This is a genomic window from Streptomyces sp. F001, from assembly GCF_004187715.1.
Taxonomy (GTDB): Bacteria; Actinomycetota; Actinomycetes; order Streptomycetales; family Streptomycetaceae; genus Streptomyces; species Streptomyces flavusporus.
Genome location: NZ_QZWF01000019.1, coordinates 1 through 57671 on the forward strand (window position 1 = coordinate 1; position 57671 = coordinate 57671).

Annotated in this window: 50 protein-coding genes (1 of these 50 running past the window's edge); 25 read left to right on the forward strand and 25 right to left on the reverse strand. The window is 71.4% G+C overall.

Annotated features, from left to right (window positions below; all coding sequences use genetic code 11):
• Positions 1–448 (reverse strand): MFS transporter (locus StrepF001_RS36020; RefSeq protein ID WP_165396477.1); only part of this gene is annotated, 448 nt, incomplete at its 3' end.
• A gap of 189 nt (positions 449–637) precedes the next feature.
• Here StrepF001_RS36020 and StrepF001_RS36025 point away from each other — a divergent pair.
• Complete coding sequence (locus tag StrepF001_RS36025; RefSeq protein ID WP_129802381.1) at positions 638–3316, forward strand: tetratricopeptide repeat protein; 2679 nt, start codon at positions 638–640, stop codon at positions 3314–3316.
• Positions 3317–3339: 23 nt separating this feature from the next.
• Here StrepF001_RS36025 and pcaD read toward each other — a convergent pair whose 3' ends face one another.
• The 4 genes from pcaD to pcaH are packed head-to-tail and all read right to left on the reverse strand — an operon-like array spanning position 3340 to position 7204.
• On the reverse strand, positions 3340–4467 hold the full coding sequence (pcaD, locus tag StrepF001_RS36030; RefSeq protein ID WP_206307041.1) for a 3-oxoadipate enol-lactonase: 1128 nt from the start codon (positions 4465–4467) through the stop codon (positions 3340–3342).
• Positions 4464–5822, reverse strand: coding sequence for a 3-carboxy-cis,cis-muconate cycloisomerase (gene pcaB, locus StrepF001_RS36035; protein ID WP_129802382.1), 1359 nt, complete (start codon positions 5820–5822; stop codon positions 4464–4466). The genes pcaD and pcaB overlap by 4 nt, the downstream gene beginning before the upstream one ends.
• Positions 5819–6424, reverse strand: a complete 606-nt coding sequence (pcaG, locus tag StrepF001_RS36040) for a protocatechuate 3,4-dioxygenase subunit alpha (protein WP_129802383.1) — start codon at positions 6422–6424, stop codon at positions 5819–5821. Before pcaG ends, pcaB begins: the two co-directional genes overlap by 4 nt.
• A gap of 6 nt (positions 6425–6430) precedes the next feature.
• Positions 6431–7204 (reverse strand): protocatechuate 3,4-dioxygenase subunit beta, encoded by a 774-nt coding sequence (gene pcaH, locus StrepF001_RS36045; RefSeq protein WP_129802384.1) that lies wholly within the window; start codon positions 7202–7204, stop codon positions 6431–6433.
• A gap of 240 nt (positions 7205–7444) precedes the next feature.
• Between pcaH and StrepF001_RS36050 the strand changes: the two genes are divergently transcribed.
• Complete coding sequence (locus tag StrepF001_RS36050) at positions 7445–7909, forward strand: MarR family transcriptional regulator (RefSeq protein ID WP_129802385.1); 465 nt, start codon at positions 7445–7447, stop codon at positions 7907–7909.
• Here StrepF001_RS36050 and StrepF001_RS36055 read toward each other — a convergent pair whose 3' ends face one another.
• On the reverse strand, positions 7910–8902 hold the full coding sequence (locus StrepF001_RS36055) for a DUF3048 domain-containing protein (protein WP_129802457.1): 993 nt from the start codon (positions 8900–8902) through the stop codon (positions 7910–7912).
• Positions 8903–9134: 232 nt separating this feature from the next.
• Between StrepF001_RS36055 and StrepF001_RS36060 the strand changes: the two genes are divergently transcribed.
• Positions 9135–10325, forward strand: a complete 1191-nt coding sequence (locus StrepF001_RS36060; RefSeq protein ID WP_129802386.1) for a zinc-dependent alcohol dehydrogenase — start codon at positions 9135–9137, stop codon at positions 10323–10325.
• A 33-nt stretch (positions 10326–10358) separates the two neighbouring features.
• On the opposite strand, the gene StrepF001_RS36065 is transcribed toward StrepF001_RS36060, so the two are convergent.
• Positions 10359–11426 carry an ATP-dependent DNA ligase gene (locus StrepF001_RS36065; RefSeq protein WP_129802458.1) on the reverse strand — a complete coding sequence of 356 codons (1068 nt, stop codon included), beginning with the start codon at positions 11424–11426 and terminating at the stop codon, positions 10359–10361.
• Positions 11427–11500: 74 nt separating this feature from the next.
• Here StrepF001_RS36065 and ligD point away from each other — a divergent pair, with 74 nt between their 5' ends.
• Entirely contained in the window at positions 11501–12526 is a 1026-nt protein-coding gene (gene ligD / locus StrepF001_RS36070) for a non-homologous end-joining DNA ligase (protein ID WP_129802387.1), read from the forward strand.
• On the opposite strand, the gene StrepF001_RS36075 is transcribed toward ligD, so the two are convergent.
• Positions 12513–14675: a family 16 glycoside hydrolase gene (locus StrepF001_RS36075; protein ID WP_206307052.1), complete on the reverse strand. Its 2163-nt coding sequence runs from the start codon at positions 14673–14675 to the stop codon at positions 12513–12515. The genes ligD and StrepF001_RS36075 overlap by 14 nt on opposite strands.
• A 44-nt stretch (positions 14676–14719) precedes the next feature.
• A complete protein-coding gene (locus tag StrepF001_RS36080; RefSeq protein WP_206307042.1) occupies positions 14720–17209 on the reverse strand; it encodes a ThuA domain-containing protein in 2490 nt (829 codons plus the stop codon).
• Between the two features lie 198 nt (positions 17210–17407).
• Between StrepF001_RS36080 and StrepF001_RS36085 the strand changes: the two genes are divergently transcribed.
• Together StrepF001_RS36085 and StrepF001_RS36090 are read left to right on the forward strand one after the other, a co-directional pair.
• Positions 17408–18367, forward strand: coding sequence for a multicopper oxidase domain-containing protein (locus StrepF001_RS36085; RefSeq protein ID WP_129802388.1), 960 nt, complete (start codon positions 17408–17410; stop codon positions 18365–18367).
• Between the two features lie 77 nt (positions 18368–18444).
• Positions 18445–19482 (forward strand): LacI family DNA-binding transcriptional regulator, encoded by a 1038-nt coding sequence (locus StrepF001_RS36090; RefSeq protein ID WP_129802389.1) that lies wholly within the window; start codon positions 18445–18447, stop codon positions 19480–19482.
• A 16-nt stretch (positions 19483–19498) separates the two neighbouring features.
• Here the strand turns inward: StrepF001_RS36090 and StrepF001_RS36095 are convergent, their stop codons facing one another.
• Positions 19499–20293, reverse strand: coding sequence for a VOC family protein (locus tag StrepF001_RS36095; protein WP_129802390.1), 795 nt, complete (start codon positions 20291–20293; stop codon positions 19499–19501).
• A 255-nt stretch (positions 20294–20548) separates the two neighbouring features.
• On the opposite strand from StrepF001_RS36095, the gene StrepF001_RS36100 reads away from it, so the two are divergent.
• A complete protein-coding gene (locus tag StrepF001_RS36100; protein WP_206307043.1) occupies positions 20549–20794 on the forward strand; it encodes a WhiB family transcriptional regulator in 246 nt (81 codons plus the stop codon).
• Positions 20795–20835: 41 nt separating this feature from the next.
• Here the strand turns inward: StrepF001_RS36100 and StrepF001_RS36105 are convergent, their stop codons facing one another.
• The 3 genes from StrepF001_RS36105 to StrepF001_RS36115 form a co-directional block, all read right to left on the reverse strand.
• Positions 20836–21810 carry an acyl-ACP desaturase gene (locus tag StrepF001_RS36105; protein ID WP_129802392.1) on the reverse strand — a complete coding sequence of 325 codons (975 nt, stop codon included), beginning with the start codon at positions 21808–21810 and terminating at the stop codon, positions 20836–20838.
• A 215-nt stretch (positions 21811–22025) separates the two neighbouring features.
• Positions 22026–22802 carry a dimethylargininase gene (gene ddaH / locus StrepF001_RS36110; protein WP_129802393.1) on the reverse strand — a complete coding sequence of 259 codons (777 nt, stop codon included), beginning with the start codon at positions 22800–22802 and terminating at the stop codon, positions 22026–22028.
• A 364-nt stretch (positions 22803–23166) separates the two neighbouring features.
• Positions 23167–24789 carry an ABC-F family ATP-binding cassette domain-containing protein gene (locus StrepF001_RS36115; protein WP_129802394.1) on the reverse strand — a complete coding sequence of 541 codons (1623 nt, stop codon included), beginning with the start codon at positions 24787–24789 and terminating at the stop codon, positions 23167–23169.
• A 357-nt stretch (positions 24790–25146) separates the two neighbouring features.
• Between StrepF001_RS36115 and StrepF001_RS36120 the strand changes: the two genes are divergently transcribed.
• Positions 25147–25983 (forward strand): isocitrate lyase/phosphoenolpyruvate mutase family protein, encoded by an 837-nt coding sequence (locus StrepF001_RS36120; RefSeq protein WP_129802395.1) that lies wholly within the window; start codon positions 25147–25149, stop codon positions 25981–25983.
• A 9-nt stretch (positions 25984–25992) separates the two neighbouring features.
• Here the strand turns inward: StrepF001_RS36120 and StrepF001_RS36125 are convergent, their stop codons facing one another.
• Positions 25993–26409: an SsgA family sporulation/cell division regulator gene (locus StrepF001_RS36125; RefSeq protein ID WP_129802396.1), complete on the reverse strand. Its 417-nt coding sequence runs from the start codon at positions 26407–26409 to the stop codon at positions 25993–25995.
• Positions 26410–26700: 291 nt separating this feature from the next.
• Here StrepF001_RS36125 and StrepF001_RS36130 point away from each other — a divergent pair, with 291 nt between their 5' ends.
• The 4 genes from StrepF001_RS36130 to StrepF001_RS45905 all read left to right on the forward strand — a co-directional run bounded on the left by StrepF001_RS36130 (position 26701) and on the right by StrepF001_RS45905 (position 29089).
• The gene (locus StrepF001_RS36130; RefSeq protein ID WP_240797826.1) at positions 26701–27726 is read left to right on the forward strand and encodes an oxidoreductase; all 1026 of its coding nucleotides are present in this window, start codon (positions 26701–26703) and stop codon (positions 27724–27726) included.
• A gap of 72 nt (positions 27727–27798) precedes the next feature.
• Positions 27799–28122 carry a plasmid stabilization protein gene (locus tag StrepF001_RS36135; protein ID WP_129802397.1) on the forward strand — a complete coding sequence of 108 codons (324 nt, stop codon included), beginning with the start codon at positions 27799–27801 and terminating at the stop codon, positions 28120–28122.
• A 51-nt stretch (positions 28123–28173) separates the two neighbouring features.
• The gene (locus StrepF001_RS36140; protein WP_129802398.1) at positions 28174–28866 is read left to right on the forward strand and encodes an endonuclease V; all 693 of its coding nucleotides are present in this window, start codon (positions 28174–28176) and stop codon (positions 28864–28866) included.
• A 76-nt stretch (positions 28867–28942) separates the two neighbouring features.
• Entirely contained in the window at positions 28943–29089 is a 147-nt protein-coding gene (locus StrepF001_RS45905) for a hypothetical protein (RefSeq protein WP_165396476.1), read from the forward strand.
• A 20-nt stretch (positions 29090–29109) separates the two neighbouring features.
• Here the strand turns inward: StrepF001_RS45905 and StrepF001_RS36145 are convergent, their stop codons facing one another.
• Positions 29110–30300: a saccharopine dehydrogenase NADP-binding domain-containing protein gene (locus tag StrepF001_RS36145; RefSeq protein ID WP_129802399.1), complete on the reverse strand. Its 1191-nt coding sequence runs from the start codon at positions 30298–30300 to the stop codon at positions 29110–29112.
• A 90-nt stretch (positions 30301–30390) separates the two neighbouring features.
• Between StrepF001_RS36145 and StrepF001_RS36150 the strand changes: the two genes are divergently transcribed.
• The 4 genes from StrepF001_RS36150 (at position 30391) to StrepF001_RS36165 (ending at position 35528) form a co-directional block, all read left to right on the forward strand.
• Positions 30391–30771, forward strand: a complete 381-nt coding sequence (locus StrepF001_RS36150) for an MmcQ/YjbR family DNA-binding protein (RefSeq protein ID WP_240797827.1) — start codon at positions 30391–30393, stop codon at positions 30769–30771.
• 128 nt (positions 30772–30899) lie between these two features.
• On the forward strand, positions 30900–32036 hold the full coding sequence (locus tag StrepF001_RS36155; RefSeq protein ID WP_129802401.1) for a CaiB/BaiF CoA-transferase family protein: 1137 nt from the start codon (positions 30900–30902) through the stop codon (positions 32034–32036).
• A gap of 62 nt (positions 32037–32098) precedes the next feature.
• Complete coding sequence (locus tag StrepF001_RS36160; RefSeq protein ID WP_129802402.1) at positions 32099–33313, forward strand: acetyl-CoA C-acetyltransferase; 1215 nt, start codon at positions 32099–32101, stop codon at positions 33311–33313.
• A gap of 37 nt (positions 33314–33350) precedes the next feature.
• Complete coding sequence (locus tag StrepF001_RS36165) at positions 33351–35528, forward strand: 3-hydroxyacyl-CoA dehydrogenase NAD-binding domain-containing protein (protein WP_129802403.1); 2178 nt, start codon at positions 33351–33353, stop codon at positions 35526–35528.
• Between the two features lie 55 nt (positions 35529–35583).
• On the opposite strand, the gene StrepF001_RS36170 is transcribed toward StrepF001_RS36165, so the two are convergent.
• A complete protein-coding gene (locus tag StrepF001_RS36170; RefSeq protein WP_206307044.1) occupies positions 35584–36300 on the reverse strand; it encodes a MerR family transcriptional regulator in 717 nt (238 codons plus the stop codon).
• Between the two features lie 267 nt (positions 36301–36567).
• On the opposite strand from StrepF001_RS36170, the gene StrepF001_RS36175 reads away from it, so the two are divergent.
• The 3 genes from StrepF001_RS36175 (at position 36568) to StrepF001_RS36185 (ending at position 39504) form a co-directional block, all read left to right on the forward strand.
• Positions 36568–38034, forward strand: coding sequence for an amino acid permease (locus StrepF001_RS36175; RefSeq protein ID WP_129802405.1), 1467 nt, complete (start codon positions 36568–36570; stop codon positions 38032–38034).
• A 61-nt stretch (positions 38035–38095) separates the two neighbouring features.
• Positions 38096–38584 (forward strand): macro domain-containing protein, encoded by a 489-nt coding sequence (locus tag StrepF001_RS36180; protein WP_129802406.1) that lies wholly within the window; start codon positions 38096–38098, stop codon positions 38582–38584.
• Positions 38581–39504, forward strand: a complete 924-nt coding sequence (locus StrepF001_RS36185) for a PfkB family carbohydrate kinase (RefSeq protein WP_129802407.1) — start codon at positions 38581–38583, stop codon at positions 39502–39504. The genes StrepF001_RS36180 and StrepF001_RS36185 overlap by 4 nt, the downstream gene beginning before the upstream one ends.
• A 1-nt stretch (position 39505) precedes the next feature.
• Here the strand turns inward: StrepF001_RS36185 and StrepF001_RS36190 are convergent, their stop codons facing one another.
• Positions 39506–41035 (reverse strand): M1 family metallopeptidase, encoded by a 1530-nt coding sequence (locus StrepF001_RS36190; RefSeq protein WP_206307045.1) that lies wholly within the window; start codon positions 41033–41035, stop codon positions 39506–39508.
• A gap of 209 nt (positions 41036–41244) precedes the next feature.
• Between StrepF001_RS36190 and StrepF001_RS36195 the strand changes: the two genes are divergently transcribed.
• Positions 41245–43206, forward strand: a complete 1962-nt coding sequence (locus tag StrepF001_RS36195; RefSeq protein WP_129802409.1) for a Xaa-Pro dipeptidyl-peptidase — start codon at positions 41245–41247, stop codon at positions 43204–43206.
• A 1-nt stretch (position 43207) separates the two neighbouring features.
• Here StrepF001_RS36195 and StrepF001_RS36200 read toward each other — a convergent pair whose 3' ends face one another.
• Complete coding sequence (locus StrepF001_RS36200) at positions 43208–44170, reverse strand: FAD-dependent oxidoreductase (RefSeq protein ID WP_129802410.1); 963 nt, start codon at positions 44168–44170, stop codon at positions 43208–43210.
• A 66-nt stretch (positions 44171–44236) separates the two neighbouring features.
• Here StrepF001_RS36200 and StrepF001_RS36205 point away from each other — a divergent pair, with 66 nt between their 5' ends.
• Both StrepF001_RS36205 and StrepF001_RS36210 read left to right on the forward strand, forming a co-directional pair.
• A complete protein-coding gene (locus StrepF001_RS36205) occupies positions 44237–45259 on the forward strand; it encodes an oxidoreductase (RefSeq protein WP_129802411.1) in 1023 nt (340 codons plus the stop codon).
• A 48-nt stretch (positions 45260–45307) separates the two neighbouring features.
• Positions 45308–46948, forward strand: coding sequence for an ABC-F family ATP-binding cassette domain-containing protein (locus StrepF001_RS36210; RefSeq protein WP_129802412.1), 1641 nt, complete (start codon positions 45308–45310; stop codon positions 46946–46948).
• On the opposite strand, the gene StrepF001_RS36215 is transcribed toward StrepF001_RS36210, so the two are convergent.
• The 4 genes from StrepF001_RS36215 to StrepF001_RS36225 form a co-directional block, all read right to left on the reverse strand.
• Complete coding sequence (locus StrepF001_RS36215; RefSeq protein ID WP_129802413.1) at positions 46945–47514, reverse strand: putative glycolipid-binding domain-containing protein; 570 nt, start codon at positions 47512–47514, stop codon at positions 46945–46947. The two genes, StrepF001_RS36210 and StrepF001_RS36215, sit on opposite strands and share 4 nt — an antisense overlap.
• 253 nt (positions 47515–47767) lie before the next feature.
• A complete protein-coding gene (locus StrepF001_RS36220; protein ID WP_129802414.1) occupies positions 47768–50137 on the reverse strand; it encodes a Tex family protein in 2370 nt (789 codons plus the stop codon).
• 99 nt (positions 50138–50236) lie between these two features.
• Positions 50237–50374 (reverse strand): LPFR motif small protein, encoded by a 138-nt coding sequence (locus StrepF001_RS45910; protein WP_165396478.1) that lies wholly within the window; start codon positions 50372–50374, stop codon positions 50237–50239.
• Positions 50375–50502: 128 nt separating this feature from the next.
• Positions 50503–51258 carry an enoyl-CoA hydratase/isomerase family protein gene (locus StrepF001_RS36225; RefSeq protein WP_129802415.1) on the reverse strand — a complete coding sequence of 252 codons (756 nt, stop codon included), beginning with the start codon at positions 51256–51258 and terminating at the stop codon, positions 50503–50505.
• Positions 51259–51503: 245 nt separating this feature from the next.
• Between StrepF001_RS36225 and StrepF001_RS36230 the strand changes: the two genes are divergently transcribed.
• A complete protein-coding gene (locus StrepF001_RS36230; RefSeq protein WP_129802462.1) occupies positions 51504–52013 on the forward strand; it encodes an ATP-binding protein in 510 nt (169 codons plus the stop codon).
• A 3-nt stretch (positions 52014–52016) separates the two neighbouring features.
• Here the strand turns inward: StrepF001_RS36230 and idi are convergent, their stop codons facing one another.
• The 3 genes from idi to galE form a co-directional block, all read right to left on the reverse strand.
• Entirely contained in the window at positions 52017–52610 is a 594-nt protein-coding gene (gene idi, locus StrepF001_RS36235; RefSeq protein ID WP_129802416.1) for an isopentenyl-diphosphate Delta-isomerase, read from the reverse strand.
• A gap of 219 nt (positions 52611–52829) precedes the next feature.
• Positions 52830–53768, reverse strand: a complete 939-nt coding sequence (locus StrepF001_RS36240) for a cation diffusion facilitator family transporter (RefSeq protein ID WP_129802417.1) — start codon at positions 53766–53768, stop codon at positions 52830–52832.
• 137 nt (positions 53769–53905) lie between these two features.
• Positions 53906–54877 carry a UDP-glucose 4-epimerase GalE gene (gene galE / locus StrepF001_RS36245; protein WP_129802418.1) on the reverse strand — a complete coding sequence of 324 codons (972 nt, stop codon included), beginning with the start codon at positions 54875–54877 and terminating at the stop codon, positions 53906–53908.
• A 307-nt stretch (positions 54878–55184) separates the two neighbouring features.
• On the opposite strand from galE, the gene StrepF001_RS36250 reads away from it, so the two are divergent.
• Positions 55185–56957, forward strand: a complete 1773-nt coding sequence (locus tag StrepF001_RS36250; RefSeq protein ID WP_129802419.1) for a DUF5941 domain-containing protein — start codon at positions 55185–55187, stop codon at positions 56955–56957.
• Positions 56954–57671 carry the 5' portion of a phosphocholine cytidylyltransferase family protein gene (locus StrepF001_RS36255; protein ID WP_129802420.1) on the forward strand. The gene runs 44 nt beyond the window's last position, so only the first 718 of its 762 coding nucleotides appear in the window; it begins with the start codon at positions 56954–56956; the stop codon falls past the right edge of the window. The genes StrepF001_RS36250 and StrepF001_RS36255 overlap by 4 nt, the downstream gene beginning before the upstream one ends.

Consider the following 57671-nt stretch of genomic DNA (forward strand, 5'->3'; position numbering starts at 1 on the left):
GCGGAGCGAACTCCGTCATCACCGCCACCGCCCCACCGAACTCCCCGCCCGCGGAGAGCCCCTGAAGCGCCCTCAGGAAGGTGAGCAGCCAGGGCGCCAGAGCGCCGGCCGTCTCATACGTCGGCAGCACGCCGATCAGTGTCGTCGCGCCCGTCATCAGCCCGATCACCAGGATCAGCACCGGGCGGCGGCCGATCCGGTCGCCCAGCCGCCCGAACAGCGCCGCGCCGACGGGCCGGAAGAAGAACGCCAGCGCGAACGACGCGTACGTCTTCACCAGCGCCTCGACCTCGCTGCCGCCCTCGGGGGTGAAGAAGCGCGCCGCGATGATCGTGGCGAAGTAACCGTAGACGCCGAACTCGTACCACTCGATGAAGTTGCCCACCGATCCCGCGACCAGGGCCCGCCGGGACCGAACCGTGCCCTGATCCTGGAAAGTCGCCTTCATTCCCAAGAGTATTGACGGTCGGTGACTCACAGGGGAGCCGGACACGGAACCTTCGCGTCGACCGTCCGTGCCGGCGGCACTCGGTGTCACCCGACACGGCAACAGGTCGCCCGACAGGCCACCGCTCGGGCAACGGGACGGCTACGCTCGGGCCTGTACGTCGTTCGGGCGACTTGGGGAGGTAGCGGGATGACGGAGGTAGGGCCGACGGCGGCCGCCTCGGGATCCCTGTGGGAGCGCGACCACGAAGTCGCCGCCGTCACCCGGGCGGTCGACACACTCTGCGCCGACCGCTCGTCCTCGGGTGGCCTGCTGATGTTCCGGGGGGAGGCCGGACTCGGCAAGACCGCGCTGCTCGCCGAGACCCGCCGCATCGCCGAGGAACGCGGCTGCACGGTGTGGTCGGCCCGCGGCGGCGAGACCCTCAGGTCCGTCCCCTTCAACGTCGTACGACAACTGCTCCAGCCCGCCCTCGTGTCGCTGCTGCCCGAGGAGGCCCGCGAGTACCTCGGCGACTGGTACGACATCGCCGGCCCCGCCCTCGGCATAGCGGACCCCGGCGGGCGGCAGGCCGACCCGCAGGGCGTGTGCGACGGACTCGTCGCCGCCGTGCGCCGGCTGGCCAGGCGGGAATGGCCGCTGGTGCTGCTGATCGACGACGCCCACTGGGCCGACCAGGAGACCCTGCAGTGGCTGGCCGCGTTCGCCGAGCGGCTGCACGATCTGTCCGTGCTGGTCGTGGTGGCCCGCCGGCCGGGCGAGGCCGGCGGTGAGAGCGCCCGCCACCTGGACGCGGTGGCCGCCGCCGGGAGCCGTCCCGAGACCACGCTGAGCGCCCTGACCCCGGACGCCACCGCCGGACTCACCCGCACCACCGTCGGCCAGCACGCCGACGCCCCGTTCTGCCGCGAGGTCTGGGCCGTCACCGGCGGCAACCCCTACGAGACCGTCGAACTCCTCGCCAAGGTGCAGGACAGCGAGCTGGAGCCGACCGAGCCCTCGGCCGGCGAACTGCGCGCCCTGAACCGCTCGGCCCGCGGCGGCGGCCTGGTCGCCCGCCTGGAAGGGCTCGGCATCGACGCCACCCGGTTCGCCTGGGCGGCCGCCATCCTCGGTACCGGCATCTCCGTCGACCTGGTCGCCCAACTCGCCACCATGGGCCACGACGACGCGGTGCGCTGCGCCGAACTGCTGCGCAGCGCCCGTATCCTCACCGCCCCCGACCCGGCGAACACCCGGCCCGGCGGCGGCGACCTGGAGTTCGTCCATCCGCTGATCGCCACCGCCGTCTACAACTCCATCCCGGACGCCCTGCGCACCGCCATGCACGGCATCGCCGCCCAGATCGTCACCGACTCCGGACTCGGCGCCGCGGCCGCCTCCCGCCACCTGCTCCAGGTCCACCCGGACGACGACGCCGAACTCGTCGACCAACTGCGCGAGGCCGCCCGCGAGCACCTCGCCGTCGGCGCCCCGGAAGCCGCCCGCCGCTGCCTCGAACGCGCCCTCGAGGAGCCGCCCCGGCCCGAGGTCCACGCGCGCGTGCTCTACGAGCTGGGCTGCGCCGGCCTGCTGACCGCGCCCGCCACCACCATCGGCCACCTGGGGGCCGCACTCGCCATGCCCGGCCTCGACGGTCCCGCCCGCGTCGACGCCGTCTTCCGCCTCTCCCAGGCCCTGCTCCACAACGACCAGCTGGAACAGGCCGTCCGCACCGTCGAGGCCGAGGCCGCCCGGCACGAGGAGGGCCCCGCCCGGATGCGGCTGCGGGCCGTGCAGTACATGTGGGAGGGCATCTACGCGGGCGAGGCCGCCACCCCCGGCCGCTCCCAGCGCCTCGCCGAGCTGGCCCGCACCTGTACCGGCCGGGACAACTCCGAACGTGCCCTGCTCATCCTGCGCGCCTTCGACGCCATGACCCACGGCGAGAGTGCCGAGGAGGTCGTCGAGCTGTGCGACCGGGCCCTCGTCAACGGCCGGCTCGCGCCCGGCCTCGGCTGGACCGACACCCAGTGGGGCGTCGAACTGCTGATGATGCTGGGCAGTTCCTACGCCTACGCCGACCGGCTCGACCGCGCGGAGAACCTCTTCGCCGAGGCGCTGCGCACCTACACCACGGCCGGCTGGAGCGGCGGCCACCTCGCCCTGGCCAACGCCTTCCTGGGCCTCGCCTTCCGCCGCCAGGGCCGGCTGAAGGACGCCGAGACCGTGCTGCGCGAGTCGCTGCGGCTGGCCGAACGGGTCGGGCGCGGGCTGCCCCTGTACTGGTCGGCGACCTGCGGACTCGTCGACACCCTGCTGGCCCGCGGCCATGTCGAGGAGGCCTGGACGACGGCCGAGACGTACGGCTTCGCCCCGCCCTACCCGTCGACCATCGTGCTGCCCGACACCCGTTCCGTGCGCGGCCGGCTGCTGCTCGCCGTGGGCCGCACCGAGGATGGCGTCAACGAACTGGAGGCGGCCGAGAAGGCGGCGGCCGCTCGTGGCGGCCACAACCCGGTGCTGGCCCCCTGGACCGTCGACCTCGCTCTCGCCCTCGCCACCGAGGACCCGGCCCGCGCAGGGCGGCTCGCCGCCGACGCCCGCCGCCAGGCCGAGCGGTTCGGCACCGACACCGCCATCGGCGAGGCCCTGCGCTGCGCCGCCGCCCTGGAGACCGGCCAGCGCAAGGTACGGCTCGCCGCGCAGGCCGTCACCTACCTGGAGGCCTCACCCTGCCAGTACGAACACGCCGCCGCCCGCATCGAGTACGGCCTCGCCGCCCGCTCCACGTCCGAGCTCAACCGGGGTCTGACGCTGGCCCGCTCGTGCGGGGCGGACGGCCTGGCGATGCAGGCGCGGCAGGGGCTGGCGGAGCTGGAGGGGTAGCTACGGCGTTACGACCAGCAGGGTCACTGTGCTGTGCCGTCCTCCTCCGCCAGCACCCGCTGGGCCGTCGCGAACGCCGAGTTCGCCGCCGGCACCCCGCAGTACACCGCCGTCTGCAGCAGCACGGCCCCGATCTCCTCGGGCGTGAGCCCGCCCCGGCGGGCCGCCCGCACATGCATGGCCAGCTCCTCGTAGTGGCCGTGCGCGACCAGCGCGGTCAGCGTGATCATGCTGCGCTCGCGGCGGGAGAGCGTCGGGTCGGTCCAGATCTCGCCCCAGGCGTAGCGCGAGATGAAGTCCTGGAAGCGGGCCGTGAAAGGGGTCTGCCGTGCCTGCGCCCGGTCGACGTGGGCGTCGCCGAGCACCTCCCGGCGGACCTCCATGCCGCGTCGGGCGGCTCCGTCGAAGTGCGCCCGCAGGGCGGTCAGAACCGCCTCGGGGCATTGCGCGGGCGCCAGATGCGAAGCCCCCGGGATCTCCACGAGCGCGGCTCCCGGCACGGCGTCCGCGATCTCCCGCAGATGCGCGGGCGGCGTCGCCGGATCGTCCCGCCCGGCGATCAGCAGCGTGGGCGCGGAGATCTGCGCGAGCCGGTCCCGCAGGTCGAAGGCGGCGAGCGCGTCACAGCAGGCCGCGTACGCCGCCGGGTCGGCGTCCCGGTGGTCCTGGACCAGCCGGGGCACGGTGAACCCCGGTGTGAACCAGCGGGCGGCCGCGCCCTCGGCGAGCGAGGCCAGTCCCTCGCGGCGCACCAGCGCGGCCCGCTCCTCCCACGGCTGCGCACCGTTGAAGTGGGCCGACGAGCAGATCACGGCCAGGGACGACACCCGCTCCGGGTGATGCACCGCCAGCTGCAGGCCCACCGCACCGCCCAGCGACACACCGGCGTACGCGAACCGCTCGACACCGAGCGAGTCGGCGAGCGCGAGCACCAGGTCGGCGAGGTCACCGACGGTGGCGCCGGGCCCGATCAGTTCCGCCGCCGAACCTCCGTGTCCCGGCAGGTCCCAGCGGACCACCCGGTGGGTGACGGACAGCTCGGGCGCGACCCTGTCCCACAGGGCGTGGGAGGTGCCCAGCGACGGCCCGAGCAGCAGTGGGGGAGCCGAAGCGGGGCCCTCGGCCCGGTGGTTGAGGAGTTTCCCGATCAACGTCGCTCCAGAGAAAGGTCGGTGAGGGTGCCGGCGGAGCCGGTGTAGTGGGTGGGGTCGGTGAGCTCGCGCAGGTCGGTTCCCTTCAACTCAGGCTCCTCGGCGAGGAGTTCGGCGAGCGGGCGTCCTTCGGTGGACGTGCGCCCGGCGAGCCGCGTGAGCAGCTCCTTCGCTCGGGCCCGCCCCAGCAGCGGAGCCAGTTCGGCGGACAGCCGCTCCGAGACGATCAGTCCGTGCGTGAGATCCAGATGCTCCCGCATGACGTCCGGGTGGACCCGCAGCCCCTCGGCCAGGTCGGCGGCGTCGCGTGCGGCCCCACCGGTCAGTCGCAGCAGATCCCGCAGCGGCTCCCACTCCGCGTGCCAGGCCCCGGCCGGCCGCTCGTCCTCGGCGGCCGGCGCCCCGTAGAGCGTGGCTGCGAGCTGCGGTGCGCGCCGCGCTGCGGCGGCGATCAGGGTGGACCGTACGGGATTGGCCTTGTGCGGCATCGCCGACGAACCCCCGCCACCGCTCTCCGTGACCTCGGCGATCTCGGTGCGGGACAGGGTGAGCACATCCACGGCGATCTTGCCGAGCGCCCCGGCCGTGAAGGCCAGACATCCGGCGAGGTCGGCGATCGGCGTGCGCAGCGTGTGCCAGGGCAGGACCGGTGGCCGCAGGCCGAGTTCGCGGGCGTACGCCGCCGGCAGGGCGGTCGGCTCGCTCACCCCGTACGCGCCGAACGCCGCCAACGTCCCGGCCGCCCCGCCGAGTTGAGCGGGCAGCCCGTCCCGTACGGCCGCCACCCGGTCCCGTGCGTCCAGTACCAGCGACCGCCAGCCGGCCGCCTTCAGCCCGAACGTCGTCGGGACGGCGTGCTGGGTGAGGGTGCGTCCGGGCATCACGGTGTCGCGGTGCTCGGCGGCCAGCCGGGCCAGCGCCCGCTCCACGCGGGCGAGATCGGCCAGGACGAGGTCCAGGGCGCGCGTCGCGACCAGCATCGTCGCCGTGTCCATGATGTCCTGGCTGGTCGCACCCCGATGGACATACGGCCCGTACTCCGCACCGACCGCCTTCGTCAGGTCGGCGACCAGCGGGATGACCGGGTTGCCGCCCCCGCGGGCGCGCTCCGCCAGCGACCGTACGTCGAAGCGGTCGGCGTGGGCCGCCTCGGTCACGGCCGTGGCGGCCTCGGCCGTGGCCAGTCCCAGCGAGGCCTGTGCGCGGGTCAGGGCGGCCTCCGCGTCGAGCAGCGCCTGGAGGTATGCGGTGTCGCTCGTCGCGGACGCGGCAGGGGAGCCTGCCCACCCAGGGGCGAGCAGGCCGGGTTCGGGAACGGCTGGGGGCACCTCCCGCCCGAAGGGTGGGTGAGTCACCGGAACTCCAGGAAGACCGTCTCGCCTTCGCCCTGAAGGCGGATGTCGAAACGGTAGGTGCCGTCGCCGTCCGCGCGGGCGATCAGCGTGTCGCGGCGCGCCTCGGGCAGCTGGGACAGCAGCGGGTCCGCGGCGAGCGCGGCATCGTCGCCCGGCAGGTAGATCCGGGTGAACAGGTGAACGAGCAGCCCGCGCGCGAAGACACACACGCTGAGGTACGGTGCGCTCTGCCCGCGTGCCCCGGGCCGCAGCGTGCGCGCGGTCCAGTGACCGTTGACGTCGGTCTGGATGCGGCCCCAGCCGGTGAACTCCACCCCGTTGCGCCCCAGGAAGCCGCCGCCGGCCGGGTCGCGCCGCATCGATCCGTCGACCTGCGGCAGGTCGCCGTCCGGGTCGGGGCCCCACAGCTCCACGAACGCGTCCGGCAGCGGCTTGCCCTCGCCGTCGAGCACGTAACCCTGCAGGGCGATGGTGTCCGGGTGGCCGACCGGGGCGATGTCGCCGCCGCCGGGGAAGGGCAGGGCGTGGCCGTAGAAGGGGCCCACCGTGTGCGACGGAGTGGGGAGCACGGTCTCCGGGCGGCTCGTGTCGATCTTCGTCATGGCAGGTCAGCGCCCTTCCTCGAGCCAGGTGGCGTTCGGCCCGTCGAGCACGATGTCCCAGTGGTAGCCCATCGAGAACTCCGGGACCGACAGGCTGTGGTCGTACGTCGCGACCAGCCGCTGCCGGGCCGCGTCGTCCGTCACCGACTGGATGATCGGGTCGTACGGGAACAGCGGGTCGTTCGGAAAGTACATCTGCGTCACGAGCCGCTGGGTGAACGCCGTACCGAACAGCGAGAAGTGGATGTGGGCCGGCCGCCAGGCGTTGAGGTGCTGGCGCCACGGGTAAGGGCCCGGCTGAACGGTGGTGAATGTGTAGCAGCCGCTGTCGTCGGTCAGCGTGCGGCCGACACCCGTGAAGTTGGGGTCCAGCGGGGCGTCGTGCTGCTCGCGCCGGTGGGCGTACCGGCCCGCCGAGTTGGCCTGCCAGATCTCGATCAGCTGGCCCCGGATCGGGCGACCGCCCCGGTCCAGCAGCCGGCCGGAGACGGTGATGCGCTCGCCGATCGGCTCGCCGGTGTGCTGCCGCGTCAGGTCGTTGTCGATCTCGGTGATGTCCCGCTCGCCGAAGGCGGGGGAGGCCAGCTCCACCAGCTCCGGATCCCTGGCCACGTCTATCGCGACCAACGGCTGCTTGGGGTGCCGCAGCAGCGAGGAGCGGTACGGGGCGTAGTCGCGGCGCGGATGGTGCTCGACGGGACCGCCGTCGGCGACCCGCTTCTCGTACGCGGCGTGCTCGGCCGCGATCTCCTGGTCGATGTCGTGCTGGGTGAGAGCCATGAGGTTCCTACTGTTCGAGCTTCGCAGCGGTCCTGACGGTGATCGACAAGCCCCATCTCTTCCGATCTCCATTGCTCAGGGCACTGAGCAATTCAGTGAACTTTCCTTCACGTTTCCACTCGTGTCCGCCGACGTCAAGACCTGAGGCTACGCTCCGCTCGATGACCGGCCTGCTGAAGACAGGCGCACCATGGCGCGATATCGTCAGTGCACTGACCGAATCGACCACGGGGAGCGGACATGGCCGCGGTGGACCTCGCCAACCACCCCGGGCACCTGGCCCGGCGATTGCAGCAGGCGCACCACCTGCTGTGGAACACGATGGTCTCCGAGGAGATCACCTCGCCGCAGTTCGCCGTCCTCAACGCCCTCGTCGACGAGCCGGACCTGGACCAGCGCACGGTGGGGGAGCGGGTGGGGCTCGACCGGTCCACCACCGCCGAGGTGATCAGCCGGCTCGGCCGCCGGGGGCTGCTGGACAAGGTCCGCGACCCGCAGGACGGCCGCCGCTTCCTGCTGTGCCTGACCGAGGAGGGCCTGCGCACCCATCGCAAGCTGTCGGTGCGCACGGCCCGGATGAACCAGGTCTTCCTGGCTCCGCTCTCCGCCGCCGAGCAGACCCAGTTCCTCGGTCTCCTCCGCCGGGTCTCGGACGCCGTCGAGGAGCTCCGCAACCCCGTGGAACCCTTCGTCGCCCAGCCCTGATCAGGCCTTTGCCAGCACCACCCACACCTGGCCCGTGGCGAAGTTCACCGGCGCGCCCCGCTCGGTCGTGAACCGGGTGTCGTCGTCGGCCGACGCGCGCTTCCAGTGCACGTCGTACGCCCTCCCGTCACGCAGCACCGTCGCCTTCCCCGAGCCGACGGTCTCGGTGTACGGCGTGTTGTTGCCCCGGGAGTCGAAGTACTCGGACGGGCGCAGCCGCACGTACTGCACGACGACCGTCGCGGGAGCCACCCGCGCGCCGTCGGTCGTCACCATGGCCGTCCCGTCCATCGCGACCAGATAGCGGTCGTGGTCCTCGGACCAGGTGAAGGTGAAGCGGGCCGCCGGGTAGCGCACCGTCCGGGTCGTCTCCGCCGTGCCGCCGGCCGGCGGGGCGCCGTAGGTGAAGCCGGGGGCGAGAGCGTCCGGACCCGGAGCCGAGGGCAGCAGTCGCAGCGGGCGCAGATACAGGTTGTGCGGGGCGGGCCTTTCCTTGGCGCGGTAGTAGGCGCCGGGCGTGCGGTCGGGCGGCTCGGCGCGCAGCGGCGCCCGGTCGATCAGCGGCAGCAGCTTGCGCTGTGCGCCGGAGAAGGCGAGCGTGGGCCGGCCGAACTGGCGCAGCAGTTCCAGATCGCTCTCGCGGGCGCTGCGCACCGGCCCGACGGTCTCCGGCAGCCTGGTCGCGTACACCGCCATCAGCCGGCTCAGCCCGCCCTCGACCTGCTCGACGTACACGATGTCCGCTTCGCCCAGGCCGGTGTGCGGCCGCGCCCTGCGCGCGTTGTCGATCTTCACGGCGAGCACCGAACCGACATCGCCGATGTCACTGTCCTCCGGGCTCGGCACCGGCTCCGGCTCCGGCACGGGCGGCGGCCGGTCGTCGGGCGGTGGTCCGCCGCCGTTCGTGCAGCCTGCTGTCAGGACGGCCGTCATCGCCGCGGCCAGCAGCACCGCCGTCCTGGCGGCACGCCGCACCCGCGCCCTGCGCTCCATGCCCACCGTCGCCACCCACCCACTCCCGCGTCCCTGATTGTGCGCTTATCGGCTCATCGCTCGCCATACCTGAGCAGATCCGGTCACTCGGCGGTGCGAGATGCGCCAACGGCTCGCAGTGAGTACTCCGATCGGCCCAGGCGGGGCCGCGCGGTTCGACACGGGTGGCCCGGGTACCCGGGCGGCACCGCAGGACGGGCAACCGTGGAGGCGACGGAGGGAGCGCGGGGCGATGAGGGCTGTGACATGGCAGGGCAAGCGGGACGTCCGGGTGGAGAACGTGCCCGATCCGCGGATCGAGGAGCCGACCGACGCCGTCATCCGTATCACCTCGACCGGGCTGTGCGGCTCCGACCTGCATCTGTACGAGGTGCTCACACCGTTCATGACGCCGGGCGACATCCTCGGCCACGAGCCCATGGGCATCGTCGAGGAGGTCGGGCCCGGCGTACCGGACCTGGCGGCGGGCGACCGGGTCGTCGTGCCGTTCCAGATCGCCTGCGGCAGTTGCTGGATGTGCCTCAACTCGCTGCCCACCCAGTGCGAGACCACCCAGGTGTCCGGCGAGGGCATGGGCGCCGCCCTGTTCGGCTACACCCGTCTGTACGGTGCGGTACCGGGCGGCCAGGCCGAGTACCTGCGGGTCCCGCAGGCCCAGTACGGCCCGATCAAGGTGCCGGAAGGCCCGCCCGACGACCGGTTCGTCTACCTCTCCGACGTCCTGCCCACCGCCTGGCAGGCGGTCTCCTACGCGGACCTGGCCCAGGGCGGCAGCGTCGCGGTGCTCGGGCTCGGCCCGATCGGGGACATGGCCTGCCGGGTCGCCCAGGTCCGGGGCGCCGGGCGGGTGTTCGGGGTGGACCTGGTCAGCGACCGGCTGCGGCGGGCGCGGGCGCACGGCGTGGAGACGTTCGACCTCAGGGTCTTCGACAGCGAGAAGGAGCTCGTCGCCGCGATCCGTGACCAGACCGACGGCCGCGGCCCCGACGCCGTGATCGACGCGGTCGGCACCGAGGCGCACGGCAGCCTGGCGGCCCGGCTCGCCCAGCAGGCCTCCACGATGCTGCCCCGGAAACTGAGCGGCCCGCTCGCCGAACGCTTCAGCGTCGACCGGCTCGCCGCCCTGCACACCGCCATCGAGCTGGTGCGCCGCGGCGGCACCCTGTCCCTCGTCGGCGTGTACGGCGGCACCGCCGACCCGCTGCCGATGCTCACCATGTTCGACAAGCAGCTCCAGATCCGGATGGGCCAGGCCAACGTACGCCGCTGGAGCGACGAGATCCTGCCCTATCTGACCGACGAGGACCCGCTCGGTGTCGACGACTTCGCCACCCACCGGCTGCCGCTCGACGAGGCGCCGCAGGCGTACGACATGTTCCAGCACAAGCGGGACGGTGCCGTGAAGGTGCTGATGCGGCCCTGACTCGGGCCTGGGGCGGCTCAGGCCTGGGGCGGCTCAGGCCTGGGGCGCGAAGATCTCCGCGAGGTCGTAGCGCACCGGCTCCTCCAGCTGGGCGTAGGTGCAGCTCTCCGGCGTCCGGTCCGGGCGCCAGCGGCGGAAGCGGGCCGTGTGCCGGAAACGCACCCCGTTCTCCATGTGGTCGTACGCCACCTCGCACACCCGCTCCGGCCTGAGCGGCACCCAGGACAGGTCCTTCTTGCCCGCCCAGCGGCTCGGCGCGCCCGGCAGCCGCGCCGCCTCGTGCGCCTCCTCCTCGGCCCAGGCCGCCCACGGATGCCCCGAGACGTCCATGCGCAGCGGTTCCAGCTCCTCCACCAGTTCGGCGCGCCGCTCCATGGAGAACGCCGCGGACACGCCCACGTGCTGGAGCGTGCCCCGGTCGTCGTACAGGCCGAGCAGCAGGGAGCCGACGACCGGGCCGCTCTTGTGCAGGCGGTACCCCGCGACGACGACGTCCGCCGTGCGCTCGTGCTTGACCTTGTACATGGCCCGCTCGTCCTGGAGATAGCGCAGCGTGAGCGGCTTGGCGATCACTCCGTCCAGGCCCGCTCCCTCGTACTGCCGGAACCACTGCCGCGCCACCTCGATGTCGGTGGTCGCCGGCGCCACGTGCACCGGGGCCCGCACCCCGGACAGCGCCATGACCAGCAGCGCACGCCGGTCACCCAGGGGCTTGTCGAGGAGCGACTCGTCGGCCAGTGCCAGCAGGTCGAAGGCGACGAAAGAGGCCGGTGTCGTCTCCGCCAGCATCCGCACCCGGGAGCCGGCCGGGTGGATGCGCTCGGTGAGCGCGTCGAAGTCGAGCCGCCCCTCCCGCGCGATCACGATCTCCCCGTCCAGCACACAGCGCTCCGGCAGCCGCTCCTTCAACGCCGCCACCAGCTCTGGGAAATACCTGGTCAACGGCTTGGTGGTCCGGCTGACGAGCTCCACCTCGTCCCCGTCGCGGAACACGATCGCCCGGAACCCGTCCCACTTGGCCTCGTAGTGCATGCCCTCGGGGATCTTCGCCACGGACTTGGCGAGCATCGGCTTGACGGGCGGCATCACCGGCAGATCCATGGTTGGATTCTGCGCCACGCGGGCGTCGTGCGCCCGGTGTGCGCGGGACCCGGGCGGGGCCTACCGTGGCTCGCATGGGCGAAGCGGTGGAACTCCGGGCGGGCGGCCGGACCGTACGGCTGTCCAGCCCCGACAAGGTGTTCTTCCCGGAGCGCGGCTTCACCAAGCTGGACCTCGCCCGCTACTACCAGGCCGTCGGCCCCGGCATCCTGCGCGCCCTGCGCAACCGCCCCACCACCCTGGAGCGCTACCCGGACGGCGTCACCGGCGAGTCCTTCTTCCAGAAGCGGGCGCCCAAGAGCATGCCCGACTGGATCCCCACCGCCCACATCACCTTCCCCAGCGGCCGCAGCGCCGACGAGATGTGCCCCACCGAGGAGGCCGCCGTCCTGTGGGCCGCCCAGTTCGGCACCCTCACCTTCCATCCGTGGCCGGTGCGCCGCGACGACGTCGACAGCCCCGACGAACTCCGCATCGACCTCGACCCGCAGCCCGGCACCGACTACGACGACGCCGTCCGCGCCGCCCATGAACTGCGCGCCGTTCTCGCCGAGTTCGGCGGTCTGCAGGGCTTCCCCAAGACCTCCGGCGGTCGCGGCCTGCATGTGTTCGTCCCCATCGAGCCGCGCTGGACCTTCACCCAGGTCCGCCGGGCCGCCATCGCGGTCGGCCGGGAGATGGAACGCCGCATGCCGGAGCACGTCACGGTCAAGTGGTGGAAGGAGGAGCGGGGCGAGAAGATCTTCATCGACTACAACCAGGCGGCGCGGGACCGTACGATCGCCTCCGCCTACTCCGTACGCCCCCGCCCGCACGCCCCCGTCTCGGCGCCCCTGCGCTGGGAGGAGGTCGGCGACGCCCACCCCCGGGACTTCGACCTCGCGACCATGCCCGCGCGCTTCGCCGAACTCGGCGATGTGCACGCGGACATGGACGACCACCGTTTTTCGCTGGAGGCGCTGTTGGAGCTCGCCGACAGGGACGAGCGCGATCACGGGCTCGGCGATCTGCCGTACCCGCCCGACTACCCCAAGATGCCGGGGGAGCCCAAGCGGGTACAGCCGAGCAGAGCCCGCAGAGCGGGACCTACAACTCCTTGATCCTGATGTCCCGGTACGAGATCACATCCGTCGTGCCGTGCACCTGGAGCCCGATGTAGCCGGAGGCGAACCGCCGCCCGTCCGTGCCGGGGTCGTCGGCGCGGGGCGGGACGAAGTCCTGGCCGCCGATGTTGTCGAACTCGTTGATCAGCACGCCGTTGCGGTAGACCGAGTAGTGCTGGTCGACCACCCGGATCTCGTAGTCGTTCCAGGTGCCCTTCTGCGTGACGCCCGCGCCGGCCAGGCCCACGCGGTCGAAGCCGTAGACGGACCCCGTCTTGTACATGTCGCCGTCGGGCCGGTCGAGCACCTGCACCTCGTGCCCGTACTTGATGGCGACCCACTCCGGCCGTGACTCCTCCGGGTGGTCATGGACGTACGGGAAGCGCACGAAGACACCGGAGTTGGCGTTGCCCGTGCCGGGAGCGTCGTCGCGCCACTGGAGCCGGAGCGAGAAGTCGCCGTACTTGCGCTGCGGGAACCACAGCATGCCGAGGCCCGCCTGCGTGGTGCCGCTGGTGATCGACCCGTCGGCGTTCAGCGCGAAGGAACCGCCGCCCACGTGCTGCCACTTGGCGAAGGAGTCCGCGGTGCCGTCGAGGATCGTGCGGTAGCCCTCGGTCTGGCCGGGCCTGCCGATGCCGGACTGCCGGGCCGCCTTGGTGATGGCGTTGTACTCGCGCTGGTCGACGACGCCTTCCTTGAGGAGCTTGTCCAGGACCGTCTTCACATGCTTGAGGAACAGCGCGTGGGACGTCCACTCCTTCTCGTCCTCGATCAGCTCGTTGATCCGGCACCGGTTGTTCGTGACCCGGTTGGGCACACCCGAGTCGACCGTGCCGACGATGACGGTCAGCCGTTCGTCGTACTCGGGGCAGGGCGGCGCGGGCACCCCGCCCGCCACGACCGTGAAGCTGACGGTCCGGGCGTCGGAGGTGTTGCCCGCCTTGTCGCTCGCCCGGTACGCCACGGTGTGCGGGCCCGCACGGTCGACGACCAGGGGCGCCGTGTAGGCGAGATAGGGCCCGCCGTCGAGCGAGTACTCGACGCTCGCGACACCCGAACCCGCCCCGTCCGTCGCACTGATGGTGACCTTGGCGTTCGCCACGTACGCCCCGTCGGAGTTCCGGGTGCCTTCCACGGTCGCGCCCGTCACCGGCGGCGTGGTGTCCTCCTCGGGTGCGGCGACCACCGTGAACTCCACGCTCTTCTCGGCTGCCGCGTTGCCCGCCTTGTCGGTGGCGCGGTAGCGGACGGTGTGCGTGCCGGTCTGATGCACCATCACCGGTCCGGTGTACGGCTGCCAGGCGCCGGACGCGCCGATTGCGTACTCGATGGTGTTGACCCCGGAGCCGGTGTCGGAGGCGGTGACGGTGACCGTGGCCATGTCGACGTAGCTGCCGTCGGGGTTCTGCTCGCCGCTCACCGTCGCCGAGGTCTGCGGCGGTGTCGTGTCGTCCGTCGGCGGGGGGACGACCGTGAACTCGACGCTCTTCTCGGCGGACACGTTGCCCGCCTTGTCGAACGCCCGGTAGCGGACCTTGTGGCTGCCCACCTGGTCGACGACGACCGGGGCGGTGTACGGCTGCCAGGCGCCGGTGTCGCCGGTCGCGTACTCGATCCGGTCGACGCCGGATCCTCCGGTGTCGTCGGTCGCCCCGACCGTCACACTCGCCGAACCGACGTACTCACCCTGCGCGTTCTGTACCCCGCTGACCTGGGCGGACGCCTCGGGTGCCGTGGTGTCCTCGCCGCTGCCCTCGGTCACCACGAGGATCCCCTGCATCTGGCCGTGGCCGGGGATCGTGCAGTGGTAGAAGTAGCGGCCCGGAGTGAGCGTGACCTCGGCGGTGTGGCGGCCGCCCTGGTCGTCGTTGGGGTTGGCCAGGATGTTCAGCTGGACATCGCTGTTGAACTCGGGGTCGGAGGTGACGAACGTCAGCGTGTGCGGCATTCCGGTGGTGTTGCCGGTGGCCACGCTGTTCTCGAAGACGATCGTCGCCGGGCCGGCCACCGCCGTCGCGGGCGCCGACGTGTACTTGTCGATGGCGTTGCCCGCGGTCCAGGTGAGGACCTGGTCGGCTGCGGCCCGGTCCGGGCTCGGATCCGGCTGTCCGGTGGCCGTGGTGGACTGCAGCCCCAGCATCATCAGTACGGCGGCCAGCAAGGCCGTCCAGATTCTTCGTTGGCGTCTCACTGCGCCCCCCTTGCCAGCTGGTCGGCGGCCGGCGTGGGCCCGCCGCCCTGGTACGTCACGCGCCACAGCGCCGACTTGGCGTCCGAGGTGAAGAAGCCGCGCCCGTAGTCGAGGACGTACAGGGCTCCGTCCGGACCGAACTTCCAGTCCATGAGGTTCTTGATGCCGTCGTTGCCGACCGGCACGATCTTCTTCAGTGACTCCGAGTGCACCGGCAGCCCGCCGTCACCCAGGGTCTTCGGGTCCATCAGCACGGCGTTGCGCGGCTGGTCGGCGTCGTAGAAGTCGCCGACGAACCACTTGCCGTCCCAGTAGGCCGGCCACTTGACGTCGCTGGTGGCCGAGACGTCGGCGGACCGGTAGACGGGCCCGTTCATCGCGGCCTGCCCGCCGCCCTTGAGCCAGGGCAGTCGGTACGTCGACTCCTCCTGCTTGTAGGAGGGGACCCCGTTGGCGTCGCGCGGGAAGTCCGGGCCGCCGCCCTGGGGCGAGTACCAGATGTTGTTGCCGGTGACCGGCGGCAGGTTGACCAGACCGTCGTTGTTCGGGGACTCGTTCTTCGGGTGGTCGCAGTCGTACCAGCCGAGCGGCTTCGACGGATCCGGCAGACTGCGGTCCCGGTAGGGCTGCTTGTTGCCCATGCAGTACGGCCAGCCCCGGTTGCTCGCCTTGGTGATGGCGGCGAAGGTGTCGTACTTGGCCGGGCCCCAGGTCGTCGACGGCGCCGAGGCGTCCGGGCCGACCCAGCCCGCGTACAGGATGTCCGTCGTCTTGTCGACGAAGATGCGGGCCGGGTTCCTGACCCCCATCACATAGATCTCGCCGCGCGTCTTCCCGCCGCCCTCGTCGGTCTCCCGGCCGGTGAAGAGGTTGCCCTCGGGGAGCGTGTACGTCCCGTCGGGTTCCGGATGGATGCGCAGGATCTTGCCGTTGAGGTTGTTGGTGTTGCCGGCGGTGCGGCGCGCGTCGGCGAAGGACACGCCCTTGTAGTTCGGCTCCGGGTTGTTGCCGGAGTAGCCGTCGCTGAAGCGGCTGGAGTTGTTGTCGCCGGTCGCGATGTACAGGTTGCCCTTGGAGTCCCAGGCCATCCCGCCGCCCGCATGACAGCAACTGTGGATCTGCACCGGCCACTTGAGCAGCACCTTCTCGCTGCTCAGATCGAGCTTGTTCGTGGCGAGGTCGAGTGTGAAGCGGGAGACGCGCCGCTCGGCCATCCGCGTGTCGCGGTTGATCTGCGCGTGCGGGGTGTAGTGCAGATACACCCAGCCGTTCTCCTCGAAGCGCGGGTCCAGCTCGATACCGAGCAGGCCCTCCTCGACCTTGACCAGCTCGTCGCCGCCACCCTTGTTGCCGAAGACCGTCAAGGCGCCCGCCAGGGTGACCTGCCCGGTCTTCGGGTCGTAGACATGGATCTCGCCCTTGCCCTTGCCGATGTCGGGGTTGTTCCAGTCGGTGATCACGGGCTGCGAGCTGTCGGCGCCGCCGCGCCCGATGTACAGGACGCGGCCGTCGGGGGCGGTGACCAGTCCGTGCGGCTCGCCGATCTGGTCGTTCTGGCCGGGCTGGTTGGGCTTGGTCAGCCGCTCCGCCTTGTAGTTGCCGTTGATCGTCGCCTTGCAGTCGGCCTGCACGAGGCGGGTGGTCCACAGCAGTGCACCGCGCAGGTGGCCCCGGAAGTCGGTCTCGTCGTACGACGACACCGTGCCGCCCATACCGGTGTAGAAGGAGCGTCCGCCGTCGTAGTCCCGGCACCAGCTGATCGGGTGGTCCCACCCGTTGGCGCTCGCGCCGGGCTGGTACGTCGACTCGCGCACCCGCGCCACCGTGTGCACCTCGCCCGAGGGGTTCTTCACCCAGTTCGGCCACTGGTCGGGGCGCTTCCAGGTCACCGGAAGGTCCTTGGTGGCCGGATGCTGCCGGTCGCCGACCTCAACAGTCGCCCGCTGTACCGACGTCGGGCTGGAGGAGGCCGGGCGGGCCCCGACCAGACCGGTGAACCAGTCGGAGTACGGCTCCGCGCGGGCCGCGTCATGGATGCCGACGAACCCGCCGCCCGCCTCCATGTAGGTCTCCAGGCCCGCCTCCTGCTCCGCGTCCAGGACGTCTCCGCCGCCGGTGAGGAACACGATCGCGTTGTAACGGCCCAGCCTGGTCCCGTTGGTGAAGACCGAGGCGTCGTCCGTGGCCTCCACCTTGAAGCGCTGTCCGGCGGGACCGGACAGCCCGATCCGCTCGATCGCCTCGATACCGGCGTTCACGACCGGAGACTCGTCGCCGGGTGCCGCGGACCCGTAGAAGATCAGCACACGCACGTTCGCGCCGCCGGGCAGCGACTTGACGGACATCGTTGTCAGGGACGGATCCGGCGCCGGGAGCGCGCCCGCTGCGGAGCCGGAGAGCAGGCCCGCAGTGACGAATCCGGCTGTCAGGGCGGCCGTCCAGGCACGCCTTCCGGCCCTTTTTCTGCTCAACTCTCGTAAACCCATGGGTCTGTGGTGCGATGTGGACCGCATGTGGTCACCCACCCCTCGTCGGTCACAGCAACAGCGCCTAGGAAGCTAGACCTCTTTGCACGGTTCGCCAATAGGTACGACCGCAACGGAACGAACTTTGTCCTGGGTGTGGATAAACGCCGTGGGTCCCGCTAACGTCTCGAACTCCGTACCGGAATTGGGGAGTTCGGCATGGACAGACGTAGCTTCAACCGGCGGGTCCTCCTGGGCGGCGCGGCCGTCGCGACATCGTTGTCCGTGGCCTCGGAGGCGACACCGGCCACCGAACCGGCCAGAAAGGCCCCGGCGGGCGGCGAGGTGAGACACCTCAAGATCTACGCCGAGAAGCTCGCCGACGGACAGCTGGGTTACGGCTTCGAGAAGGGCAAGGCGACCATCCCGGGGCCGCTGATCGAGCTCAACGAGGGCGACACGGTGCACATCGAGTTCGAGAACACGACGGATGTGACGGCGAGCCTGCACGTGCACGGCCTGGACTACGAGATATCCAGCGACGGCACGAAACTGAGCAGGAGTCACGTCGAGCCGGGCGGCACCCGCACCTACACCTGGCGCACCCATGCCCCCGGCCGCCGGCCGGACGGCACCTGGCGGGCGGGCAGCGCGGGCTACTGGCACTACCACGACCACGTGGTGGGCACGGAGCACGGGACGGGCGGCATCCGGAAGGGGCTGTACGGGCCGGTGATCGTCCGCAGGAAGGGCGACATCCTTCCGGACCGCACCTACACGATCGTCTTCAACGACATGACGATCAACAACCTGCCCACCGGACCCGACTTCGAGGCCACGGTGGGCGACCGCATCGAGTTCGTGATGATCACGCACGGCGAGTACTACCACACCTTCCACATGCACGGTCACCGCTGGGCCGACAACCGCACCGGCATGCTGACCGGCCCCGACGACCCGAGCCAGGTGATCGACAACAAGATCGTGGGCCCTGCGGACTCCTTCGGCTTCCAGGTGATCGCGGGGGAGGGGGTGGGCGCCGGCGCGTGGATGTACCACTGCCACGTGCAGAGCCACTCCGACATGGGGATGGTCGGCCTCTTCCTGGTGAAGAAGCCGGACGGCACCATTCCGGGCCATACGGCACACGCACCGGACCACTCTTCGCACGGGCACTGACGGCTGTCGAGAGCGCTCTCACCTCCCCGTCGGCCTGCGGTTATCCTGAGCCGCAGTCGCCGGTGAGGAGTCCCGAAGTGACCGAGGCAGTGACGCGCCCCACGCTGGAGGCCGTGGCCGCACGCGCCGGGGTGTCCCGGGCCACCGTCTCGCGGGTGGTCAACGGCGGGGACGGGGTCCGCGAACCCCTCGTCGAACGCGTCCGGCGGGCGGTCGAGGAACTCGGGTACGTCCCCAACCAGGCGGCCCGCAGCCTTGTGACCAGGCGCCATGACGCCGTCGCCGTCGTCATCGCGGAACCGGAGACGCGCGTCTTCGCCGACCCCTTCTTCGCGCTGCAACTCCGCGGAATCAGCAAGGAGCTGACGGCCCACGACAACCAGCTCGTGCTGCTGCTCACGGAGGGCCGCGACGACCATGCCCGCGTCGGCCGCTATCTCGCCGGCGGGCACGTCGACGGGGCGCTGGTGTTCTCCCTGCACCTCGACGACGCGCTGCCCGGCCTGATCCGGGGCGCCGGGGTCCCGACCGTGTTCGGCGGGCGGCCCGGCTGGAGCGACGGCACGCCCCGGGCCGTGTACGTCGACAGCGACAACCGGGGCGGTGCCCGCGCGGCCGTACGCCATCTCGTCGGCCTGGGCCGTACGCGCATCGCGCACATCACCGGCGCCCTCGACCAGACCTCCGCGGTGGACCGGCGCGACGGGTTCCGGGATGTCATGGCCGAGGCCGACCCACGGCTCGTCGTCGAGGGCGACTTCACCCCGGCCGGGGGCGAGCGGGCGATGCGTGAACTCCTCGACCGCTGCCCCGACCTGGACGCCGTCTTCGCCGCCAACGATCTCACCGCCGCGGGCGCCCTGCGGGTGTTGCGCGAGCGCGGCCGACGCGTGCCGGACGACGTCGCCGTGATCGGCTTCGACGACATGCTGCCCGTCGCCGAGCAGACCGACCCGCCGCTCACCACGATCCGTCAGGACATCGAGGAGATGGGCCGCCTGATGGCCCGCCTCCTGCTGCGCCGTCTGGACCCCCGCAACGCCGACGACACCGACGCAGCCCCCTCGCCCGGCGTGGTCCTGCCGACCACTCTGGTACGCCGGGCCTCCGCGTAGCCGGCTTGCCCGGGGGTCAGCTCTGCTGTGGGGCGGCGCTCCTGATCACCGCGAAGCGGGCGCCGTACGGGTCGGTGAGCTTGGCGACGCGGCCGACGTCGGGCACGTCCGTCGCGGGCATCCGGACACTGCCGCCCAGCTCCTGGGCCTTGGCGACCGTGGCGTCCGTGTCGGTGACCTCCAGGTACGGCAGCCAGTAGGGGTCCGACCCCGCCTCCGTGGGATCGTCGGCCAGTGCGACGAGGCCGCCGAACATGGCATCCTCCCCCTCGCGGGCGGGGTTCACGCACGTGTACGAGCCGCCGGGGAAGCTGACGGACGAGGTCTCCCAGCCGAGCACCGCGTTGTAGAACCCGGCGGCGGCCGGGAGGTCCGGCGTGTAGAGCTCCAGCCAGCACAGCGAGCCGGGCTCGTTGAGTACGTCCACGCCCCCCAGCTGCCCCGGCTGCCAGATGCCGAACGGCACCCCTTTCGAGTCCGCGAGGATCGCCATGTGGCCCTGGCCCATCACATCCATGGGCTCCACGAGCACGCTGCCGTGCGCCTGCTCGGCGGCCTTGGCCGTGGCCGCGGCGTCCGCGCTCTGGAAGTACACGGTCCAGGACGGCGGGCCCTGCTCCGCGGGGTTCTGCATCCCGCCGGCGACCGTCCTGCCGTTCAGCTGGAAGAAGCCGTAGCCGCCGGCCTCGGGGCCCGCCGACTGGAACTGCCAGCCGAAGAGGCCGCCGTAGAAAGAAGTGGCGCCCTCGATGTCGGTCGTGCCGAGGTCGATCCAGTTGGGAGCGCCGTTGACATAACGGGTGGTGAGCATCCTCGCCCTCCTCATGAAAGGGGACCCGTTGCGTGCAGTGCCGAGTCTTGCACCGCCCACTGACAATCGCCGCGGGAACCACGCCGTGCCGTCACCACGGCGACGCAGGGCATCCGCCTCGTTTCCGCACCCCTCTGCGCGCCGCCGTGCGCCGGCTTGTCCGCACGGTCACCATCGAGGCGGCCGGAGGCCCTCGGACGCGGCGTTGATCCCGCGTTGATCGAACGTTTTTCGCCGCACGGAATGCTCGGGACCATGCACTTCCAGACGATCACCCCGGCCGACACCGCCTGGCAGGCCCAGGCCCTGTGCGCGCAGACCGGGGCCGAGTTCTTCTTTCCCGAGCCGGGCAGCTCGGTGCGTGAGGCGAAGCGCATCTGCGGCATGTGCGAGATGCGCTCCGCCTGCCTCGAGTACGCCCTCGCGAACGACGAGCGCTTCGGCGTGTGGGGCGGACTGTCCGAGAAGGAACGGCTCCAGCTCCGGCGTACCCCGCACTGAGCAGCGGGTGATCCGGCCGGGCTCCGCCCGGTGTGCGGGGATCAGCCCGCGGCCCGCGCCGCCATCCGTGCCTTGCGTGCCGCCAGCTTCTCGTCGAACTTCAGGGCTTCCGCGTCCAGGCCGTTCATGAACAGGCCGAGCTCCTCCTGGGCCTTCAGGCCCTCGGGGCCCAGGCCCTCGATCTCCAGGACCTTCAGGAAGCGCAGCACCGGCTGGAGGACGTCGTCGTGGTGGATGCGCAGGTTGTAGACCTCGCCGATGGCCATCTGCGCGGCGGCCCGCTCGAAGCCGGGGATGCCGTGGCCGGGCATGCGGAAGTTCACGACGACGTCCCGCACCGCCTGCATGGTCAGGTCGGGGGCGAGTTCGAAGGCCGCCTTGAGGAGGTTGCGGTAGAAGACCATGTGCAGGTTCTCGTCGGTCGCGATGCGCGCCAGCATGCGGTCGCAGACCGGGTCGCCGGACTGGTGGCCGGTGTTGCGGTGCGAGATACGGGTCGCGAGCTCCTGGAAGGCGACGTAGGCGATCGAGTGGAGCATCGAGTGCCGGTTGTCCGACTCGAAGCCCTCGCTCATGTGGGACATGCGGAACTGCTCCAGCTTGTCCGGGTCCACCGCGCGCGAGGTGAGCAGGTAGTCGCGCATCACGATGCCGTGCCGGCCCTCTTCGGCGGTCCAGCGGTGCACCCAGGTGCCCCAGGCCCCGTCACGGCCGAAGAGCGTGGCGATCTCGTGGTGGTAGCTGGGCAGGTTGTCCTCGGTCAGCAGGTTCACCACGAGGGCGATACGGCCGATCTCGGTGACCTTGGACTGCTCCTTGTCCCAGGCTTCGCCGTCCTCGAAGAAGCCGGGGAAGTTGCGGCCGTCGGTCCACGGCACGTACTCGTGCGGCATCCAGTCCTTGGCGACGTTCAGATGCCGGTTGAGCTCCTTCTCGACCACTTCCTCCAGGGCGTGCAGCAGCCGGGCATCGGTCCAGACGGAGGGGCTGCCGAGGTGGGAAGAGGTGATCGTCACGGGTACTCCAGGGGGACGTGGAACCAAAACCGGTGGAACCGGCGAGCGACGCCGGGAACCTACGCGATCGTAGGCTACGAATCCGTAGGTTACGAAGCCGTAGGTTAAGCGCGCCGTAAAGACCGCTGTTCAGACGGTCTTCCCCAGGGCTCCCGAGCAGCAGAAAGTCCCGGGACCCGCTGGTCCCGGGACTGCACCGTCCGGGCGTCACACGGTCAGGCGTACAGCTCCCGCAGTCGCACCGAGAGGCATGTCACACAGCCCTCGAGCTTCTCGAACTCGCTGATGTCCACGACGACCGGCGTGTACCCGAGGTCCTTGAACAGCTCGGCCGTCTTCGGGGCGCTGGCCGCCATGAGCAGCTTGTCGCCGCCGAGCAGCACCACATGGGAGCCGGACTCCTCCGGCACATGCAGAAAGCGCCCGAACAGCGACGGCGTGTCCATCAGCGGGATGTGCCCGATGACCGTGCCGTCGGGGAGCGCCGTGACCGCCGACTTCAGATGCAGCACCTTGCTCACGGGCACGGCGACCACCCGTGCCCCCAGCGGTTCGAAGGCGGCGCGCAGTTGCTGGACGCCGACGGCGTTGGTACGGCCGCCGCGGCCCACGTAGACCGTGTCGCCGATCTTCAGCACGTCGCCGCCCTCCAGGGTGCCCGGCTCCCAGACCCAGTTCACCGAGCAGCCCAGGCGCGCCACGACCTCCTCGACGCCCGCGGTCTCGTCCCGGCGGGACTCGGCGCCGGGGCGCGCGATCAGGGCGACGTTCTTGTACATCACCACCGTGTCCTCGACGAACACGGAGTCGGGGCAGTCGTCGGCCGGGTCCACCTCGATGGTTTCCCAGCCGTGCGTGCGCAACGCCTCCACGTACGCCTCCCATTGCTCCGTCGCGCGGTCGACGTCCACGTCCATGCGTTCGACGTGGGTGACGAGTCCTTCGGCCAGGCGGGGGCTGGGGCGGCGGACGAGGGCCTTCTTGCTGGGCACGAGGAGGTCTCCGTATCGGATGGAACGTTGTGGACTTGCGTGGCCGAAACCCGTCGGGGTGTCGGCGCCCATGATGCAGGTCCCATTCTGGGCGACGACAGCCCTCCGGCGAGGGGGCGGGGGCGTCCTACGTGCGGGGGCGTGACCACCTGGCGGTCATGCCCCCGCACTCGCTCATGCACCCGAAGCCAGGCGGCCTTCGCGAAGTCCGGTGCGGTACCGCGCACCGTGAAGGGCGCGGGACTGTATCGATATGCGGCTCCTTCCCCACGCTCGGCTTCGCTTGCGCGGGGGGACCCCCACCGTGGGCGCGACCAGCCCCCCACCGGCCCACAGCTTCATCACCGCACTTCCAGCGGAGCGCTCAGGCGGACAACCCGACAGCTTCCGGCGTGGTTTCCGTGAGTTCTCCGTCGAGCAGCAGCCACCGCGTGATGCCGATCGACTCCAGGAACGGCAGGTCGTGACTGGCCACGATCAGCGCCCCCTCGTACGACTCCAGGGCCGTGGTGAGCTGCCGTACGCTCGCCATGTCCAGGTTGTTCGTCGGCTCGTCCAGCATCAGCAGCTGCGGTGCCGGTTCCGCCAGCATCAGCGCGGCCAGCGTCGCCCGGAAGCGCTCGCCGCCGGACAGTGTCGCCGCCTGCTGGTCGGCGCGGGCACCCCGGAACAGGAAGCGGGCCAGCTGCGCCCGGATCCGGTTGTTGGTGGCGCCCGGCGCGAACCGGGCCACGTTCTCGGCGACGGTCAGCCCGCCGTCGAGGACGTCGAGGCGCTGCGGCAGGAACCGCAGCGGCACGTGCGCCGTCGCCTCGCCGGAAACCGGCTCCAGTTCCCCGGCGATGGTGCGCAGCAGCGTCGTCTTGCCCGCGCCGTTGCGCCCGATCAGCGCGATCCGCTCAGGGCCGTGCAGGTCGAAGCCGCCCCCGAGGCGGGCGCCGTGGACGAGCTCCAGGTCCCGCACGGTGAGCACGGTCCGGCCCGCCGGCACCGCCGTGTGCGGCAGGTCGACGCGGATCTCGTCGTCGTCCCGTACCGCATCCACCGCCTCGTCGAGCCGCTCTCTGGCCTCGGCGAGCTTCTCCTCGTGCAGGATGCGGTACTTGCCGGCCGACTCCTGGGCCGTGCGTTTGCGTACTCTCATGACCGCTCGAGGCTCGCGCGTGTTGTCGAACATCTTCTGCCCGTACCGCTTGCGGCGTGCCAGTACGACCTGCGCGTCGGCCAGTTCACGTTTCTGCTTCCTGAAGTCGGCCTCGGCGACGCGCACCATGCGCTCGGCCGCCTCCTGCTCGGTGGCGAGGGCTTCCTCGTACGCCGAGAAGTTGCCGCCGTACCAGGTGATCTCCCCGGAGCGCAGATCGGCGATCTGGTCGACCAGTTCGAGGAGTTCACGGTCGTGGCTGACCACGACCATCACCCCCGGCCAGGCCGCGACCGCCGCGTAGAGCCGTTTGCGGGCATACAGATCAAGGTTGTTGGTGGGCTCGTCCAGCAGCAGTACGTCCGGTCGGCGCAGCAGCAGCGCGGCCAGCCGCAGCAGGACGGACTCGCCGCCGGAGACCTCTCCGATGGTGCGGTCCAACGCGATGTGCCCCAGGCCGAGTTCGCCGAGGGTGGCGAGGGTGCGCTCCTCGATGTCCCAGTCGTCGCCGACCGTCTCGAAGTGCTCCTCGGCCACATCACCCGCCTCGATGGCGTGCAGCGCGGCCCGCATGTCGGCGATGCCGAGCGCCTCGTCGACCCGCAGCGCGGTCTCGAGCGTGACGTTCTGCGGGAGGTAGCCGACCTCGCCGACGACGCGTACGGCCCCGTCGACTGGGGCGAGCTCCCCGGCGATCAGCTTCAACAGGGTTGACTTTCCTGATCCGTTGACACCGACGAGCCCGGTCCGGCCGGGGCCGAAGGAGACGTCGAGGTCCTCGAAGACAGGGGTGCCGTCGGGCCAGGCGAAGGAGAGGGAGGTGCAGGTGAGGGAAGTATGCATACGGGCCTCGCGGTTGCTTGATGTGGTCGGGGCAACGCGTATCGAGACACCGAAAGGCGGCGACCATGGCGGGGGCCGTGGAGAGCACAAGGGAAGGGGGGCATGAGAAAGGCCCTGCTCCGCAAGGACGGCTCGAGCGCCGAGGTCGCACGCAGCGCACACACCTGTTGTGTGTGACGCGGTGTCTCAGGACCTCAGACGAGCAACGTCCTTCTCCAATCGACGGCAACAGAACCGCTGGAAACCGTACGAGGAGGGCTCACGGCTGTCAACGGAATAAAGCGTGGGTCAAGGTGCCCCGGCTCGATGTCGGATTCCTGCCAGCCCGGCTCCCGGTCCACTGGTTGAGTGGGCCGCATGACCAACGAGAACCCGCTCCGCGACCGCGCTCTGACCTTCCGCTCCCTGCATGTCCCGGGCCGTCCGCTCGTCCTGCCGAACGCCTGGGACACCGCCAGCGCCCGCGTTGTCGAGGACGCCGGCGCCGCCGCGGTGGCCACCACGAGCGCCGGGCTCGCCTGGGCCCTCGGTGCGCCGGACGGCGACCTGCTGGAGCGCGACCGGGCGCTCGCCGCCCTCGCCGGGATCGCCGCAGCGGTCGGCGTGCCGGTGACCGCGGACATCGAAAGCGGCTACGCGCCGGATGCCGAGGGCGTCGCCGACACCGTCCGGGCGGTGCTCGCGGCCGGAGCGGTCGGGATCAACATCGAGGATGCGCTGTACGAGGCGGGACAGGGGCCGCTGCGGCCGGTGGCCGAGCAGGCCGAGCGGATCGGCGCCGCGCGCGAGGCCGCGGACGGGGCGGGCGTGCCGTTGTTCGTGAACGCCCGGATCGACACGTTCCTCAGGGGTGCCGGGGGAGTGGAAGACACCCTGGAGCGGGCCGCCGCCTACCTCGCCGCGGGCGCGGACGGCATCTTCGTCCCCGGGGCCGTCGATCCGGGGATCGTGAAGCTGCTCGCCGACGGTGTCGACGGTCCGCTGAACGTGATGGCCGGTCCCGGCGCACCGCCGGTGACCGAACTGGCCGCGCTCGGGGTCGCGCGCGTGAGCGTGGGGGCCGGCCTGGCCCAGGCCGCGCACGCCGTCGTCCGCCGCGCCGCGCGGGAGCTGCTGGACGCGGGGACGTACGAGTCGCTGGCCGGCGGTCTGGACTACGGCGAGCTCAACTCGCTGCTCGGCCGCAGCCGTTAGCCGGACTGTTCAGCAGGCGTCCCGCATCAGCTCCGCGAGATCGTGGTCCAGGTTCAGGTACGCGTGCTCCAGGCCCTCGGGCACCAGAACGCGCGTCGCCTGCAGGAACCGGCGCAGCTCGCCCGAGCGGACGTGGACGACGGCGATGCCCTCGGCGGCGTGGAACTCCAGCACGGTGCGGTCGTAGCCGTACGGCCGCACGCGTACGTCGCCGTGGCCCTCGGGGTCGTGGAGACCGGCCGCGAGCAGCTCGCGGGAGAAGGTCCAGCAGACCTCCTCGTCCTCCAGCGTGGCCTGGGCCGGGAAGGTCATACGGATGGCGAACGGATCGCTGGTGTCGTAGCACAGTGTCGCGGGGATGCTCGGCATCCGCGGCGCGGCGGCGACGAGGCGGGCCTCGACGGCCTGCTCGATGACGGTGGACAACGCCTTGCTCCCTTGTGACGGCGGAACGGACTTCCGGGGATGAGGCCGGGCACTGGGTGAGACGACGGAATCGGCGCCTCCGTGCACCCCGGTACGGAGTGACGTCCGTCACCGTGCCCCATCGGGTGCGGGGCGACGGGGCCGGTTCCCGGCCCTCTGGACGGCGCCGGGGCAGTGGGACTAGCTTCGCCCGCCATGAGGCGCTTGGGGAGCACGCGGCGGACGGCACGGGGGACACGGGCGGGACGTACGGGCCGGGCGGTGGTCGCGGGCCTGGTGTGCGGGGCGGCGCTGGCCGCCCTGACGGCCGTACCGGCACAGGCGCACGAGCCGGAACACCGGCCGCCGCACTGGGAGCTCAAGGACAGCGGAACCCCGGACGTGCGCTTCCGGGGCCTGGCGGCCGTCAGCCGGAAGGTCGCCTGGGTGTCGGGAACCGGCGGGACCGTCCTGCGCACGACGGACGGCGGGGCGAGCTGGCGGAACGTCTCACCGGACGGCGCCGGCGATCTGCAGTTCCGGGACATCGAGGCGTTCGACGCGCGGCGCGCCGTGGTGCTGGCCATCGGTGAGGGCGAGGCCTCCCGCGTGTACCGCACCGACGACGGAGGGCTGACCTGGACGGAGTCCTTCCGCAACACCGAGGCGCGGGCCTTCTACGACTGCATGACCTTCTTCGACAGCCGCCACGGCCTCGCGATGAGCGACCCCGTGGACGGCAGGTTCCGGATCCTGTCCACGAGTGATGGCGGGCGCTCCTGGACAGTGCTGCCCGATGCAGGGATGCCGCCCGCCCTGACGGGTGAGGCCGGGTTCGCCGCGAGCGGGCAGTGTCTGGTCTCCGCAGGGTCGCGGGACGTCTGGCTGGCCACCGGAGGGGGTGCACGCGCGCGCGTGCTGCACTCCGCCGACCGCGGGCTGACCTGGACGGCCGCCGACATGCCGCTCCCGGCGGGCGACCCGGCCCGCGGGGTCTTCGCGCTCGCCTTCCGGGACCGTACGCACGGCCTGGCGGTGGGCGGCGACTACCGTCCCGATCAGACGTCTTTGCAGGCCGCGGCGCACTCCTCGGACGGCGGCCGCACCTGGCGCCCCGCCGCTGCACCCCCGCCCGCCTACCGCTCCGGCGTCGCGTGGCTCCCGTACAGCCGCACGGTCGCCCTCGCGGTCGGCCCGACGGGGACGGACCTGACGACGGACGCCGGCCGCACCTGGCGCACGGTCGACCCGGGCTCGTACGACACCGTGGACTGCACGGCCGACCTGGGTTGCTGGGCCGCCGGGGAGCGGGGCCGCGTCGCCCGTCTGGAGAGCTGACCGCACCGCGTGTGCCGCATGCACCCGGGATGGGGGTACTCGTTTCGCACGACGCGAGAGGAGTGAGCGGACATGCCACGCGGCTCGAGCTCCAAGCGGGAACGCCAGTACGAGCACATCAAGGAGAGCGCGCAGGACCGGGGAGAGAGCACGGAACGCGCCAAGGAGATCGCGGCGCGGACGGTGAACAAGGAACGTGCCCGGTCCGGCGAGTCGAAGACCGCGAGCCGCACCTCGACCCAGGACATGTCGTCCGGCAAGCGGGGCGGTCAGCGGTCCGGCAAGGGGTCCCAGGGCCCCACCTACGACCAGCTGTACGAGGAGGCCAAGCAGCACAACATCCATGGCCGTTCGGACATGAACAAGCAGCAGCTGAAGCGCGCCCTCGGTAAGTGACCGGCCCGGTATCCGGTCGTCGGCCGTCTGCCCCGTACTCTCGTCCCCACCATGACGACCGTACGCATTCCGGCGGGCTGGCCCGCGACCGAGGAACAGGCCCGCGCGGTCCAGGACGAGTTGCGCGAGCGGGTGGTGCTGGACGAGCCGGGGCCGCCACCGGGAACGGGTCATGTGACCGGCGTCGACGTCGCCTACGACGACGAGCGGGACGCGGTGGCGGCCGCGGCCGTCGTCCTGGACGCGGCCACCCTCGCGGTCGTCGCCGAGGGCACGGCCGTCGGGCGGATCTCCTTCCCGTACGTGCCCGGCCTGCTCGCCTTCCGTGAGATCCCCACCGTCCTGGCGGCCCTCGAGGCCCTGCCCTGCCCGCCCGGCCTGGTGGTCTGCGACGGCTACGGACGGGCCCACCCGCGCCGCTTCGGCCTGGCCAGCCACCTCGGTGTCCTGACCGGCCTGCCCACGATCGGCGTCGCCAAGAACCCGTTCACCTTCACCTACGACGACCCCGAGCCCCGGCGCGGGTCGTCGTCCCCGTTGCTGGCGGGCAGGGAGGAGGTCGGCCGCGCCCTGCGCACCCGGGACGGCGTCAAGCCGGTCTTCGTGTCCGTCGGCCACCGCGTCGACATGGACACGGCCTGCGCGCATGTGCTGCGGCTGACCCCGCGTTACCGGCTGCCGGAGTCGACCCGTCGCGCGGACTCCCTGTGCCGGCGGGCACTGCGGGAGGCCGTCGCCGGCTGACCGGCCACCTACTCACTCTTGCTTGAGTACGAGTACGGATATCCGGTGCGCCGGCATGATCGGCAGGCTGTGCCGTATGACGACGCACCGTGCCCCCAAGCCCCTCGCCCACCCCAGCCGGCCCGTCGAGCGGGCCGTGACGCTCGCGCTGCTGCTGGCCGTCCTCGCCGGGCTCGCCTGGATCGGCGGGATGATCTACACGCTGGCCGAGTGGTCGTCCTAGGGTGGCCCGGCAGGACGGGGTCACCGGCTGGCGGCCACCCGGAACGTGATCCCCGCCGCGCGCAGCCGCTCGGTCAGCGCATCGCCCATCGCCACCGCCGTGGTGACCTGACCGGCCGTCGGCGGCAGGTCGTCGAAGGCCAGGGACAGCGCCGACTCGGCGAACATCTTCGCCGTCTCCCCGTACCCGGGATCACCGCCCGCGACCTCGGTGAACACCCGCCGGCCGCCGCCCTCGCCGACGAAGCGCACGGAGAACCAGCTCCTCGCCCGCTTCTCGGCGCTCGGCCCCTCCCCGGGCTTCAGCCGGTCGGACAACCAGCGCCGTGCGGACGGCAGTTGGGCGGCCACGGCGAGCGCACCGACGGCCGCCACGCCGCCGACGGCGACGGGCAGATGCCGTACGGCCGCGTAGTGCCGGTAGCGGAAGTCGGGGCCGTACCGGTCCAGTGACCGCGCCGAACGGCGCACGATCTGCGGGTCGATGGTCGGCAGCGGCAGCGCCCAGGCGCCCACCTCCGGGGCGAACCGCGGAGCACCTGTCGGCGTGGCTGCCCGCCGCCCCATCAGCCGCGGCTCATGGCGCCGGCGGTCCCGTGCGGCGGCCGTCATCTGCCGGGCCCGTGAGAACTGGTTCAGCGCGGAGGCGAACGTGCCGCCCGAGAAGGCCGCGTCGGCGGTCACGAACCCGTCCACCGTCAGCGGCACGCCCTGCGGCAGCTGCCGGACCGTGAAGTACACGCCCAGGTCGTGCGGCACCGAGTCGAAACCACAGGCGTGCACCAGCCGGGCACCCGTCTCACGCGCGCGTGCGTCATGGCGGACGTACGTCATGTCGACGAACTCGGGCTCGCCCGACAGGTCGAGACAGTCGGTGCCGGTGTCCGCGCAGGCCGCGACGAGTTCCTCGCCGTACGTCACATAGGGACCCACCGTGGTGGCCACCACGCGCGCGTGCTCGGCGAGCCGGCGCAGCGAGGCCGGTTCGGCCACATCGGCCCGCAGCACCCCGATCTCCGCACCGCCCGGTGCCTGTTCCCGCAGCCGCTCCCGCAGCCGGGCCAGCTTCAGTTCGCTGCGGCCGGCGAGCGCCCAGCGCAGGTCCTTCGGCGCATGGGCGGCGAGATACTCCGCCGTGAGCGTCCCGACGAAGCCCGTGGCTCCGAAGAGCACGATGTCGTACGGACGATCCGTCCTGTTCAGCCTGCTCATGACACCTCTCGCTCCTCAACCCGCGCCGCTGTCGGTGGCTGAGGCTAGCGTGAGGGGTGCGCAGCCCGACGACGAGCCCGGAGGTGGATGGTGGCCGTACCCGCGAACGCCCTGAAGAAGTGGGAGAAAGTGCGCGAGTTCGCGCTCGGGCTGCCCGGTGCGGGGGAGGAGTTCCCCTGGGGTGAGAGTGTCGCCAAGGTCAACAAGAAGGTGTTCGTCTTCCTCGGCGTGGACGACGGCAGCTACCCCCTGGGCCTCACGGTCAAGCTGAAGGACGAGACGAGCCACGCCCACGCCCTCACATCGCCCGGCGCCGAGCCTGCGGGGTACGGCCTGGGCAGGTCCGGCTGGGTGCGTATCCCCCTGGAGCCGAAGGGCGCCCCCGGCGCGGAACTGCTCTGCGACTGGGTGGAGGAGAGCTACCGCGCCATCGCACCCAAGCGCCTGACCGCGGAGCTGGACGGACACTGACGGCGCCGGCGCTCACCCGCTCCGCAGCGCGTGGCTAAGCGCTTGCTCGCCCCAGGCCTTGTGTCCGCTGAAACGTGTTCTTACCATCACCGGTGTTACATCAGTTGTGTCACAGCACAGGGGGCTGGATGACCAGGGCAAAGACGCCACCGCACGGCCCGCTCACCGGCGTACGCGTGGTCGAGCTGGCCGGTATCGGTCCCGGCCCCTTCGCCGCCATGCTTCTCGCGGACCTCGGCGCCGACGTCGTCCGGGTCGACCGCCCGGGCGGCGCCGGACTCGCCGTCGACCCCGTCCACGACATCACCAACCGCAACAAACGCTCGGTGATCGTCGACCTCAAGTCCCCGGGCGGCCCGGCTCGCGTCCTGGACCTGGCAGCCCGCGCCGACATCCTGATCGAGGGCTACCGTCCCGGCGTCGCCGAGCGCCTCGGCGTCGGCCCCGGGGCCTGCCACGCCCGCAACCCGGCGCTCGTCTACGGCCGCATGACCGGCTGGGGCCAGGACGGCCCCCTCGCCCCCCGCGCCGGCCACGACATCGCCTACATCGCGCTCACCGGCACCCTCGGCATGATCGGCCGCCCCGACGAACCCCCGGCCGTGCCCGCCAACCTGGTCGGCGACTACGCGGGCGGCTCCCTCTACCTCGTCGTCGGCGTCCTCGCCGCCCTCCACCACGCCCGCGCCACCGGAACCGGCCAGGTCGTCGACGCCGCCATCGTGGACGGCGCCTCACACCTCGCCGCGATGATCCACGGCATGCTCGCCGCCGGCGGCTGGCAGGACCGGCGCGGCGCCAACCTCCTCGACGGCGGCTGCCCCTACTACGGCACCTATGAGACGGCCGACGGAAAGTACATGGCGGTCGGCGCGCTGGAACCCCAGTTCTACGACGAGTTCCTGGACCTGCTCGACATCAAGGAGTACGCAACCGCCCGCAAGGACTGGTCACGCTGGGGCGAGCTGCGCGAGGCGGTCACGGCCCGCTTCAAGTCCCGTACGAGGGACGAGTGGACGGCCGTCTTCGAGGGCTCCGACGCGTGCGTGGCCCCCGTCCTGTCGCTGCGTGAGGCACCGCACCATCCGCACCTCGCCGCCCGCGGCACCTTCACCGACCACGACGGCATCACCCAGCCCGCCCCCGCGCCCCGTTTCTCCGCCACCCCGACCGCCGTCCGCAGCGGACCCGCACAGCCGGGCGCCGACACCGCGGAGGTGGCCCGCGACTGGGACGTACCCGGACTGACGGAGCCCGGCACCTGACCCGGCGTCCGCTGCCTGCAGCCCCCGCCACCTCGACAAACCCTCATCGAAAGGCCTCCCCAGTGACCACCGAAGCGTACGTGTACGACGCGATCCGCACCCCGCGCGGACGCGGCAAGGCGAACGGCGCCCTGCACGGCACCAAGCCCATCGACCTGGTCGTCGGGCTCATCCACGAGCTCCGCGACCGCTTCCCGAGCCTCGACCCCGCTGCCATCGACGACATCGTGCTCGGCGTCGTCGGCCCGGTCGGCGACCAGGGCTCCGACATCGCCCGGATCGCCGCCGTCGCCGCGGGACTGCCGGACACGGTGGCGGGCGTGCAGGAGAACCGCTTCTGTGCGTCCGGCCTTGAGGCCGTCAACACGGCCGCCGCCAAGGTGCGCTCCGGCTGGGAGGACCTCGTCCTGGCGGGCGGCGTCGAGTCGATGTCCCGGGTGCCGATGGCCTCGGACGGGGGCGCCTGGTTCAACGATCCGATGACCAACCTCGCCGTCAACTTCGTACCGCAGGGCATCAGCGCCGACCTGATCGCCACGGTCGAGGGCTTCTCCCGCCGGGACGTCGACGAGTACGCGGCCCTCTCGCAGGAGCGGGCGGCCACCGCGTGGAAGGACGGCCGCTTCGAGCGCTCGCTCGTGCCCGTGAAGGACCGCAACGGCCTGGTCGTCCTCGACCACGACGAGCATGTGCGCCCCGGCACCACCGCCGACTCGCTGGCCAAGCTGAAGCCGTCGTTCGCCGACATCGGCGACCTGGGCGGCTTCGACGCCGTGGCCCTGCAGAAGTACCACTGGGTGGAGAAGATCGACCACGTCCACCACGCGGGCAACTCCTCCGGCATCGTGGACGGCGCCGCCCTCGTCGCGATCGGCTCCAAGGAGGTCGGTGAGCGCTACGGCCTCACCCCGCGCGCGCGGATCGTCTCCGCCGCGGTCTCCGGCTCCGAGCCCACCATCATGCTCACCGGCCCCGCGCCCGCCACCCGCAAGGCGCTCGCCAAGGCCGGGCTGACCATCGACGACATCGACCTCGTCGAGATCAACGAGGCCTTCGCCGCCGTCGTCCTGCGCTTCGTCCGGGAGATGGGCCTGTCGCTGGACAAGGTCAACGTCAACGGCGGCGCCATCGCCCTCGGCCACCCGCTCGGCGCCACCGGCGCGATGATTCTCGGCACCCTCGTCGACGAACTGGAGCGCCAGGACAAGCGGTACGGCCTCGCCACCCTGTGCGTCGGCGGCGGCATGGGCATCGCCACGATCGTCGAACGCATCTGACCCCAGCGGCAACGAGAGACTTCTACGGAGACCCGTCATGACCGAGAGCACCACCATCCGCTGGGAACAGGACGACACCGGTGTCGTCACCCTCGTCCTCGACGACCCCGCCCAGTCCGCGAACACCATGAACCAGGCGTTCCGGGACTCGCTCGCAGCGATCACCGACCGCCTTGAGGCCGAGCAGGACTCCGTCCGCGGCATCATCTTCACCTCCGCCAAGAAGACCTTCTTCGCCGGCGGCGACCTGCGCGACCTGATCCGGGTCACGCCCGAGACCGCGCAGGCACTGTTCGACGGCGGCCTCGCCATCAAGCGCGACCTGCGCCGCATCGAGACGCTCGGCAAGCCGGTCGTCGCCGCGATCAACGGCGCGGCCCTGGGCGGCGGCTACGAGCTCGCCCTGGCCTGCCACCACCGTGTCGCCCTCGACGCGCCCGGCTCCAAGATCGGCTGCCCCGAGGTCACCCTCGGCCTGCTGCCCGGAGGCGGCGGCGTGGTCCGCACGGTGCGCCTGCTGGGCATCGCGGACGCCCTCCTCAAGGTTCTCCTCCAGGGCACCCAGTACAGCCCGCGGCGTGCCCTGGAGAACGGCCTGATCCACGAAGTGGCCGACACACAGGAGGAGCTGCTCGCCAAGGCCCGCGCCTTCATCGACGCCAACCCGGAGTCCCGGCAGCCGTGGGACAGGCCCGGCTACCGCATCCCCGGCGGCACCCCCGCCAACCCCAAGTTCGCGGCGAACCTGCCCGCCTTCCCGGCCAGCCTGCGCAAGCAGACGGGCGGCGCGCCCTACCCGGCGGCGCGGGGCATCCTCGCCGCCGCCGTCGAGGGGTCCCAGGTCGACTTCGAGACCGCCCAGGTCATCGAGGCCCGCTACTTCGTTGAGCTGGCGGCCGGTCAGACGTCGAAGAACATGATCCAGGCCTTCTTCTTCGACCTCCAGGCCGTCAACTCCGGCGCCAACCGCCCGAAGGGCATCGAGCCCCGCCAGGTCCGCAAGGTGGCCGTCCTGGGCGCCGGGATGATGGGCGCCGGCATCGCCTACTCGTGCGCCCGCGCGGGCATCGACGTCGTCCTGAAGGACGTCTCCCCGGAGGCGGCCCTCAAGGGCAAGGCCTACTCCGAGAAGCTGTGCGCCAAGGCCGTCTCCCGGGGCCGTACGACCCAGGAGAAGGCGGACGCGCTGCTCGCCCGCATCACGCCCACCGCCGAGGTCCAGGACCTTGCGGGCTGCGACGCGGTCATCGAGGCCGTCTTCGAGGACACGGCGCTCAAGCACAAGGTGTTCCAGGAGATCGAGCAGGTCGTCGCGCCGGACGCGCTGCTGTGCTCCAACACCTCGACGCTCCCGATCACCGCGCTCGCCGAGGGCGTGCAGCGCCAGGCCGACTTCATCGGGCTGCACTTCTTCTCGCCGGTCGACAAGATGCCCCTCGTCGAGATCATCAAGGGCGAGCGGACCGGTGACGAGGCCCTGGCCCGCGCCTTCGACCTGGTCCGGCAGATCAAGAAGACGCCGATCGTCGTCAACGACTCGCGCGGCTTCTTCACCTCACGGGTGATCGGCCACTTCATCAACGAGGGCGTGGCGATGGTCGGCGAGGGCATCGAGCCCGCCTCGGTCGAGCAGGCGGCGGCCCAGGCCGGTTACCCGGCCAAGGTGCTGTCCCTGATGGACGAGCTGACGCTCACCCTTCCGCGCAAGATCCGCAACGAGACCAGGCGGGCGGTGGAGGAGGCGGGCGGCACCTGGACCGCGCACCCGGCGGAGGCCGTCATCGACCGAATGGTCGACGAGTTCGGCCGCCCCGGACGCAGTGGCGGCGCCGGCTTCTACGAGTACGGCGAGGACGGCAAGCGTACGGGCCTGTGGCCGGGCCTGCGGGAGCACTTCACGCGTGAGGGCGCCGAGATCCCGTTCGAGGACATGCAGGAGCGCATGCTCTTCTCGGAGGCGCTGGACACCGTCCGGCTCCTGGAGGAGGGGGTGCTGACCTCCGTCGCCGACGCCAACATCGGCTCGATCCTCGGCATCGGGTTCCCCGGCTGGACCGGCGGCGTCCTGCAGTACATCAACGGCTACGAAGGAGGCCTGCCCGGCTTCGTGGCACGCGCGCGTGAGCTCGCCGACCGCTACGGAGAGCGGTTCACCCCGCCGGCGCTGCTGGTGGAGAAGGCGGAGAAGGGGGAGACGTTCACGGACGCGCGCTGACGCGCCCCGGGAGCGGGACCGGCGTATTGCTCGGCGACACGCCGGTCCTGCTCTCTCAGGCGGATCCGCCTGCCCCTGAGGTCCCGTCGAGCCACTCCCGCAGCTCCTCCCGCAACGACCGCTGGAAGGCCGTCAGCAGCGCCTGCACCACGATCGGCTGCATGTGCGCCGACAGTGACCTCACCGCGCCGGCGTCACGCTCCGCCACCTCGCCGCGCAGCAGCTGCGACAGCTCGTGGGCGGCGGCGCGCGAGTGCTCGATGAGCGCGGTGCGCGCCGCGAGGATCGCCTCCTGGGACAGCGGCACGTCGAGCAGCTGCACGCCGAGCCGCAGCAGACCGGAGTCGATCCGGTACACGCCGTCGGCCGGCGCCACCACGCCCATCGCCGCCAGCCGCTCCACGTCCTCGTCGCCCAGCGCCCGCCCCGCCCGTCGCTCCAGCTCCGCACGCGTCACCGTCTCCACCACGTCCGGCGCCCAGGAGGCCACCACGGCCCGGTGAATCGCCAGGTCATGAGCGGTGAGGTCCGGCGGCAGCTGCTGGAGATAGCGTTCGATGGCCGCCAGCGTCATGCCCTGGTGCTGCAACTCCTCGATCAACGCGAGACGCGCCAGGTGCTCCCGGCCGTAGTGCCCCACCCGGCGCGGACCGATCACCGGCGGGGGCAGCAGGCCCTTGGTGCCGTAGAAGCGCACCGTGCGCACCGTGACGCCGGCCCGGGCGGCCAGCTCGTCGATGGTGAGGGTCGGCTCCTCGGTGTCGGTCGTCATGTGCAGCAGTATCGCTGTCTCACCAGTGCTGTGAAACCTCGTACGCATCCTTCGGTGACCATGAAGTGAACGACCGGTGATCACCGTGGATACCCGCAGTGGATCAGGTGAGAAGTAACGCTCTGTGACATGGACCACCGTGTCCCCGCCGACCGGTGTGGGAAGGTGCTGCCTTGGTCCGTGTCACGTCACGAGCGTGGGGCGGACCAAGGCACGTACGGACACCTGAGCGCACGACGCTCGGGCGCACCAGGAAGTGGTACCACCGTGAGCAAGGACGCCGTGGACACGGCCCGGATCGCCGCCGGAAGCGGGGCGACCACAACGCCCGCGGACGCGGGCGACGCCGGCTACAGCAAGGACCTCAAGGCCCGCCACGTCAACATGATCGCCATCGGCGGCGCGATCGGCACCGGACTCTTCCTGGGTGCCGGCGGCCGTCTGCACAACGCGGGCCCCGCGCTCGCGCTGGCCTACCTCGTCTGCGGCGTCTTCGCCTTCTTCGTCGTGCGGGCACTGGGCGAGCTCGTCCTGTACCGGCCCTCGTCCGGCTCCTTCGTGTCGTACGCGCGCGAGTTCCTCGGCGAGAAGGGCGCCTACGTCGCGGGCTGGATGTACTTCCTGAACTGGTCGACGACCGGCATCGCCGACATCACCGCGATCGCGCTCTACACGCACTACTGGAGCATGTTCACCGACATCCCGCAGTGGGTGCTGGCGCTGATCGCCCTCGCGGTGGTCCTGGCGGTGAACCTGATCTCGGTGAAGATCTTCGGCGAGATGGAGTTCTGGTTCGCGATCATCAAGGTCGCCACCCTCGTCGGCTTCATGTTCGTCGGCATCTTCCTGCTGGCCACCCAGCACGAGGTCGGCGGCCAGACGCCCGGCCTGAGCGTGATCACGGACAACGGGGGTGTCTTCCCGCACGGCCTGATGCCGGTCGTCCTCGTGATGCAGGGCGTGATCTTCGCGTATGCCGCGCTGGAGCTGGTCGGTGTCGCCGCGGGCGAGACCGCCGAGCCGGAGAAGGTCGTCCCGCGCGCGGTGAACTCGATCATGTGGCGGGTCGGCCTGTTCTACGTCGGCTCGGTCGTGCTGCTGGCCCTGCTGCTGCCCGGCTCGGTGTACTCGGCCGACGAGAGCCCCTTCGTCACCGTCCTGTCCAAGATCGGCATCCCGGCCGCGGGCGACGTGATGAACCTGGTCGTCCTCACGGCCGCCATGTCCTCGCTGAACTCCGGCCTGTACTCCACCGGCCGCATCCTGCGCTCCATGGCGATGGCGGGCTCGGCCCCGAAGTTCACGGCCCGCATGAACCGCAGCCAGGTCCCCTACGGCGGCATCCTGCTCACCTGCGCGGTCTGCGTCCTCGGCGTCGGCCTGAACTACCTCATGCCGAGCCAGGCCTTCGAGATCGTGCTGAACGTCGCCTCCCTCGGCATCATCAGCACCTGGGTGATCATCATGGTCTGCCACCTGATCTTCGTCCGCCGCGCCAGGGAGGGCCTGGTCACCCGGCCGAGCTTCCGCCTCCCCGGCAGCCCCGTCACCGAGATCACCACGATCGCCTTCCTGCTGGCCTGCCTCGGCATGATGTGGAACGACCCCGAGGTCGGCCGCAAGACGCTGCTGCTCATCCCCGTCATCGGGGCCATGCTGGTCGCCGGCTGGTACGCGATCCGCCGCAAGGCCGCACGGGCCGCGGATGAGGAGCTGTCGCAGCTCACGAAGTAGGCAGCGGCCTGCGAAGCAGCAGGTCAGGGCCACTGTCAGTGGCATCGCCTACGGTGGCGTCATGTCGGGGATCACGTATGTCCGGGGTGACGCCACCGCGCCGTCGGTGAAGGGCGTCAAGCTGATCGCTCATGTCTGCAACGACATCGGGGGCTGGGGGAAGGGCTTCGTCCTGGCCGTATCGCGCCGCTGGCCGGAGCCGGAGAAGGCGTTCCGCGCCTGGCACCGGGAGCGGGCGTCCAACGACTTCGGGCTGGGTGCCGTCCAGTTCGTGCAGGTGGAGCCGTATGTGTGGGTGGCCAACATGGTCGGCCAGCGCGGGATCCGCACGGGCAGCAAGGGGGTCCCGGTGCGGTACGAGGCGATCGACACCGCCCTCGCCCGCCTCGCCGACCAGGCCGCCGAACTCGACGCCTCCGTCCACATGCCCCGGATAGGGTGCGGTCTGGCCGGAGGCAAGTGGTCGCGTGTCGAACCCCTTATCGCCGAGCGGCTGGTGCGGCGGGGGATCGCCGTGACGGTCTACGACCATGGGGAGGGCCGGAATTGAGCCGGGACACCGACGTGCTCGTGCTGGGCGGCGCGGGCGTCGACACGATCGTGTACGTACCGGAGCTGCCCCTCCCGTACGCGGACAGTTACATGGTCGACTCCGGAATCCGCACCCGCGCGGGTCAGACCGGCGACTTCGTCGCCCTCGGCCTGAGCGCCCTGGGCCTGCGCACTCATCACGTCGACATGCTCGGCGACGACCCCGAGGGCGACCTGGTCCGCGGGCTGCACCACGACAACGGCATCGCGCTGACCGCCGTCCCGCAGCCCGCCGGGACCAAGCGCGCGGTCAACCTGGTGGGCCCCGACGGCCGCCGGCTCTCCCTGTACGACACGAGCCGCTCCCGCCCCGACGACCGGCTACCCGAGTCGACGATCCGCGCCCTGGCCGAGTCCGGCCGTCATGCCCACGTCTGCATCACCCAGCCGTGCGCCCATGCCCTGCCCGTGCTCCGCGAGACCGGCGTGACGATCTCCACCGACCTGCACGACTGGGACGGGGAGAACCCGTACCACGAGCCGTTCGCGTATGAGGCGGACGTGGTCTTCCTCTCCGCAGCCGCCCTCATCGCCCCCGAGGCGACCATGCGCCGCATCGCCGAGCGAGGCCGGGCCGAGGTGGTCGTCGCCACCGCCGGAGCCCAGGGCGCGCATCTGCTGATCGACGGCGAGCTGACCCGGACACCCCCGGTGGCGCCGCCTGCGCCGGTGGTGGACTCCAACGGCGCAGGCGATGCCTTTGCGGCCGCCTTCCTGTTCGGCTGGTTGCGGGGCGAGCCGCCCGGGCGCTGCGCCCTGTACGGCGCGATCGCGGGCGCTCACGCCTGCACGGTGCCGTCCACGGAGACCGCGGCGATCGGACGGGACGAGCTCCTCGCCCGCGCGAGAGAGCTGGACGCGACGCCCTCCGTACAGTGACCTACTCGGCGTGCCCGTGGTCGTGATCATGGTCGTGCACGCCGTTCGTCGCCGCGATCTTCTTCCACGACTTCGGCTGCACCGGCGCGCCCTTCGCCCCCAGCGCCCGGGCCGAGACCGACGCGTCCCGCGCCGCCGGCGCACCCGGCTTCGACGGCTCGAACAGCCAGGTGTCGAAGAGCGTGGCGAGCGGCTTCCCGGACACCTGCTCCGCGTACCGCCGGAAGTCGGCGACCGACGCGTTGCCGTGCGCGTACTTCGCCGGCCAGCCCTTCAGGACGGTGAAGAAGGCATCGTCGCCGATCTCGTTCCGCAACGCCTGGAGCGCCAGCGCGCCCCGGTCGTACACCGCGAGATGGAACTGGTTCTCGGGCCCCGGGTCCCCGGGCCGCACCGTCCAGAACGGGTCGTCGGCCGGACGGGAGGCGTACACGTAGTCCGCGATCTCCTGCGCCGTGCCCTCGCCCTCGTGTTCGGACCACAGCCACTGCGCATAGCGCGCGAAGCCCTCGTTGATCCAGATGTCCTTCCAGCCGGCCACGGACACGAGGTCGCCGTACCACTGGTGGGCCAGCTCGTGCACGACCACGGACGTGTTCGACCCGTTGGCGAACTGCCGCGGGCTGTAGAAGGGCCGGGTCTGCGTCTCCAGCGCGTACCCGGTGTCGGTGTTGGGCACGTAGCCGCCGAGGGCGTTGTACGGATACGGCCCGAAGTACCCGGTGAGCCAGTCGGCGATCTCCCCGGTCCGCTCGACGCTGGCCCGCGCTGCGCCGTAGCGGTCGCCCAGGTCCTTGCTGTACGCGCTGAGGACCGGGATGCCGCTCTCCGTGGTGCCGGTGGTCACGTCGAACTTCCCGACCGCGAGCGTGGCCAGATAGGTGGCCTGCGGTTTGCCGGACCGCCAGCTGTAGCGGGTCCACCCGGCCCGGGAACTGCTCGACTGCAGCGTGCCGTTGGAGATGGCCTGGGTGCCGTCCGGCACCTGGACGGACACGTCGTAGGTGGCCTTGTCGAGCGGGTGGTCGTTGCTGGGGAACCACCACCAGGCCGCCTCGGGCTGACCGGCCGCGACACCGCCGTCCGGCGTACGGAGCCAGCTGGTGAACCCGTACGCCTGCTTCGCCGAAGGCACCCCGCTGTAGCGCACCACGACCGTTACGGCCGTGTCCTTGGCCAGCGGGGTCTTCGGGGTGATCGCCAGCTCGTGCTCGCCGGAGGTCGTGAACGCCGCCCGGGCGCCGTTGACCCGCACCTCGCTCACGTCCAGCAGAAAGTCCAGATTGAAGCGGGTCAGATCCTGTGTGGTGCGCGCCAGCAGGGTCGCCGTGCCCTCCAAGCGGTCCGAGGCGGGCTGGTACTTCAGCCGGAGGTCGTAGTGGGAGACGTCGTAGCCGCCGTTGCCGTACGCCGGGTAGTAGGGGTCGCCGATCCCCGGAGCGCCGGGGGAGTGGCTCGCGGCCGATGCCGGGATCGCCAGCAACAGCAAGGCAGCCGCGAGTGCGCCCGGTGCCGTGATTCTGCGGTGCACGAAAGCTCCAAGTCGTAGGGGTGGAAAGTCTGTTCGGAGCCTATTCATTCCCTGTGTCCTTGGACGTGTCCACAGCAACCGCTGTCACACGATCGCCATTCGGCCGTCATACGTATGGCCGCACCGGGGGCCTTTTCGGCCACCGCAACGTACTCCACCCGCGGATTGCCCCCTTCTGCACGGGAGTTGACACAGGTACCGTCCCGCGCATGCCGAAACGCACGCGCTTCACGATCTGGAGACCGCTCGCGACGGCGGCCACCGCCGCCCTGATGGCCACATTCCTCGCCCCCACGGCAGCGCACAGCGCCCCGCGCGAGAGCAGGCCCGTTCACTCGTACGACAACGCGGTCCGCGAGGCCGTTTGGGTGGACACCCGACTCGACGGCGACGGCGACGGAAGGACCGACCGGGTCGCCGTCGACATCGTCCGCCCGCGTGAACCCGCCCAGCAGGGCCGCAAGGTGCCCGTCATCATGGACGCCAGCCCGTACTACTCCTGCTGCGGCCGCGGCAACGAGAGCCAGAAGAAGACGTACGACGCCGACGGCGACGTCGTCCAGATGCCGCTCTTCTACGACAACTACTTCGTGCCGCGCGGGTACGCCTTCGTCGGCGTCGACCTCGCCGGCACCAACCGCTCCGACGGCTGCGTCGATGTCGGCGGCCGCTCCGACATTCAGTCCGCGAAGGCCGTCGTCGACTGGCTGAACGGCCGGGCCAAGGCGTACACCACGCGTACCGGCACGGTGAGCGCCAAAGCGACCTGGACCAACGGCAGGACAGGCATGATCGGCAAGAGCTGGGACGGCACCATTGCCAACGGTGTCGCCGCCACCGGCGTCGAGGGCCTCGAAACCATCGTGCCGATCAGCGCGATCTCCTCCTGGTACGACTACTACTTCACCAAGGGCGCCCCGCTGTACAACTCCGGCCCCGACTGGCTGTCGAACTACGTCAACAGCCCCGACGCCCGCGCCAAGTGCGCCACTGTCCAGCAGAAACTCGTCGACGGCGCCCCGCGCACCGGTGACTGGACACCGCTGTGGACCGAGCGCGACTACGTCAGGGCCACCAGCAAGGTCCGGGCGAGCGTCTTCCTCGTCCACGGCATGCAGGACCTCAACGTGCGGATGCAGCACGTCGGCCCGTGGTGGGACGCCCTCGCGAAGAACGGCGTCGAGCGCAAGATCTGGCTCTCCCAGACCGGCCACGTCGACCCCTTCGACTTCCGCCGCGCGGAGTGGGTGGACACCCTGCACCGCTGGTTCGACCACGAACTCCTCGGCTACGACAACGGCATCGACCGCGAGCCCATGGCCGACATCGAACGCCACCCCGACCAGTGGGTCGCCGCCAAGGCCTGGCCCCCGCGCGGCACCGACACCGTCCGCCTGAAGCCCGCCAAGGGCAACCGGCCGGGCGTCGGCACCCTCGGCCTGCGCACCGGCAAGGGCACCGAGAGCTTCACCGACGACCCGCAGCACAGCGAGACCGACTGGGCGTCCGCCATCGACAGCCCCACACCCGACAAGGCCGGCTTCGTCACCGGGCCACTCACCCGCGACCTGCGCCTGTCCGGCTCCTCCGAGGTCACCGTCACCGCGACGCCCACCACGTCCACGGCACACCTGTCCGCCGTCCTCGTGGACCTGGGTCCCGACACCATCCGCGACTACGCCGACGCCGCCGAGGGCATCACCACGCTCCCCGACCGCACCTGCTGGGGCGCGAGCACCTCGGGCGACAGCGCCTGTTTCAAGGAGACCCGGGCGAAGACGGCCGACGTCGACTACACGATCGTCAGCCGCGGCTGGGCCGACCTCGGCAACCACGCCTCCGACCTGAAGGGGGTCCCGCTCACGCCGGGCAAGCCGTACACCATCACCCTCGACCTGGCGGCGACCGACCACGTCGTCCCGGCCGGACATCGCCTCGCACTGATCGTCGCGGGCACCGACCGGGACCTCATCGATCCGCCGGCCGACACGCCGACCCTGACGCTGGACCTGTCCCGCACCTCCGCCCGCGTCCCGCTGGTCGGCGGCACGGCCGCGTTCGTCCATGCCACCTCGGGCACCGCGACCGCCACGCCCGCCCCGGAGCCGCTCGACGGTGTCGAGGCACCGCGCACCGCCCAGCGCGTACCGGGCCCCCGCACCGCCGGCTGACTCACCCGGAGGCGGCCGGGCACGCCAGCCCGGCCGCCTCCTGTGCGCACCCCCATGCCACGGTCACGCCCGCACCCCCGTGGCCGTAGTTGTGCACCAGCACCCGCCCGTCCGGCAGCAGTTCGCGTTCCAGCCGCACCGCATCCCGTACCGGCCGCAGCCCCACCCGGTGCTCCAGGATCCGCGCCCCGGCGATCTCCGGCCGCAGGGCCGCGCACCGCCGTACGATCGCCTCGGCCACCGCCGGATCCGGCCGCAGCGACCACACGTCCTGCTCCGCCGTCCCGCCCAGCACCAGCCGCCCCGGCTGTGGGAAGAAGTACGCCATCTCCCCGGACGCGTCCTTGGAGACGAGCCAGGTGCCGATGCCTGGGTTCTCCACGACGACCAACTGTCCGCGCAGCGGCCGTACGGACTCGTCCGGCACCAGCTCACGCGCCCCCAGGGCCGTGCAGTTGACCACGACCGGCGCTTCGGCCTCGGCGAACGCCGACACCGTGCGCTCCTCGACCGAGCCGCCCGCCTTCACCAACCGCTCCCGCAGCCACGGCAGATGAGTCGACATGTCGATCAGCGGCAGCCGTGCCCACAGTCCCGTCCCGGCGTACTCCGCGGCCGTCGCCGCCCGGAGCCCGGGCAGCCGCGCCGCCGCCCAGCTGTCCGTCTCGTCCAGGTCTGTCTCGCCCAGTACCCCTTCGACCATGCGTACGCCGGTGACCTCGGAATGCTCGGCCAACTCCTCGTAGACGTCCAGCGAGTGCAGGGCCCACCTGCGCGCCGACGCCTCCGGCTCGATGCGGTAGGGCCACCACAGCGCGCCCGCAACCGCCGAGGTGGTCCGCTCGACGGGCTCCCGCGTCCACACCCGCACCCGTCGGCCGCGCTCGGCGAGCAGCACCGCCGTCGTCAGCCCGATGACACCCCCGCCGACGACGATCACATCGCCCTTCACGTCACTGTCCACGCGGGGACGGTAGCGGAATGTGTCATGCCGCGCTCAGAGCGGCCGCACTCTGGGGATACTCACAGCATGTCTGCCGCGTACGCGACCTTCGGCCTGGCACCGGCGATGCGTGCCGGTGAAGTTCTCGCAGACGGTGGCTACCAGGTCCACCGGGACTTCGTGGACTTCATCGTCGACGGACGCCCCCTGCTGTTCCAGCTGTCCGACCTGGACGCCGTCTCCCCACTCGCCTCCGACGTCCCGCCCGCGATCTTCACCGCCCAGGTGCGCAGCCTGCTCCTGGAGGCGGAGGCGCCCTTGCCCGGTGGGCGTTATGTCATCTACGGCTGCCCCGAATGCGCCGACCTTGCGTGCGGGGCGGTCACCGCGGTCATCGACAGAGCCGACGACGACTACGTGTGGCGGGACTTCGCCTGGCAGACGGAGGAGCAGGCCGACCTGGAGCTCAACGGCTACCACGGCATCGGCCCGTTCCGTTTCCACGGCGAGGAGTACCGGGCGGCGCTGAACTCCCTGCTGAACGGCGACGCCAACGGCAGCCGCCGCCGCGTCCTGCTGATCGGCGCCCGCGTCGCCCTGCTCGCCAAGCTCGCCGCCGCCCTGCGCACCATCGGCATCGGCGCCGACATCACCCGCGACGCCGACGACGTCCCCGCCGACGAACTGCGCGGCTACGGCGCCGTCGTCTTCGGCCGCGGGGTCGGCGAGGAGGAGCGCGCCGCCGTGCGCCGGGCCTTCGAACGCGCCGGAGTCGACGTGGCCTGCGTCGACGGACTCGCCCCCATCGTCCCGCTCCTCGTCGCCCAGATCGAACACGCCCTCGACCGCAGCCCGGTGGAGCAGCGCCGCCTCACCCGGCTGGTCGCCGCCGACGGCGAGGCGGGCGTCGAGATCACCTCCGCCTGCCGGGTCCGCCTCACCGCGTACCGCATCGACCGGCTCGCCCGCGCCCACACCCATGAGCTCTTCGACGGCCTCCTCGAAGCCGGCCGGCACCGCATCGCCCTGGACGCGAAGGCTGTGAAGGGGGAGTCCTTCGTGGTGGCGAGGACGGCGGGAAGCGTGCTGGTGGAGGCGATGGCCCACTGAAAACCGGGGCGACCGCCACGCCCGGTGGCCGTTAGGATCGACGGTCTGATGACTGCCACCCTCGTCGCCAAGAACCTCGCCGCCGGTCACGGCGACCGCGCGCTTTTCACGGGTCTCGACCTCGTCGTCGCGCCCGGCGATGTGATCGGGCTCGTCGGCGCCAACGGCGCGGGCAAGTCCACGCTGCTGCGCCTGCTCGCCGGGCTCGACGCGCCCGAACAGGGCGAGCTGCGGCTCTCCCCGCCGACCGCGACGGTCGGACATCTGCCGCAGGAGCCGGAGCGCCGGACGGGCGAGTCGGTGCGCGAGTTCCTCGCCCGCCGCACCGGTGTCGCCGAGGCCCAGCGGGCCATGGACGAGGCCACCCAGGAGCTGGTCGACGGGGCTCCCGGCGCCGACGACGCCTACGCGACGAGCCTGGAACGCTGGCTCGGCCTCGGCGGCGCCGACCTGGACGAGCGGGCCGAGGAGGTCGCCGACTCGCTCGGCCTCGCCGTGGGCCTCGACCAGCCGATGACCTCCCTGTCCGGCGGCCAGGCCGCCCGCGCGGGACTCGCCTCCCTGCTGCTCTCCCGCTACGACGTCTTCCTCCTCGACGAGCCGACCAACGACCTCGACCTGGACGGCCTGGAGCGCCTCGAACGCTTTGTGAGCGGCCTGCGCGCCGGCACGGTCGTCGTCAGCCACGACCGGGAGTTCCTCACCCGCACGGTCACCAGGGTCCTCGAACTCGACCTCGCCCAGCGGCAGATCAACCTCTACGGCGGCGGCTACGCGGCCTACCTCGAGGAACGCGAGGTGGCTCGCCGACACGCCCGCGAGGAGTACGAGGAGTACGCCGACAAGAAGGCCGCCCTCCAGGACCGCGCGCAGATGCAGCGCGCCTGGATGGACAAGGGCGTGAAGAACGCCCGGCGCAAGGCGGGCAACGACAACGACAAGATCGGCCGCAAGTTCCGCAGCGAGGCCAGCGAGAAGCAGGCCGCCAAGGCCCGGCAGACCCAGCGCATGATCGAACGGCTCGAGGCCGTCGACGAGCCGCGCAAGGAGTGGGAGCTGCGAATGGAGATCGCCGCCGCGCCCCGGTCCGGCGCGGTCGTGGCGACCCTGCGCGACGCCGAGGTGCGGCGCGGCGACTTCGTCCTCGGCCCGGTCTCCGTGCAGATCGACTGGGCGGACCGGATCGCGGTCACCGGTGCCAACGGCGCCGGCAAGTCCACCCTCCTCGGTGCCCTGCTCGGCCGCGTCCCCCTGGACGCCGGGCAGGCCGCCCTCGGCTCCGGCGTCCTGGTCGGCGAGGTCGACCAGGCCCGCAAGCTGTTCCACGGCCCCGAGGCGCTGCTGGACGCGTTTCGCGCGGCGGTCCCGGACACAGAACCGGTCGAAGTACGCACACTGCTGGCCAAGTTCGGGCTGAAGTCGGACCACGTCCTGCGCCCCGCCGCGACGCTCTCCCCGGGCGAACGCACCCGCGCCGCCCTCGCCCTCCTCCAGGGCAGAGGCGTCAACCTCCTCGTCCTCGACGAGCCGACCAACCACCTCGACCTGCCGGCCATCGAGCAGCTGGAGTCCGCCCTGGACGCCTACACCGGCACCCTGCTCCTGGTCACCCACGACCGCCGCATGCTGGACGCGGTCCATGTGACGCGTCGTCTGGAGGTCGCCGACGGCAAGGTGACCGAGCGTTAACGAGGCGTCAGCCGCGTCGCCAGCCCGCGGTAGTCGACCACACAGCCGTCCGCATCGAACTCCACCTCACTGCGGAAGCCGTCCGAGGCGAACCCCACCCGCCCACCGCCGTCGGTGCGCGCGAGATGCGTGTAGGTCTGCCGCGACGGCTGCACGGTCAGGTCCGGCACCGAGACCCAGGCCATCAGGAACTCCCGTTCCCCGGCCGTCCGATGCAGGTCGTGCCGCAGCACCGGCATCGTGTTGGTCAGCGGACACAACCCCAGATCGCAGTCGAGTGCCCCGCCGACCTCCGGCACCGGCTCCCCGTCGGCCGTCCACCCGCCCCGCCCGTCGTGCCGCAGATCAAGGGCATGCGTGTGCTCCGCGGTCTCGGCGATCACTCGCAGCCGCCGCGTCACATAGCGGTCACCGGTTTCGAGCTCGTACGAGATCCAGTACGCCTCCGGAGCCGTCCCCACCGCCCGGCCACGGGCCCGCAGGACACCGCCCTCGAACTCGACCCACGCAGTCTCATAACCGCGACTCGCGGTGACGTCCCAGGTGAGTGCACGCGAAGTGGTCATACCGCCACGGTACGGGCAGCAGAGCCCCGAAGCCGGTAGGGCGCGGGCCCGGCCCCGTACGGCGCGGGCGGGCCCGGATCCGTACGGCGCGGGCGGGCCCGGATCCGTACGGCGCGGGGCGTGCGGCCTGGACCCGTACGGTGCGGGCGGCGGGCCCGGATTCATGCGGCGCGGGGCGCGGGCCCGGCCCCTGCAGCACGAGGGGCCGGAACGGGCCCGACGCCGTGCGGTCCAGGGGCCGGGCCCGCGCGTTTCAGCCCCGGCCCTTCTTCGGGTCGAGCAGCCCTGCCCGGCGCAGGGCGTCGGCCATCGCGCTGTTGGCCGGGGCCGACGCCTGGCGCCCACCTCCGCCCGCGCCCCCACGACCGCCCTGTCGCTGCTGCGGCGGACGCCCGCCGCCCCGCTGCTGTCGGCGCTCGCCGGACGGCTGACCCTGCGGGGCCGCCTCGTCGTCCAGCCGCAGCGTCAGCGAGATCCGCTTGCGCGGAATGTCGACGTCGAGCACCTTCACCTTGACGATGTCACCCGGCTTGACGACGTCGCGCGGGTCCTTGACGAACGTCTTCGACATCGCCGAGACATGCACCAGACCGTCCTGGTGCACGCCGATGTCGACGAACGCGCCGAACGCGGCCACGTTGGTCACGACACCCTCCAGGACCATGCCCGCCTGCAGGTCGGAGATCTTCTCGACGCCCTCCTTGAAGGTGGCCGTCTTGAAGGCGGGCCGCGGGTCGCGCCCCGGCTTCTCCAGCTCCTTGAGAATGTCGCTCACGGTCGGCAGACCGAACGTGTCGTCCACGAAGTCCTGCGGCCTGAGCGAGCGCAGCACGCCCGTGTTGCCGATCAGCGACGCCACCTCCTGGCCGGAGGTCTTCACCATGCGCCGGACGACGGGGTACGCCTCCGGGTGCACGCTGGAGGCGTCCAGCGGGTCGTCCCCGCCGCGGATGCGCAGGAAGCCCGCGCACTGCTCGTACGCCTTCGGCCCCAGCCGGGCCACGCCCTTCAGCTCCGAACGTGATGTGAAGGGGCCGTTGGCGTCGCGGTGCGCCACGATGTTCTCGGCGAGTCCGGAGGAGATACCGGAGACGCGCGCGAGCAGCGGTGCGGACGCAGTGTTCACATCGACGCCCACGCCGTTCACACAGTCCTCCACCACCGCGTCCAGCGAACGCGACAGCTTCACCTCGGACAGGTCGTGCTGGTACTGGCCCACACCGATCGACTTCGGGTCGATCTTCACCAGCTCGGCGAGCGGGTCCTGCAGGCGGCGCGCGATCGACACTGCGCCACGCAGTGACACGTCCATCTCGGGCAGCTCCTGCGAGGCGAACGCCGACGCCGAGTACACGGAGGCGCCCGCCTCGGACACCATCACCTTGGTGAGCTTCAACTCAGGATGCTTGCTGATCAGTTCACCGGCGAGCTTGTCCGTCTCGCGCGACGCCGTGCCGTTGCCGATCGCGACCAGCTCGACCGCGTGCTCCTTGGCGAGCCGGGCCAGCTTGGCAATGGCCTCGTCCCACTTGTTGGCCGGGACGTGCGGATAGATCACGTCCGTGGCGACGACCTTGCCCGTGGCGTCCACCACGGCCACCTTCACACCCGTACGGAATCCGGGGTCCAGGCCCAGGGTCGCGCGCGTGCCCGCCGGGGCGGCAAGGAGCAGGTCTCGCAGGTTCGCCGCGAACACGCCCACCGCCTCGTCCTCGGCCGCGGTACGCAGCCGCAGCCTCAGGTCGATGCCGAGGTGGACGAGGATGCGGGTCCGCCAGGCCCAGCGGACCGTGTCCAGCAGCCACTTGTCGGCGGGGCGCCCGCGGTCGGCGATGCCGAACCGGTGCGCGACGATGCCCTCGTACGAAGACGGCCCCTCGGTGGGCTCCTCCGGCTCCAGGACGAGGTCCAGGACCTCCTCCTTCTCGCCGCGCAGCATGGCCAGGATCCGGTGCGAGGGCAGGTCGGTGAACGGCTCGGCGAAGTCGAAGTAGTCCGCGAACTTCGCGCCCGCCTCCTCCTTGCCCTCCCGCACCTTGGCAGCCAGCCGGCCGCGCACCCACATCCGCTCGCGCAGCTCGCCGATCAGGTCGGCGTCCTCCGAGAACCGCTCGGTGAGGATGGCGCGGGCGCCGTCGAGCGCGGCCTGCGGATCGGCCACGCCCTTGTCGGCGTCCACGAACGTGGCGGCCGCGGCAAGGGGCTCGACGGCCGGATCGCCGAGCAGCCCCTCCGCCAGCGGCTCAAGACCGGCCTCGCGCGCGATCTGCGCCTTTGTACGCCGCTTCGGCTTGTACGGCAGATAGATGTCCTCCAGGCGCGCCTTCGTCTCGGCGCCCCGGATCTGCGCCTCGAGCTCCTCGGTGAGCTTGCCCTGCTCGCGTACCGACTCCAGGATCGCCGTACGCCGCTCCTCCAGCTCCCGCAGGTAGCGCAGCCGCTCCTCGATCGTGCGCAGCTGCGCGTCGTCGAGCATCTCGGTCGCTTCCTTGCGGTAGCGGGCGATGAAGGGCACCGTCGAACCGCCGTCGAGCAGCTCCACGGCAGCCTTGACCTGCCGCTCCCGTACGCCGAGCTCCTCGGCGATCCTGCCTTCGATGGACCCTACGAGGGGTGTCGTCACGATCCCGTACCGCCTTCTCCACTTCGGGTTGCGCGGCAATTGTGGCAGGTGGCACCGACAGCAGGGGACCAGGGCGGAAATGCGGCGGGGCGGCGGCCGTCAGACGTGCCGCGCGCCGCGCCGGCCGGACCCCGAGGCTCCCCCGAGCAGGCGGGCCAGCGCCCGGAACGGCAGCGTCACCACGGTGGCGACGGCACCGCCGATCTGCCGCAGGACATCAGCGAGAGCACGGAACACGGGAATCTCCTTTCGTCTTCGCAATGCTCACCAGGACCAGGCAACGCTCACCAGGACCAGGTGACGTCCGGGTACCGCACCCGTCGTAGCCCATGCACCCGGCACGCGCGTGTGCGGGCCGAGCCGCTTCATCTTGATGTGGACACGCTCCACGTGAAGCGCGGCTGCCGGCGCTCCAGGAACGCGGTGACGCCCTCCGCGGTGTCGGTGTTGCCGCGTGCCCGGTCCGCCCAGTGGGCGTCCCGGTCGGTGCGTCCGTCGGCGAACTCCTTCGCCGCGGCCTGCGTCAGCTGCGAGCGGGACACCAGTGTTCGGGCGAACTCGGCCACGCGCTTGTCGAGTTCGCCCTCGGGCAGCACCTCGTCGACCAGCCCCGTGCGCAACGCCCGCTCGATGCCGATCAACTCGCCGGAGAACAGCAGGTACTTGGCGGTGGCCGGACCGACCAGCGCCACCAAACGCCGGGTGGCGGAGGCCGGATACACGATCCCCAGCTTCGCCGGTGTCACCCCGAACAGCGTGCCCTCCTCCGCGAACCGCAGGTCGCAGGCCGCCGCGAGCTGTGCCCCGCCGCCCACACAGTGCCCGCGGATCGCCGCCAGCGTCGGCTTCGGAAACGCGGCAAGGGCCTCCTCGGCCTGCACGGCCAGCACCTGCGCCGTCTCCGGCGAGTCCTGGAGCGTGGAGATGTCGGCCCCTGCGCAGAACGTGCCGCCCGCACCCGTCAGCACCAGGGCGCGTACGTCCGGATCGGCGGCCAGGGTGTCGAGCAGCGGCGGCAGCACCCGCCACATCGCGGCCGTCATGGCGTTGCGCTTGGCGGGATGATCGATCACGACGGTGGCCACGGAGTCGGCGACCCGGTGCGACAGCTGGGGCTCCATGCGCGGGATGCTAGCCGCAGGTACGTCAGCTGCTGTGTTCCGGGCACTGCAAACCCGTACAACCCGAAGAGTTCGCAAAGCCTGCATGAGTGGGACAGGAGCAGTCCCACAACTGACCGTGTCATACGCCAACGGTCAGAAGTGTGCGATAACAGCTGACTTGTGTTCAGGTCTCCGGCATGGAGTGGCTCGTTACCAACACTCGACGTGTGGTGACAATCGAGCACAAGGGTGGCGACCGGACGATGGACAACCACGGGCGCGGGCCCGCCCCACGCCCAGAAGGCGGCGCAGATGCACCGGTCGAGCCGAGGACGCGCGAGCCGCTGCCGTTCGAGGGCGTGTGGCGGTTCACCGCTCCCGCCGTCGACGCCTCGGTCCCGCAGGCCCGGCACGCGGTACGGGACCTGCTGATCCGCCAGCGGGTCCCGGTCTCGGACGAGCTGGCCCAGGGCCTGCTGCTGATCGTCTCGGAGCTGGTCACGAACGCCGTCCGGCACGCGGCGCTGCTGTCGCCGATGCTCGCCGTGGAGGTCGCCGTCGGCGCCGAGTGGGTGCGGGTGTCCGTGGAGGACAACCACCCCTACCGCCCGACCGCCCTCGAGGCCGACCACGGCCGGACGGGCGGCCGGGGCCTGCTCCTGGTACGGGAGGTCACCCGGGAGGCGGGCGGCGTGTGCGACGTCGAGCACACGGCGAGCGGCGGCAAGGTGATCTGGGCCGCCCTGCCGCTCGACCACGCCCGGTTGCTGTGAGGGTCACCAACCCGCGGACGGGCCGGTCAGCTCCCTGATCGCGGGGCGGGCCGCGTCCAGCACCGTCATGAACCAGGACGAGAAGGTGTCCTTGGCGTGCCGCTCCGCCAGTTCGTCGGGGGTGACGAAGGCCGTCGCGTGCACCTCCTCCGGATCCGGCCGGAGCGGCGCCTGCACCAGGCCGACGAAGAGGTGGTTGTACTCCTGCTCCACCAGGCCCGAGTGCGGGTCCGGGTGGTTGTAGCGGACGGTGCCCGCCTCGGCGAGCAGCGCCGGGGAGACCCCGAGCTCCTCGTACGTCCGCCGGGCTGCCGCCGCGAACGGCGCCTCGCCCGGGTACGGGTGACCGCAGCAGGTGTTGGACCACACGCCGGGGGAGTGGTACTTGCCCAGCGCCCGCTGCTGGAGCAGCAGCCGGCTGTAGTCGTCGAACAGGAACACCGAGAACGCCCGGTGCAGCTGTCCCGGGGGCTGATGGGCGGCGAGCTTCTCCGCGGTGCCGATCGTCACGCCGTCCTCGTCGACCAGTTCCAGCAGGATCGCTTCCGCGGTGCCGTTCGACGAGCTGTGCGTCGCGGTGGCAGGTGTGATCGGCATACCCATCCTTCGCCTCGTTCCTCGCGCCCCAGTCTGCCGTACGAATCCGGCACTCCCGGCACTTCCCGGCGCGTCGGCACCGGAAGAGGGGCCCGGTAGGTGATCGTGCCCGGCGCGGATCGGGGAGAACCGCCCGCGACGGGGGCGTACGACTACCAGGACGCGATCGCGCGCCGGACCGATGCGCTCCACCCCCGGCGGATCACCGGTGGCCGGGCGTCAGTAGCACAGCCGGGCCTCGTGTTCCGCGTGCCCGCTCGGCTCCAGCTGGAAGGTGCAGTGCTCCACGTCGAAGTGGTGGCCCAGGCAGCCCTGCAGCTCGTGAAGCATCTTCTCGTGTCCTATCGCGTTCAGGACGTCGGAGCGGACCACCACGTGCGCGGACAGCACCGGCAGGCCCGACGTGATCGTCCAGGCGTGCAGGTCATGGACGTCCTCCACGCCGTCCAGCGCCAGCATGTGGGCCCGGACCTCCGCCATGTCCACGCCCTTGGGGGCCGACTCCAGCAGGACGTCGAGGGTCTCGCGCAGCAGCTTCAGCGTCCGCGGCACGATCATCAGGCCGATGACGAGCGAGGCGACCGGGTCGGCGGCCTGCCAGCCGGTGGTGAGGATCACCACCGCCGAGATCAGCACCGCGACCGAGCCCAGCGCGTCGGCCGCGACCTCCAGGAAGGCGCCGCGCACGTTCAGGCTCTCCCGCTGACCGCGCACGAGCAGCGTGAGCGAGATCATGTTCGCGACCAGACCGATCAGACCGAACACAACCGTCAGCCCGCCCTCGGTGCCGGCCGGCGTGATGAACCGCTGGATCGCCTCGTACAGGACGTACCCGCCGACCCCGAGCAGCAGCAGACAGTTGGCGAGCGCGGCGAGGATCTCGGCACGGGCGTATCCGAAGGTGCGGTTCGCGCTCGCCGGGAGGTTGGCGAAGTGGATCGCGAGCAGGGCCATGCCCAGGCCGACCGCGTCGGTCGCCATGTGCGCGGCGTCCGCGATCAGCGCGAGGGAGTCCGCGAGCACGCCGCCGACGATCTCGACCACCATGACGGTGAGCGTGATGCACAGCGCGATCCGCAGCCGGCCGCGGTACGCCGCGGCCGCCGTGCCGCTGACCGGCGCGGCGTGTGCATGCCCGTGATCGTGCCCAGCCCCCATGAAAAAGCCGCCCTCCTGCGATCGGTCCGAGACCACAGTGAACTACGGGCGGGGGACATCGGGCAACGCGGCACTGAACACCGTTGTCATATGCTCTGACCTGCGCAAACGAACAGCAGGTCAGAGTGCTTCGGTGATCATCCGCCGTGGTGCAGCAGCCATCCCCGCCAGGCCGACTCGACCATCTCGCGCACCCCGCGCCGGGCCGTCCAGCCCAGCTCCTGCGCCGCCAGTTCGGCCGAGGCGACCGCACGCGGGGCGTCCCCGGGGCGACGCGCCTCGACGACTGCCGGACGCGTGTCCCCGGTCACCTCACCGATCAGCGTGACCAGCTCGCGCACCGAGACGCCCTCGCCCCGGCCGATGTTCACCGTGAGGTCGCCCGCGGCATCCGGGGCGGACAGCCGCCGGGCCGCCGCGAGGTGGGCGTCGGCGAGGTCGGCGACATGGATGTAGTCGCGGATGCAGGTGCCGTCCGGCGTCGGGTGGTCGTCGCCGAAGATCCGCGGTGCCCGGTCGCGGGTGAGCCGGTCGAAGACCATGGGGACCACGTTGAAGACACCGGTGTCGGCCAGCTCCGGCGCGGCAGCGCCCGCCACGTTGAAATAGCGCAGGCACACCGTCGCGATCCCGTGCGCCCGGCCTGCCGCCCGCACCAGCCGTTCACCGGCCAGCTTGGTCTCGCCGTACGGACTCATCGGGGCGCACGGTGTGTCCTCCGTGATGAGTTCCACATCCGGATTGCCGTAGACGGCCGCCGACGAGGAGAACAGGAACCGTTCGATTCCGGCTTCGGCGACTGCGTCGAGCAGTGTCGCCAGTCCGCCCACGTTCTCCCGGTAGTACCGCGTCGGCTGCGCCACGGACTCGGCGACCTGCTTGCGCGCGGCGAGATGCACCACACCCGTCACCGCATGCTCGGCGAGGACCCGCTTCAGCAGTGCCTCGTCCAGCGACGACCCGCGAACCAGCGGGACGTCCGCCGGGAGCCGCGCCGGAACCCCGGCCGACAGGTCGTCCAGCACGACCACGCGCTCCCCGGCCCCGGCCATGGCCCACGCCACATGTGCCCCGATGTATCCGGCGCCGCCGGTGATCAGCCATGTCATGGCAGCCCACCCTAAGCCTGTCCGAGAAGGCGGCAGTCCCTCACCGGAGTGCCGGATGCCGTGAATGCCCGTTCTGGTAGCGCGATTTTGTGCGGCGGGCCCGGCATCCCTGATGATGATCGACGCGGAGGTCCCAGCAGACCGTGTCGACCGGGCCATGAACGGCCGGTGAACACAGGCTTGTCATCATCCGATAGCCTCTGCCGACATGTCGCCCGCCTGGCGCAGCCGATCACGCGGCCCGGGGGCGGCCTCCACCATGCACACGGCCGACGTGGATGCGTCGGCACCCAGGGAGTGAGTTCGGTTGTCGACCGCCATCCTCACCGGCCAGCCGGTCCCCGGATCGTCGATCGAGGACGATCTGCGGTCCCTCGGCTTCGAGGTGCGTAGCGCCGCCGACCCGGCCGCCGCCGAGACCCTCCTCGCCCAGGTGCCGGCCGACGAACGGGTTGCCGTGGTCGACGCGGGTTTCGTCGGCCACCTGCACGCCCTGCGCCTCGGCCTCACCGACCCCCGCTTCCCGCTCGCCGCGATTCCGGGCGCCGTGACGGCCCAGCCGGCCGGCCACCGGGCACTGACCCACGCGCTGGCCCGCGAGAACTCGGCCGGCGCCGGGGCGACCCTCGTCGGCAGCCTCGCCGACCGTATCGTCACCGCCCTCGACGCCGACGTGCACCGTCCCGAGCTCGGCAGTCTGGTCGCCGCGGTCCCCGCCGACCCGCAGGCCCGCAACGAGGCACGGCAGGCCGTCGCCGCCGTCGACGACGAGGCCGTACGCCTGAAGTCCGCCGTGAAGGCCCGCGACGGCTTCTTCACCACCTTCTTCATCAGCCCTTACTCCCGCTACATCGCCCGCTGGTGCGCCCGCCGCGGCCTCACCCCCAACCAGGTCACCACCGCCTCCCTCGTCACCGCTCTGATCGCGGCGGCCTGCGCGGCCACCGGCACCCGGGGCGGCTTCGTCGCGGCCGGCGTCCTGCTGATCGCCTCCTTCGTGCTGGACTGCACCGACGGCCAGCTCGCCCGCTACTCGCTCCAGTACTCCACCCTGGGCGCCTGGCTGGACGCGACCTTCGACCGGGCCAAGGAGTACGCCTACTACGCGGGCCTCGCGCTCGGTGCGGCCCGTGGCGGCGACGACGTGTGGGCCCTCGCACTCGGCGCGATGGTCCTGCAGACCTGCCGGCACGTCGTCGACTTTTCTTTCAACGAGGCCAACCACGACGCCACGGCCAACACCAGCCCCACCGCCGCCCTCTCCGACAAGCTGGACAGCGTCGGCTGGACGGTGTGGCTGCGCCGGATGATCGTTCTGCCGATCGGCGAACGCTGGGCGCTGATCGCCGTCCTCACGGCGGCCACCACCCCGCGGATCACCTTCTACGTGCTGCTGATCGGCTGCGCCTTCGCGGCCACGTACACCACGGCGGGCCGCGTCCTGCGGTCGCTGACCCGCAAGGCACGGCGGACGGACCGCGCGGCGCAGGCGCTGGCCGACCTCGCGGACAGCGGGCCGCTCGTGGAACTGCTGAAGCGCACCGCCCCACGTTTCCCGGCACCCCTCAGCGCTGCCGTCGGCGGTCTCCTCGTAGTGATCTCCGCCGCAGTCTGGGGTGCCGCATGGCCGACCCTGCTGTGCGCGATCGCGTACGCCGCCCTGTCCGCCGTCGCTGTCGCACGCCCTCTCAAGGGCGCCCTGGACTGGCTGGTTCCGCCCTTCTTCCGGGCCGCCGAGTACGGCACCGTCCTCATCCTGGCGGCTGAATCAGAGGTGAACGGGGCGCTTCCCGCTGCTTTCGGGCTGGTTGCGGCCGTCGCCTACCATCACTACGACACGGTCTACCGTATCCGCGGCAACGCGGGTGCGCCCCCGCACTGGCTGGTGCGGGCGATCGGGGGGCATGAGGGCCGGACCCTGGTGGTCACCGTGCTTGCCGTGTTGCTGACCGCCGCGCAGTTCGAGGTCGCGCTCACGGTCCTCGCCGTGGCCGTAGCCCTGGTGGTGCTCGTCGAGAGCACCCGCTTCTGGGTGTCCGCAGGGGCCCCCGCCGTACACGACGAAGGAGAACCCGCATGATCGGCCTCGTGCTGGCGGCCGGCGCCGGCCGGCGTCTGCGCCCCTACACCGACACCCTGCCCAAGGCACTGGTGCCGGTGGGGCCCGCGGGCACCGAGGACGGGACCGACGGGATCACAGTTCTCGACCTGACCCTCGGCAACTTCGCCGAGATCGGCCTGACCGAGGCCGCGATCATCGTCGGCTACCGCAAGGAGGCCGTCTACGAGCGCAAGGCGGCCCTGGAGCAGAAGTACGGCCTGCGGCTCACCCTCATCGACAACGACAAGGCCGAGGAGTGGAACAACGCCTACTCCCTGTGGTGCGGCCGTGACGCCCTCAAGGACGGCGTGATCCTCGCCAACGGCGACACCGTCCACCCGGTCTCCGTCGAGAAGACGCTGCTCGCCGCGCGCGGCGACGGCAAGAAGATCATCCTCGCCCTCGACGCCGTGAAGCCGCTGGCCGACGAGGAGATGAAGGTCGTCGTCGACCCTGCCAAGGGCGTCCAGAAGATCACCAAGCTGATGGACCCGGCCGAGGCCACCGGCGAGTACATCGGCGTCACCCTGATCGAGGGCGACGCCGCGCCCGAGCTGGCCGACGCCCTGCGCACGGTGTGGGAGAACGACCCCCAGCAGTTCTACGAGCACGGCTACCAGGAGCTCGTGAACCGCGGCTTCCGGATCGACGTGGCCCCGATCGGCGACGTGCCGTGGGTCGAGATCGACAACC

Coding starts and splice junctions, on each gene's coding strand:
- StrepF001_RS36165 (WP_129802403.1), top strand. CDS start 33,351: ATGACCGAGAGCACCACCATCCGCTGGGAACAGGACGACACCGGTGTC.
- idi (WP_129802416.1), bottom strand. CDS start 52,610: ATGCCGATCACACCTGCCACCGCGACGCACAGCTCGTCGAACGGCACC.
- StrepF001_RS36060 (WP_129802386.1), top strand. CDS start 9,135: ATGAGGGCTGTGACATGGCAGGGCAAGCGGGACGTCCGGGTGGAGAAC.
- StrepF001_RS36065 (WP_129802458.1), bottom strand. CDS start 11,426: ATGGATCTGCCGGTGATGCCGCCCGTCAAGCCGATGCTCGCCAAGTCC.
- StrepF001_RS36100 (WP_206307043.1), top strand. CDS start 20,549: ATGCACTTCCAGACGATCACCCCGGCCGACACCGCCTGGCAGGCCCAG.
- StrepF001_RS36080 (WP_206307042.1), bottom strand. CDS start 17,209: ATGGGTTTACGAGAGTTGAGCAGAAAAAGGGCCGGAAGGCGTGCCTGG.
- StrepF001_RS36140 (WP_129802398.1), top strand. CDS start 28,174: ATGACGACCGTACGCATTCCGGCGGGCTGGCCCGCGACCGAGGAACAG.
- StrepF001_RS36095 (WP_129802390.1), bottom strand. CDS start 20,293: ATGCTCACCACCCGTTATGTCAACGGCGCTCCCAACTGGATCGACCTC.
- StrepF001_RS36115 (WP_129802394.1), bottom strand. CDS start 24,789: ATGCATACTTCCCTCACCTGCACCTCCCTCTCCTTCGCCTGGCCCGAC.
- StrepF001_RS36135 (WP_129802397.1), top strand. CDS start 27,799: ATGCCACGCGGCTCGAGCTCCAAGCGGGAACGCCAGTACGAGCACATC.
- StrepF001_RS36025 (WP_129802381.1), top strand. CDS start 638: ATGACGGAGGTAGGGCCGACGGCGGCCGCCTCGGGATCCCTGTGGGAG.
- StrepF001_RS36230 (WP_129802462.1), top strand. CDS start 51,504: ATGGACAACCACGGGCGCGGGCCCGCCCCACGCCCAGAAGGCGGCGCA.
- ligD (WP_129802387.1), top strand. CDS start 11,501: ATGGGCGAAGCGGTGGAACTCCGGGCGGGCGGCCGGACCGTACGGCTG.
- StrepF001_RS36050 (WP_129802385.1), top strand. CDS start 7,445: ATGGCCGCGGTGGACCTCGCCAACCACCCCGGGCACCTGGCCCGGCGA.
- StrepF001_RS36225 (WP_129802415.1), bottom strand. CDS start 51,258: ATGGAGCCCCAGCTGTCGCACCGGGTCGCCGACTCCGTGGCCACCGTC.
- StrepF001_RS36145 (WP_129802399.1), bottom strand. CDS start 30,300: ATGAGCAGGCTGAACAGGACGGATCGTCCGTACGACATCGTGCTCTTC.
- StrepF001_RS36195 (WP_129802409.1), top strand. CDS start 41,245: ATGCCGAAACGCACGCGCTTCACGATCTGGAGACCGCTCGCGACGGCG.
- StrepF001_RS36180 (WP_129802406.1), top strand. CDS start 38,096: ATGTCGGGGATCACGTATGTCCGGGGTGACGCCACCGCGCCGTCGGTG.
- StrepF001_RS36155 (WP_129802401.1), top strand. CDS start 30,900: ATGACCAGGGCAAAGACGCCACCGCACGGCCCGCTCACCGGCGTACGC.
- StrepF001_RS36085 (WP_129802388.1), top strand. CDS start 17,408: ATGGACAGACGTAGCTTCAACCGGCGGGTCCTCCTGGGCGGCGCGGCC.
- StrepF001_RS36210 (WP_129802412.1), top strand. CDS start 45,308: ATGACTGCCACCCTCGTCGCCAAGAACCTCGCCGCCGGTCACGGCGAC.
- StrepF001_RS36075 (WP_206307052.1), bottom strand. CDS start 14,675: ATGATGCTGGGGCTGCAGTCCACCACGGCCACCGGACAGCCGGATCCG.
- StrepF001_RS45905 (WP_165396476.1), top strand. CDS start 28,943: ATGACGACGCACCGTGCCCCCAAGCCCCTCGCCCACCCCAGCCGGCCC.
- pcaH (WP_129802384.1), bottom strand. CDS start 7,204: ATGGCTCTCACCCAGCACGACATCGACCAGGAGATCGCGGCCGAGCAC.
- StrepF001_RS36055 (WP_129802457.1), bottom strand. CDS start 8,902: ATGGAGCGCAGGGCGCGGGTGCGGCGTGCCGCCAGGACGGCGGTGCTG.
- StrepF001_RS36240 (WP_129802417.1), bottom strand. CDS start 53,768: ATGGGGGCTGGGCACGATCACGGGCATGCACACGCCGCGCCGGTCAGC.
- galE (WP_129802418.1), bottom strand. CDS start 54,877: ATGACATGGCTGATCACCGGCGGCGCCGGATACATCGGGGCACATGTG.
- pcaG (WP_129802383.1), bottom strand. CDS start 6,424: ATGACGAAGATCGACACGAGCCGCCCGGAGACCGTGCTCCCCACTCCG.
- StrepF001_RS36205 (WP_129802411.1), top strand. CDS start 44,237: ATGTCTGCCGCGTACGCGACCTTCGGCCTGGCACCGGCGATGCGTGCC.
- StrepF001_RS36120 (WP_129802395.1), top strand. CDS start 25,147: ATGACCAACGAGAACCCGCTCCGCGACCGCGCTCTGACCTTCCGCTCC.
- StrepF001_RS36215 (WP_129802413.1), bottom strand. CDS start 47,514: ATGACCACTTCGCGTGCACTCACCTGGGACGTCACCGCGAGTCGCGGT.
- StrepF001_RS36170 (WP_206307044.1), bottom strand. CDS start 36,300: ATGACGACCGACACCGAGGAGCCGACCCTCACCATCGACGAGCTGGCC.